Source organism: Xenorhabdus hominickii (genome assembly GCF_002632725.1).
In the GTDB taxonomy this organism is placed as follows: domain Bacteria; phylum Pseudomonadota; class Gammaproteobacteria; order Enterobacterales; family Enterobacteriaceae; genus Xenorhabdus; species Xenorhabdus hominickii.
In genome coordinates, this window is sequence record NZ_NJAI01000008.1 from 125,329 (window position 1) to 181,907 (window position 56,579).

The 56,579-nt window shown below is 46.2% G+C and carries 64 protein-coding genes and 1 pseudogene (1 of these 65 running past the window's edge); 16 read left to right on the plus strand and 49 right to left on the minus strand.

The annotated features are described in order from the left end of the window. Positions 1–464: 464 nt before the first annotated feature. Entirely contained in the window at positions 465–770 is a 306-nt protein-coding gene (locus Xhom_RS49795; RefSeq protein ID WP_069318309.1) for a type II toxin-antitoxin system RelE/ParE family toxin, read from the minus strand. Next, positions 770–1,024 carry an antitoxin gene (locus Xhom_RS49800; protein WP_069318308.1) on the minus strand — a complete coding sequence of 85 codons (255 nt, stop codon included), beginning with the start codon at positions 1,022–1,024 and terminating at the stop codon, positions 770–772. The genes Xhom_RS49795 and Xhom_RS49800 overlap by 1 nt, the downstream gene beginning before the upstream one ends. An 815-nt stretch (positions 1,025–1,839) precedes the next feature. Here Xhom_RS49800 and Xhom_RS49805 point away from each other — a divergent pair. From Xhom_RS49805 to comJ, 10 genes are all read left to right on the plus strand, one after another. Beyond that, complete coding sequence (locus tag Xhom_RS49805) at positions 1,840–4,008, plus strand: type VI secretion system Vgr family protein (RefSeq protein WP_069318307.1); 2,169 nt, start codon at positions 1,840–1,842, stop codon at positions 4,006–4,008. A gap of 15 nt (positions 4,009–4,023) precedes the next feature. Next, the gene (locus Xhom_RS49810) at positions 4,024–5,241 is read left to right on the plus strand and encodes a DUF2169 family type VI secretion system accessory protein (RefSeq protein ID WP_069318306.1); all 1,218 of its coding nucleotides are present in this window, start codon (positions 4,024–4,026) and stop codon (positions 5,239–5,241) included. Then, positions 5,234–5,590 carry a DUF4150 domain-containing protein gene (locus Xhom_RS49815; RefSeq protein WP_069318305.1) on the plus strand — a complete coding sequence of 119 codons (357 nt, stop codon included), beginning with the start codon at positions 5,234–5,236 and terminating at the stop codon, positions 5,588–5,590. The genes Xhom_RS49810 and Xhom_RS49815 overlap by 8 nt, the downstream gene beginning before the upstream one ends. A gap of 10 nt (positions 5,591–5,600) precedes the next feature. Then, complete coding sequence (locus Xhom_RS49820; protein ID WP_232326201.1) at positions 5,601–9,995, plus strand: toxin C-terminal domain-containing protein; 4,395 nt, start codon at positions 5,601–5,603, stop codon at positions 9,993–9,995. Further along, positions 9,995–10,447 carry a hypothetical protein gene (locus Xhom_RS49825; protein ID WP_069318304.1) on the plus strand — a complete coding sequence of 151 codons (453 nt, stop codon included), beginning with the start codon at positions 9,995–9,997 and terminating at the stop codon, positions 10,445–10,447. Before Xhom_RS49820 ends, Xhom_RS49825 begins: the two co-directional genes overlap by 1 nt. 72 nt (positions 10,448–10,519) lie before the next feature. Continuing rightward, positions 10,520–10,663: a hypothetical protein gene (locus Xhom_RS49830; RefSeq protein WP_157104635.1), complete on the plus strand. Its 144-nt coding sequence runs from the start codon at positions 10,520–10,522 to the stop codon at positions 10,661–10,663. A gap of 28 nt (positions 10,664–10,691) precedes the next feature. Beyond that, positions 10,692–11,072, plus strand: coding sequence for a type II toxin-antitoxin system RelE family toxin (locus Xhom_RS49835; protein WP_069318303.1), 381 nt, complete (start codon positions 10,692–10,694; stop codon positions 11,070–11,072). A gap of 217 nt (positions 11,073–11,289) precedes the next feature. Continuing rightward, positions 11,290–11,601: a hypothetical protein gene (locus Xhom_RS49840; protein ID WP_069318301.1), complete on the plus strand. Its 312-nt coding sequence runs from the start codon at positions 11,290–11,292 to the stop codon at positions 11,599–11,601. A gap of 230 nt (positions 11,602–11,831) precedes the next feature. Further along, the gene (locus Xhom_RS49845; protein WP_069318300.1) at positions 11,832–12,248 is read left to right on the plus strand and encodes a hypothetical protein; all 417 of its coding nucleotides are present in this window, start codon (positions 11,832–11,834) and stop codon (positions 12,246–12,248) included. Between the two features lie 121 nt (positions 12,249–12,369). Further along, positions 12,370–12,849, plus strand: coding sequence for a competence protein ComJ (gene comJ / locus Xhom_RS49850; protein ID WP_069318299.1), 480 nt, complete (start codon positions 12,370–12,372; stop codon positions 12,847–12,849). Positions 12,850–13,077: 228 nt separating this feature from the next. Here the strand turns inward: comJ and Xhom_RS49855 are convergent, their stop codons facing one another. From Xhom_RS49855 to Xhom_RS49870, 4 genes are all read right to left on the minus strand, one after another. Continuing rightward, entirely contained in the window at positions 13,078–13,362 is a 285-nt protein-coding gene (locus Xhom_RS49855; RefSeq protein WP_069318298.1) for an addiction module antidote protein, read from the minus strand. A 1-nt stretch (position 13,363) separates the two neighbouring features. Further along, positions 13,364–13,660 (minus strand): type II toxin-antitoxin system RelE/ParE family toxin, encoded by a 297-nt coding sequence (locus Xhom_RS49860; protein WP_069318297.1) that lies wholly within the window; start codon positions 13,658–13,660, stop codon positions 13,364–13,366. Between the two features lie 84 nt (positions 13,661–13,744). After that, positions 13,745–14,101 carry a SymE family type I addiction module toxin gene (locus tag Xhom_RS49865; protein WP_069318296.1) on the minus strand — a complete coding sequence of 119 codons (357 nt, stop codon included), beginning with the start codon at positions 14,099–14,101 and terminating at the stop codon, positions 13,745–13,747. Between the two features lie 139 nt (positions 14,102–14,240). Continuing rightward, positions 14,241–14,570: a SymE family type I addiction module toxin gene (locus Xhom_RS49870; protein WP_069318295.1), complete on the minus strand. Its 330-nt coding sequence runs from the start codon at positions 14,568–14,570 to the stop codon at positions 14,241–14,243. A gap of 334 nt (positions 14,571–14,904) precedes the next feature. Here Xhom_RS49870 and Xhom_RS49875 point away from each other — a divergent pair, with 334 nt between their 5' ends. After that, positions 14,905–15,159, plus strand: coding sequence for a type II toxin-antitoxin system Phd/YefM family antitoxin (locus Xhom_RS49875; protein ID WP_069318294.1), 255 nt, complete (start codon positions 14,905–14,907; stop codon positions 15,157–15,159). Next, the gene (locus Xhom_RS49880) at positions 15,159–15,584 is read left to right on the plus strand and encodes a type II toxin-antitoxin system VapC family toxin (protein ID WP_069318594.1); all 426 of its coding nucleotides are present in this window, start codon (positions 15,159–15,161) and stop codon (positions 15,582–15,584) included. The genes Xhom_RS49875 and Xhom_RS49880 overlap by 1 nt, the downstream gene beginning before the upstream one ends. 27 nt (positions 15,585–15,611) lie before the next feature. Here Xhom_RS49880 and Xhom_RS49885 read toward each other — a convergent pair whose 3' ends face one another. The 15 genes from Xhom_RS49885 to Xhom_RS49955 form a co-directional block, all read right to left on the minus strand. After that, positions 15,612–18,245, minus strand: coding sequence for a TipJ family phage tail tip protein (locus Xhom_RS49885; protein WP_099139839.1), 2,634 nt, complete (start codon positions 18,243–18,245; stop codon positions 15,612–15,614). Positions 18,246–18,262: 17 nt separating this feature from the next. After that, positions 18,263–18,838, minus strand: coding sequence for a tail assembly protein (locus tag Xhom_RS49890; protein WP_069318292.1), 576 nt, complete (start codon positions 18,836–18,838; stop codon positions 18,263–18,265). Continuing rightward, positions 18,835–19,581 carry a C40 family peptidase gene (locus tag Xhom_RS49895; RefSeq protein WP_099139840.1) on the minus strand — a complete coding sequence of 249 codons (747 nt, stop codon included), beginning with the start codon at positions 19,579–19,581 and terminating at the stop codon, positions 18,835–18,837. Before Xhom_RS49895 ends, Xhom_RS49890 begins: the two co-directional genes overlap by 4 nt. A gap of 2 nt (positions 19,582–19,583) precedes the next feature. Next, complete coding sequence (locus Xhom_RS49900; RefSeq protein WP_069318291.1) at positions 19,584–20,321, minus strand: phage minor tail protein L; 738 nt, start codon at positions 20,319–20,321, stop codon at positions 19,584–19,586. 11 nt (positions 20,322–20,332) lie between these two features. After that, positions 20,333–20,665 carry a phage tail protein gene (locus Xhom_RS49905; RefSeq protein ID WP_069318290.1) on the minus strand — a complete coding sequence of 111 codons (333 nt, stop codon included), beginning with the start codon at positions 20,663–20,665 and terminating at the stop codon, positions 20,333–20,335. Then, positions 20,665–24,000, minus strand: coding sequence for a phage tail tape measure protein (locus tag Xhom_RS49910; RefSeq protein WP_069318289.1), 3,336 nt, complete (start codon positions 23,998–24,000; stop codon positions 20,665–20,667). Before Xhom_RS49910 ends, Xhom_RS49905 begins: the two co-directional genes overlap by 1 nt. A gap of 203 nt (positions 24,001–24,203) precedes the next feature. Then, the gene (locus tag Xhom_RS49915; RefSeq protein WP_069318288.1) at positions 24,204–24,551 is read right to left on the minus strand and encodes a phage tail protein; all 348 of its coding nucleotides are present in this window, start codon (positions 24,549–24,551) and stop codon (positions 24,204–24,206) included. Next, on the minus strand, positions 24,548–25,009 hold the full coding sequence (locus tag Xhom_RS49920; protein WP_069318287.1) for a phage tail protein: 462 nt from the start codon (positions 25,007–25,009) through the stop codon (positions 24,548–24,550). Before Xhom_RS49920 ends, Xhom_RS49915 begins: the two co-directional genes overlap by 4 nt. Before the next feature lie 19 nt (positions 25,010–25,028). Beyond that, entirely contained in the window at positions 25,029–25,433 is a 405-nt protein-coding gene (locus Xhom_RS49925) for an HK97-gp10 family putative phage morphogenesis protein (RefSeq protein WP_069318286.1), read from the minus strand. After that, positions 25,426–25,818, minus strand: coding sequence for a hypothetical protein (locus Xhom_RS49930; RefSeq protein ID WP_069318285.1), 393 nt, complete (start codon positions 25,816–25,818; stop codon positions 25,426–25,428). Before Xhom_RS49930 ends, Xhom_RS49925 begins: the two co-directional genes overlap by 8 nt. Then, positions 25,811–26,218, minus strand: a complete 408-nt coding sequence (locus Xhom_RS49935) for a phage head closure protein (RefSeq protein ID WP_232326199.1) — start codon at positions 26,216–26,218, stop codon at positions 25,811–25,813. Before Xhom_RS49935 ends, Xhom_RS49930 begins: the two co-directional genes overlap by 8 nt. Then, entirely contained in the window at positions 26,142–26,444 is a 303-nt protein-coding gene (locus Xhom_RS49940; RefSeq protein WP_069318283.1) for a head-tail connector protein, read from the minus strand. The genes Xhom_RS49935 and Xhom_RS49940 overlap by 77 nt, the downstream gene beginning before the upstream one ends. A 15-nt stretch (positions 26,445–26,459) precedes the next feature. Beyond that, the gene (locus Xhom_RS49945; protein ID WP_069318282.1) at positions 26,460–27,671 is read right to left on the minus strand and encodes a phage major capsid protein; all 1,212 of its coding nucleotides are present in this window, start codon (positions 27,669–27,671) and stop codon (positions 26,460–26,462) included. Between the two features lie 12 nt (positions 27,672–27,683). Next, the gene (locus tag Xhom_RS49950) at positions 27,684–28,334 is read right to left on the minus strand and encodes an HK97 family phage prohead protease (RefSeq protein ID WP_069318592.1); all 651 of its coding nucleotides are present in this window, start codon (positions 28,332–28,334) and stop codon (positions 27,684–27,686) included. After that, complete coding sequence (locus Xhom_RS49955; protein ID WP_069318281.1) at positions 28,312–29,544, minus strand: phage portal protein; 1,233 nt, start codon at positions 29,542–29,544, stop codon at positions 28,312–28,314. The genes Xhom_RS49950 and Xhom_RS49955 overlap by 23 nt, the downstream gene beginning before the upstream one ends. Here Xhom_RS49955 and Xhom_RS49960 point away from each other — a divergent pair. Beyond that, the gene (locus Xhom_RS49960; protein WP_169928497.1) at positions 29,504–29,722 is read left to right on the plus strand and encodes a hypothetical protein; all 219 of its coding nucleotides are present in this window, start codon (positions 29,504–29,506) and stop codon (positions 29,720–29,722) included. The two genes, Xhom_RS49955 and Xhom_RS49960, sit on opposite strands and share 41 nt — an antisense overlap. Before the next feature lie 7 nt (positions 29,723–29,729). Here Xhom_RS49960 and Xhom_RS49965 read toward each other — a convergent pair whose 3' ends face one another. The 14 genes and pseudogenes from Xhom_RS49965 to Xhom_RS50030 form a co-directional block, all read right to left on the minus strand. Next, positions 29,730–31,460, minus strand: a complete 1,731-nt coding sequence (locus tag Xhom_RS49965; protein ID WP_069318280.1) for a terminase large subunit — start codon at positions 31,458–31,460, stop codon at positions 29,730–29,732. After that, a pseudogene (locus tag Xhom_RS49970) lies at positions 31,457–31,951 on the minus strand (phage terminase small subunit P27 family). The gene Xhom_RS49965 and the pseudogene Xhom_RS49970 overlap by 4 nt, the downstream one beginning before the upstream one ends. Positions 31,952–32,119: 168 nt before the next feature. Then, positions 32,120–32,476, minus strand: coding sequence for an HNH endonuclease (locus tag Xhom_RS49975; RefSeq protein ID WP_069318279.1), 357 nt, complete (start codon positions 32,474–32,476; stop codon positions 32,120–32,122). 581 nt (positions 32,477–33,057) lie between these two features. Beyond that, on the minus strand, positions 33,058–33,507 hold the full coding sequence (locus Xhom_RS49980; protein ID WP_069318277.1) for a lysis protein: 450 nt from the start codon (positions 33,505–33,507) through the stop codon (positions 33,058–33,060). Between the two features lie 11 nt (positions 33,508–33,518). Further along, positions 33,519–33,938, minus strand: coding sequence for a lysozyme (locus tag Xhom_RS49985; RefSeq protein WP_046335925.1), 420 nt, complete (start codon positions 33,936–33,938; stop codon positions 33,519–33,521). Then, on the minus strand, positions 33,922–34,254 hold the full coding sequence (locus tag Xhom_RS49990; protein WP_099139842.1) for a phage holin, lambda family: 333 nt from the start codon (positions 34,252–34,254) through the stop codon (positions 33,922–33,924). The genes Xhom_RS49985 and Xhom_RS49990 overlap by 17 nt, the downstream gene beginning before the upstream one ends. A gap of 225 nt (positions 34,255–34,479) precedes the next feature. Further along, positions 34,480–35,313 carry a DUF2829 domain-containing protein gene (locus Xhom_RS49995; RefSeq protein ID WP_069318276.1) on the minus strand — a complete coding sequence of 278 codons (834 nt, stop codon included), beginning with the start codon at positions 35,311–35,313 and terminating at the stop codon, positions 34,480–34,482. Between the two features lie 151 nt (positions 35,314–35,464). Then, the gene (locus Xhom_RS50000; protein ID WP_069318275.1) at positions 35,465–36,502 is read right to left on the minus strand and encodes a DNA-methyltransferase; all 1,038 of its coding nucleotides are present in this window, start codon (positions 36,500–36,502) and stop codon (positions 35,465–35,467) included. Positions 36,503–36,601: 99 nt separating this feature from the next. Continuing rightward, positions 36,602–36,802, minus strand: coding sequence for a hypothetical protein (locus Xhom_RS50005; RefSeq protein WP_069318274.1), 201 nt, complete (start codon positions 36,800–36,802; stop codon positions 36,602–36,604). Positions 36,803–37,022: 220 nt separating this feature from the next. Further along, positions 37,023–37,412 carry an antiterminator Q family protein gene (locus tag Xhom_RS50010; RefSeq protein ID WP_069318273.1) on the minus strand — a complete coding sequence of 130 codons (390 nt, stop codon included), beginning with the start codon at positions 37,410–37,412 and terminating at the stop codon, positions 37,023–37,025. Between the two features lie 18 nt (positions 37,413–37,430). Next, positions 37,431–38,792 (minus strand): replicative DNA helicase, encoded by a 1,362-nt coding sequence (locus tag Xhom_RS50015; RefSeq protein WP_069318272.1) that lies wholly within the window; start codon positions 38,790–38,792, stop codon positions 37,431–37,433. Then, positions 38,789–39,214, minus strand: coding sequence for an ATP-binding protein (locus Xhom_RS50020; RefSeq protein ID WP_244590803.1), 426 nt, complete (start codon positions 39,212–39,214; stop codon positions 38,789–38,791). Before Xhom_RS50020 ends, Xhom_RS50015 begins: the two co-directional genes overlap by 4 nt. A 174-nt stretch (positions 39,215–39,388) precedes the next feature. Then, positions 39,389–40,171, minus strand: a complete 783-nt coding sequence (locus Xhom_RS50025) for a helix-turn-helix domain-containing protein (protein ID WP_069318270.1) — start codon at positions 40,169–40,171, stop codon at positions 39,389–39,391. A gap of 78 nt (positions 40,172–40,249) precedes the next feature. Continuing rightward, on the minus strand, positions 40,250–40,486 hold the full coding sequence (locus Xhom_RS50030) for a transcriptional regulator (protein WP_069318269.1): 237 nt from the start codon (positions 40,484–40,486) through the stop codon (positions 40,250–40,252). A 153-nt stretch (positions 40,487–40,639) separates the two neighbouring features. On the opposite strand from Xhom_RS50030, the gene Xhom_RS50035 reads away from it, so the two are divergent. From Xhom_RS50035 to Xhom_RS50045, 3 genes are all read left to right on the plus strand, one after another. Beyond that, positions 40,640–41,251 (plus strand): helix-turn-helix domain-containing protein, encoded by a 612-nt coding sequence (locus Xhom_RS50035; protein WP_069318268.1) that lies wholly within the window; start codon positions 40,640–40,642, stop codon positions 41,249–41,251. Between the two features lie 276 nt (positions 41,252–41,527). Continuing rightward, positions 41,528–41,923 (plus strand): hypothetical protein, encoded by a 396-nt coding sequence (locus Xhom_RS50040; protein WP_069318267.1) that lies wholly within the window; start codon positions 41,528–41,530, stop codon positions 41,921–41,923. 394 nt (positions 41,924–42,317) lie between these two features. Next, on the plus strand, positions 42,318–43,475 hold the full coding sequence (locus Xhom_RS50045) for a tyrosine-type recombinase/integrase (RefSeq protein ID WP_069318266.1): 1,158 nt from the start codon (positions 42,318–42,320) through the stop codon (positions 43,473–43,475). 501 nt (positions 43,476–43,976) lie between these two features. Here Xhom_RS50045 and Xhom_RS50050 read toward each other — a convergent pair. From Xhom_RS50050 to Xhom_RS50115, 14 genes are all read right to left on the minus strand, one after another. Then, on the minus strand, positions 43,977–44,456 hold the full coding sequence (locus tag Xhom_RS50050) for a DUF2326 domain-containing protein (RefSeq protein WP_232326195.1): 480 nt from the start codon (positions 44,454–44,456) through the stop codon (positions 43,977–43,979). Then, the gene (locus tag Xhom_RS50055) at positions 44,389–44,856 is read right to left on the minus strand and encodes a hypothetical protein (protein WP_232326193.1); all 468 of its coding nucleotides are present in this window, start codon (positions 44,854–44,856) and stop codon (positions 44,389–44,391) included. Before Xhom_RS50055 ends, Xhom_RS50050 begins: the two co-directional genes overlap by 68 nt. A gap of 175 nt (positions 44,857–45,031) precedes the next feature. Then, positions 45,032–45,520 (minus strand): hypothetical protein, encoded by a 489-nt coding sequence (locus tag Xhom_RS50060; protein WP_232326191.1) that lies wholly within the window; start codon positions 45,518–45,520, stop codon positions 45,032–45,034. A 52-nt stretch (positions 45,521–45,572) separates the two neighbouring features. Beyond that, positions 45,573–45,794: an ABC-three component system middle component 7 gene (locus tag Xhom_RS50065; RefSeq protein WP_069318265.1), complete on the minus strand. Its 222-nt coding sequence runs from the start codon at positions 45,792–45,794 to the stop codon at positions 45,573–45,575. Then, positions 45,791–46,549: an ABC-three component system protein gene (locus Xhom_RS50070; protein WP_069318264.1), complete on the minus strand. Its 759-nt coding sequence runs from the start codon at positions 46,547–46,549 to the stop codon at positions 45,791–45,793. The genes Xhom_RS50065 and Xhom_RS50070 overlap by 4 nt, the downstream gene beginning before the upstream one ends. Before the next feature lie 498 nt (positions 46,550–47,047). Then, the gene (locus Xhom_RS50075; RefSeq protein WP_069318263.1) at positions 47,048–47,308 is read right to left on the minus strand and encodes a helix-turn-helix domain-containing protein; all 261 of its coding nucleotides are present in this window, start codon (positions 47,306–47,308) and stop codon (positions 47,048–47,050) included. Positions 47,309–47,329: 21 nt separating this feature from the next. Beyond that, positions 47,330–47,572: a hypothetical protein gene (locus Xhom_RS50080; protein ID WP_145957489.1), complete on the minus strand. Its 243-nt coding sequence runs from the start codon at positions 47,570–47,572 to the stop codon at positions 47,330–47,332. Then, positions 47,566–48,435, minus strand: a complete 870-nt coding sequence (locus tag Xhom_RS50085) for an integrase domain-containing protein (protein WP_069318262.1) — start codon at positions 48,433–48,435, stop codon at positions 47,566–47,568. Before Xhom_RS50085 ends, Xhom_RS50080 begins: the two co-directional genes overlap by 7 nt. Before the next feature lie 1,384 nt (positions 48,436–49,819). Next, positions 49,820–50,665, minus strand: coding sequence for a hypothetical protein (locus tag Xhom_RS50090; protein WP_069318261.1), 846 nt, complete (start codon positions 50,663–50,665; stop codon positions 49,820–49,822). A gap of 55 nt (positions 50,666–50,720) precedes the next feature. Further along, complete coding sequence (locus Xhom_RS50095; RefSeq protein ID WP_232326189.1) at positions 50,721–52,343, minus strand: hypothetical protein; 1,623 nt, start codon at positions 52,341–52,343, stop codon at positions 50,721–50,723. An 11-nt stretch (positions 52,344–52,354) separates the two neighbouring features. Continuing rightward, positions 52,355–52,624 carry a type VI secretion system PAAR protein gene (locus tag Xhom_RS50100; RefSeq protein ID WP_069318260.1) on the minus strand — a complete coding sequence of 90 codons (270 nt, stop codon included), beginning with the start codon at positions 52,622–52,624 and terminating at the stop codon, positions 52,355–52,357. A 20-nt stretch (positions 52,625–52,644) separates the two neighbouring features. Next, entirely contained in the window at positions 52,645–53,475 is an 831-nt protein-coding gene (locus tag Xhom_RS50105) for a DUF4123 domain-containing protein (RefSeq protein WP_069318259.1), read from the minus strand. Beyond that, entirely contained in the window at positions 53,472–55,484 is a 2,013-nt protein-coding gene (locus Xhom_RS50110) for a type VI secretion system Vgr family protein (protein WP_069318258.1), read from the minus strand. The genes Xhom_RS50105 and Xhom_RS50110 overlap by 4 nt, the downstream gene beginning before the upstream one ends. A gap of 644 nt (positions 55,485–56,128) precedes the next feature. Further along, positions 56,129–56,579, minus strand: partial view of a DUF5906 domain-containing protein gene (locus Xhom_RS50115; protein ID WP_084023376.1) — the end only. Its footprint extends 1,988 nt past the window's final position; 451 of the gene's 2,439 nt are visible here — the last part of the coding sequence; its start codon lies off the right edge, out of view; its stop codon occupies positions 56,129–56,131.

The window sequence follows — 56,579 nt, forward strand, 5'->3', positions numbered from 1 at the left end:
GATTTGTGACAATAACGGCAATAGACGTCAGCTTTGGCCATGCTTTACCCTTAAAAGGCGGGAAGCATATCACAACAACTAACTATTTAATACATGACCGCCTGAAGAGGTCTATGAGGCTTGGGTGAGAGAGAAGAAGTAGAGATAACTTGACCCGTTACCTGACCCGTTGTTATGGCGGGCTTTCAATTTTTTATTGTAAGATATTGATTTTGGCCATACAGGATTCGAACCTGTGACCTACGGCTTAGAAGAGAGTAAGCCCATCTTTTAAATCAACGAATTACCGCATTTATCAGTGCTCACACGTCCCACCTTACCGAAAGTTACCCGTAGTTACGTGCGGTTGCCTTTCGATACCTGTCCCAAATCCGTCCCACTTAATTTGATAACGGTGTCTAGCCCTGATATACGTTGACACTGATTAACGCCTGATAATGATCGTAGCTTAAAAAACAACAAAATTACAAAAGCCTATCAGCAAGGCGTGTCAATAAATCCATCTTTTCATGAAAAATTGCCACGATTAATGCCGGAGCACTTTCTCGTGGCAAACAAAACACATAATGATATTCACAACGTGCCATGCGCAATGCCGGGTAAAGTTCGCTCATGTCCTTGAAAGATCCTTTTCCGCAAGCGAGACGCTCAATACCTTGCTTAAGGGTAGTGATGTAGCGGTGCGTCTGTGCATTACCCCATTGTTTACGTGTGTAACGAATAATTGCGCGTAAATCAGCTTCTGCAGCTTCCGTCAGTATATAATCCATTAATCGCGTCCGTTCTCAGCAAGTTCTTCATTAAGGATTTCATCAATGCTTTTCCCAGATAACTTGCCTTCTGTCCCCTCATTGATCCGTGTCTTCAACAAGGCTTTTAACTCTTGCCATGCTTGATCTTCATTAGTCATGTCAGGGAACAAACGTTCAAGCGTATATTGCTTGATTGTCTTGCCTTGCAACGCTGCCAATGCTTTCAAACTCTTGTGTTGCTGATCGGTTATATCAATAGTTAAGCGACTCATAGGTCATTCCTCATTGGTTTCCCACAAACCCACATTAGCACATATGATGTCTTATGGCTATTTATTAGACACTTGATCAATACCGTCTTGTCCGACAGCTTAAGTTTTCAGGTGCCAATATAACGAGCAGGGGCGGGGAATTCCCACAAAGAGATGCCGCTATCCATGCTAAATTAACATCGTGTTAAATGTAGAAAATATTAATCAGTTTATTTTCGTTTAGATATTATTTCACTTTCTGTTTATTTGAATGACTGGTATTTATATATTTAATGTCAATCCTTTTTGATTGCTGCCTTTTAAAAAAACAGCAAATAAAAACTCATTTATCAAGGAGTTTTTTTGATCTATTTCACGAAATAGAAATGATCATGGCCTTGTCAAATATATTATTAATTTTTTTATTTTTATTTCATAATATTAAGAAAATCCTTTCTTTTACGGATAAATAACCAATAGCCTGATGCGCTAACTATATACGTTAATTGAGAATGTTATTCTAAAACGGCAATTATTTTAACTTTTTACACTGTCATTGCTGGATGCCGTTTTTTATTTCACTTGATTTGATTTGGACTTTACCCATTCGTTATTTATTATTGTTCCTATTTTATTTATCACGGTTCAACCGATATATTCGGACAACAACGTCTCTTCAAATTATCGTAAAACCGCATATTGCGTCCTTAATTAACCCATTTGCGGAGACAATCTGAGTTAAATTTAACTCTTGTGCCCGAATGTTATGGCCTGCGTTGTTATCAGGCGGGATAGCCTATTGCATAACATTCCATCATCTCAGGGAGACAGAATAGATGTCAGTGAAAAAACACGCCACAACATTGAAGAAAGGAAAATCGCTGTTAGGACAAGGACAGCAAACTGCACAGATGGCAAAGCAGGCCAAAAACCTGTTGACGGGTGCAGGCGGGAGTCCTGCTGTCGGTGCCGGTAGCCTCATCAGTGGTGGCGGCTTTGCCGGTGGTGCGGGACAAAAAGCCGGAATGACAGCTCAGGCTGCCGCGGGTAACTCATCGGCCGGCAAGCTGTTACAGCAAGCCGGTCAGGTATTGGGATTACTGGGTGGTGCTGACCCCAGCGGATTGCTATTCACCCTGACCGCAGGCGGATTGCCGGCACAGACCTTTGTCGTCACCGACTTTAGCCTGAACGAACATTTCTCGCATCCCTTTGCACTGGAAGTGGGGCTGGCAAGCGCCATTCCCGCCATTAGTTTCCCGCTGGTGCTTGACCGCACTGCAACACTGACTATTCTGCAAAACGGCATCGAACAGCGCAGCATCACCGGCATCGTCACCCGCTTTGAGCAGGGCAATACCGGCCTGCACCAGACCACCTACCGGATGAGCATCCGCCCTGACCTGTGGCGCACCACCTTACGGCAGAACTCGCGCATCTTCCAACAGCTCAACATTGCCAACATCATCACCACTATCCTCAAAGAGCACAGCATCCGCGATGTCGTGTTCAACCTGCGCCACCCGCACCCGGAGCGCGAATTCTGCGTGCAGTATCAGGAAAGTGACTTCGATTTCCTGCAACGGCTGACGGCGGAAGAAGGTATTTTCTACTTCTTCGAATGCAGTAACGGACGCAACACGCTGGTGTTTGCCGACGACTGCGGCTCTGTACCACCGGGCATCCGCCTGCCCTATCAGCCGGGTGAAGTCAGTACACTGGGTGAACCCGCGGTCAGCAGCCTGACCAGCAGCGCTCAGGTCCGCCCAGCTCAGGTACAGCTTAAGGATTACACCTTCAAGAACCCGGCATGGCCAGCGGAATTTCAGCAACAGATGCGGGATGAAAACCTGCAGCAACTGTATTACGAGCACTACGACTATCCGGGTCGCTTCAAAGATGAGGCCCATGGCAAGGATTTCACCCGCTACCGACTGGAAGCTCTGCGCAGCGACGCGGAGACCGGGCAAGGCAGCGGCAATGCCATTGCCCTGCAACCGGGCAAACTATTCATTCTTGATAACCATCCCCGGTTAGACCTGAATCAATCATGGCAGACCGTTTCCGCCAGCCACAACGGCAGCCAGCCGCAGGCACTGGAAAGCGCCAGCTCAGGCTCCGGCACAACACTGAACAGTCACTTCACCTTCATCCGCCAGAACCAGAACTGGCGTCCGGCACCGCGCCCCAAACCGGTGATTGATGGCCCACAAATCGCCAAAGTGGTCGGTCCGGCAGGAGAAGAAATTTTCTGTGACCAGTACGGGCGTGTGCGTCTGCAATTCCCGTGGGACCGTTACGGCAAGAGCGATGACCAAAGCTCTTGCTGGATACGGGTCAGCCAGCCGTGGGCGGGTCAGGGCTGGGGTATGCTGGCTATTCCACGTATCGGACAGGAAGTCGTGGTGGATTTCCTGCACGGCGACCCGGACCAGCCTATCGTCACCGGGCGTACTTACCATGCCAGCAATATCCCGCCGGGCAGCTTACCGGGCAGCAAAACTCAGATGGCATTCCGCTCCAAAACCCACAAAGGGCAAGGCTATAACGAGCTGCTGTTTGAAGATGCCAAGGGCAGTGAACGGCTGGATTTGCACGCACAAAAAGACATGAACACCAAAGTGCTCAATAACCGCGATACCCATGTGCTGGCCAACCACAGCGAAACCGTGGAGAAAAACCAGACCATCAAGGTGAATGAGCACAAAAACGAAATGGTGAAAATGACCAGCACGGAAACCATCGGCATGGTCTACGCATTGACTGTCGGCACCAGCATGAATACCACCGTCGGCGCCAGCCAGACTGAGCAGGTCGGCAGCCATAAATCCATTGCAGTTGGTAATACCCTGTCCATCAATGCCGGTGATGTGATTGAACTGAAATGCGGTGCCAGCGTCCTGCGGATGGACAGCTCAGGCAAAATCACCATACAGGGCAGTGAATTCAAATTTGAGGCCAGTGGCCCGGTACAAATCACCGGTAAAGACATCGACCTGAACTAACAAGGACAGACTGAGATGGAATTTCGTAACCTCACCCCTTTTGCGGTGATGAACTATTCAATGCTCGATGTCGACGATACCGAACATCATGTGGCGGTCATGAAAATTGGCTACCAGCTGATGCCTGCCGGACAGGGGGAATGCGTCGCTGAACTGCTACCCGCGCCGCCTTTGTGTTTACAGGATGAATATCGCGGGCAAATGAATGCCTCGCAGGTATTGCAGGAGAGTGATATTGCTCCCTTCAAGCCGCGCTGCGATGTGATTGTTAATGGCACCGCCTACGCACCGGATAACCGTCCCTGTACCGAATTTCCCGTACGGTTGCAGGTCAACACCCAACAGGGACAGCCCCTGCTCGACAAAACCCTGACCATCACCGGCGAGCGGGAATTTATCCGTGATGCCAGCGGCCACTGGCAACTGACGGAGCCAAAACCCTTTACCACTCTGCCGTTGGATTATCGCTACGCTTTCGGGGGCGAATGCAAAATTCAGGCTGACGATAAAGCAAGCAAACACCTCAAAGAGCGTGACCGCCTGACTCCGGAACAGCGCCAACAACATCCGGACGGGGAAAATGCCCCAGTGGCCCATGCGGTTTGTGAAACCAACCCGCTGGGAACGGGATTTATCACCCCGTGGTACGCCAACGCCAAACAACTCACTCGCTACCCTGCCCCGCGCATCATCCGGTCAGAGGCACCTTTTACTGCCGAGCATTTTACAGCGCAACTGGCGGGAGCGTTGCCACCCGATACGCCCGCCTGCCAGCCACAAGGCATGGGATTTATCGGTCGCCCGTGGTTGCCCCGCCGCCAATTGGCCGGTACTTACGATGCCGACTGGTTAGAGCATCGCCACCCTTACCTGCCGAAAGATTTTGACTTCGGTTACTGGAACGGCGCACCGGCTGACCAGCAGATTGACTGGCCAGACACGGATATCGCCATTACGCTAAGTGGCCTGACACCCCACAGTGACCTGCATGTCAAACTGCCCGGACATCGTCCGTTCATTTTGTTGCGCATGCAAAACGGCATTCTGTTACCTGTGCCGATGCGCCTCGATACGCTCATTGTCGACAGCGAGGCCAGAACACTGCATCTGACCTGCCGCCTGAATTTCAAAGCCGCCCTGCCCGTGCGGGTCGCCGAAGCCCGGTTTGAAATTAACCCAGATGCGCCGTTACTCAAACTAGCACCACTGGAAGAGGAGAAAACGCATGGCTGATAACTACATCGCCCGTACCGCCGGCACATGGATGATTATCGGTATGTTGCCGGACGTGTGCAAAACCCCGATAGGGCCTGCCACACCGCCCATCCCCTATCCGGTGGTCGCGAAACTGGCAGACAGTTCGGCACCGGAAAAAACCGTGCGGGCTAATGGTCAACCCGTGGTGGTGTTTGCCCGCAGTTTTGTACCCACGACACTGGGTGACCAACCGGGTGTGGCAAATGGTGTCAAAAGCGGGACTGTGGGGGGTAAATGCCATCCAAAAGCACATACCCAAACTGTCCGAGCAGGTAACAAGCTGGTACTGCGCCATGGAGATGAATTCTGGATGAATGGAGCATAAGGAAAACGCAATGACAGTCAGAATTGAAATTACAGGATATGGTGCCAAACAATTTTGTGAAAACTTTACCATCCACACGCAAGAAAGAGCCGAAATGGCTCTCAAATATGCGGAAGACCTGTTCCCTCACAGCGAAGTCGGAGGGGAAAATTCAGTATGGACCCCTGATGGATTCAAGCAGGTTGTGCAGGATGCTGTTGATAAATTCAAAAGTGGTGAATTTCCGTTGGAAGAATGGAAGTTACCTCCTCCTGAACCTAACGAATCTTTGCCAACCAAAGTCCGCGATGACAGCCCGAGCGGTACGGGTAACACGGTAGGTAAAATCGTCGGGCAGGCACCACAGGGGGCAAATCCGCCACATGAAGCGAATCCGGCCGTCACACCGGAAACTGAGCAAGAAAAAGGATTTTTTGACAAGGTGGGAGAATGGTGGGATGAGACCAAGGAAGACGTGCAAAAGTGGGGAGAGGAAGCCAAAGAAGAGTTGAATGCCGCCTGGGATAATCCGGGAGCAGCCGCTATCGGGGCAGGAAAAGCGCTCTGGAATACCGTTCCTGAAATTGGCGAATTGTTCGGGAAAGGTGCGATTATAGTCGCAACGACTCCCGCCGTTGCAGTCGAACAAGCATTAGGATATATGGGCGTCGCTCCCGTCGGAATTTCTGACCTTCAGCAAAAGGCCGTTGATATGGTCAATGCTGATGCGATTAAGATGGAAATGAAAAGTGATGCCGAGAAAGGTGGGGCCTTAATCTTCACTGGAGCTTCTTCTGCTACAGGCATTGGTGGACTCCTCAGAGGAGCGGCTAAAATAGGAGCCAAGGTGGGGCCAAAACTCAAAAAAGCACAACAAAAAGGTGCTAGTCCGAAAAAGGAAACTCAGCAACATAATGATGACGCGACCTCATCAACCAACAAAGAGGGAAGTTGTAACGGAACCTGCATAAAAAAAGGAGAACCCGTTGATGTTGCGACTGGTGATTTTCTACAAATCTGGCCGGTTATTGCTATTCCCGGATTATTGCCGATTACCCTGACTCGCACTTATCGCTCCACCGCTAATTTCAACGGCCTGTTTGGCCCTAAATGGGCGGATGACTGGTCACGTCAGTTGGAACTGGTCAATGGTAAGGTAAATTTCACCGATGCCGACGGCGTGATCTACGATTTCAGCACACCGGGTAACACGGTGCTCGCCCGTAACCAGCATATCCCCCATTACCTGCTGACCGGCGAATTGAACAATGAATTGAAGCTGATTGATCGTCAATCCCAGCTTACCTACCACTTCAATCATGCCGTTGGATCTATCCGTAAATTATCCGCGATCACCGATCGACGTCAGAACGCGATTCGGTTTATCTACGATAAACACTCACAATTGATCGAAGTCACTCGCACCGACGGTTTCCGGCTGATCCTGGGTTATCAGGATCAGCAACTCCAAACACTAGATTATCTTGAACAGAAAAAACAGCAGCGATTAGTCACTTGTCACTATGACTCACAAGACTATCTAAGCGAATGCGAAGCGTTCCAGCATAACCACCTGTGGCATGAATATGATGCACAGGGGCAGATGATCCGCTGGCACGATACCGATCAGACCGATGTTACCCTTACTTACGATGATCGTGGACGAGTACTCACAACCTCCACCACCAGTGGCTACTGGTTCGATAGTTTCCACTATGACGATAATGCTCGTATCACCACGTATATTGATGCGGAAGGCGGTGAAACCCAGTATCACTACGATAACAACTGTCTGGTGATCCGCGAAGTTGACCCGCTGGGGCGCATCACCCGCCGCCAGTGGCACCACAGCCAAATTGTCTGGGAAGCTGATGCAGAGGGTGGAATAACCTCATTCGATTACAATCCTGACGGTGCATTGACCGAAGTAAAACTACCGACTGGCGACACCTTTTATTACGGTTATGACGAACACGGGCAACTGATTGAAAGTGTCCTGCCAACGGGCGATCGCTGGCAATTTCACTATGATGAGCAGGGCAACCTGACCGCACTGACTAATCCGTTGGGGCACAAAGAAGAATACCAATACGGTCTCCACGGTGAATTACGCCAACGCCTGCTGCCAGATGGTCGCCAATGGCATTACGCCTACGACGAGCAGCAACGGCTGGCTGCAGTGATGACACCGGACGGTCAGACCACTGGGCTGCAACTGGATGAACTGGGTCGTTTGCGCCAACTCACCGATGCCCTCAAACAACGAACCTACTATCGCTATAGCGATGACCATGCCAGCCTTAACGGCAGCCTGACCGATGTTGAACTACCGGATGGCACTACGCAGCAACTGGCCTATGACAGTGAACGGCGTGTGGTGGCAGTAACTGACGGCGAAGGCCGTACCACACGCTACACTTACGGCGCATTTGACTTGCTAACCCAAGTCACACGACCCGACGGTACTATTTTGTGCTTTGGTTATGACCGTCTGACCCGATTGAATTCGGTTACCGCCTCCACGGGTGAAACCTATCGCTATGAGCGGGATGCCGCCGGGCAAATTATCCGAGAAACTGATTTTACCGGGCGTACCATTACTTATCAGTACGATAAGCTGGGCCGCCGTATTCAGTCACAATATCCGGATGGTCAACAATTACGTTGGCACTACTCTGCTGCCGGTTCACTGATAAAACAGGAAAACTGGCAACCGGAAGAGGGCAAGTTAGAGCTTAAAGCCACCACCTCTTACGAATACAATAAACGGTATCAATTGGTGAAAGCCACTAACGCCGATGCTACCGTCGAGTATGAGTATGATAAAACCACCGGTTTGCCAATCTGCGAGCGCACCAACGGAAGGGAAATTACCCGTGAGTGGGATAGCCTGACCGGGCATCCGGTCAGCGAAAGCGTAGATGGCAATACCCTGCACTTCGGCTATAACCTGTCGGGAAGTCTGAATCACTTTCAGCTTAACCAGCATGCACCACTGACCTTCCAACATGATGCACTGGGGCGGGAAACGGTGCGCGAAAGTGCCAACGGTTTTATCCTTGCCAGCCGCTACACAGCTACCGGTCTGCTGGCACATCAATCGGCGGGACAAGCCACGCAATTTTTCAGGGAAACACTGGCTCAAAACGACCCGCACTTCCCGCCACAAGCCACCGCCGTCAACCGGAACTGGCAATATGACCGTGCCCATAATGTGCGGGTAATTGACGACAGTCGCTGGGGGCAAACCCGCTACCGTTACAATACCAACGACCAGATACTGCATACGCTGTTCGAGGGCGCACGTCCGCATGAAGAGCAGTTCAGTTATGACACCAACGGCAACCTGAGCCAACATCTCCCGACCGATGCGCAGGGAGCGGTGGCACAAATCAACCAACGTCAGCAAGCCGGGCGCGTCGTGCAGCACGGAAATAATCGTTATCGCTATGATGACAATGGGCGTTTGATCGAAAAAACCGAACACCATGATGGCTTCCGCCCGCAAATCTGGCGCTATCGCTGGGATACCCAAAACCAGCTCACCCACTGTGAAACCCCGGATGGCTCGCGTTGGCAGTATAAATATGATCCTTTTGGCAGACGTCTCCAAAAACTCAAAATTCACGATGGAAAACTGGCCGCAACTAATTTACAGTTGTGGTTGGCTGGTAGACCAGATGTAGAGCCGAGAAGCGATGCAATTATGGGGCAGGATTACCTGTGGAGCGGCGATCAACTTATCGAGGAAACGCCAATTTACGCTGACGGCACGCCGGCGGAAGGTCAACGTATCCGTTGGTTATATGAACCCTACTCATTAACGCCGTCAGCCCGTTTTGAGAAATACAAGCTACACTATATCGTGAGCGACCATCAGGGCACACCGCGCGAGATGCTAGACGAACAAGGAGTACTAGTCTGGGCACAGCGGCTAAAAACGTGGGGACAGGCAGATAGTTTTCAGGTGGTTAGCTCCGGTCATGCCGATTATCATGTTAACTGCAATTTCCGATTCTTAGGGCAATTTGAGGACGACGAAAGCGGGCTTTACTACAATCGCTATCGGTATTACTTACCGGAAACCGCGCAGTACATATCGCCTGACCCCATTGGGTTATTGGGTGGGCTGAATCCGTATGGGTATGTCGATAATCCGGTTAATTTTGTTGATCCATTTGGATTAGCAAAATGTAACTTTGCCGAAATGGCTAAAAAGCTCGGATATACAAAAATTAACGAGCGTTCTCATGGACAACCTATTTATATGAATAAGAAAGCATCGAACAAAATGAAATATATTACTCCTGATGTTGATCAACATAATGGAGGTGTATGGAAGGCTGCTGATAGTGTGAAAAATTTAGGTAGCAAGAAAACAAGATCGGGAACATATGATGCTGATCTGAATAGGATAGGTGACTAATGAAATATTCATATAGAATAACAAAATATACTAATATCAATGAAAATGGCGATATTTATTCTGATCCTGATGAATGGACTAGCTTTTTTGATATTGGTCAAAAAGTAAAAAAAGATGAATACGAACGGATTGAAAATCAATATATAGATTATATTATTAATTTATGTAACTGTTTAGGTATCAAGTCTCTTAAAATCCAAGCACTAGAAGTAAGTGTTGATGAAATTTCATATATTGAAGGTGAGTCTATAGATATCAATCAATTAAAAAACGGAATTAAATCAATTTTGAGAGAAGATATGTGGTGTAAACTCATATCAGATACATGCGAATTTCATTTTGGATATGATTTTTATATGTATTTTGTATCAAAAATAGATCCAAAAGAATGTATAGATAAAATAAATACTTTACTTACAGTACAAAAATATAGATCACCATATTTAGATTAATAATATCTAACATAATGAATTAGCCGGAAAGATCACTGTGATCTTCCGGCTTTGTTCTTTTAAGAGTCTATCATGGTGACCAAAATCATTGAACTACATCAATTTGAGCTGGCTAAAAACCTCAAAATCCCGGAAGATCTTAGCCAGCTATTCCATGATTTGAACAGCCCAGTATGGGTACTCAATATAAATTTTCTGGTAAAATTGAACAATTAGTAACAGATGGCGCTCTTAAGAGGTTGTCATGAGCTTAAAAATGAAAAATTTGAAGAAAAAAGAGATGATTTATGATGGGTTCGAAGACGAATTTTATAAACTAAATCATACCATTAAGTCCTCATGCTGTGATGAAAAAATAACTATCAGCGTTTCAAGTCTAAAGAACTTAAATAAATTAGATGAACATTTGCGAGTAGCAATAAAAGATAGAATTAAAGGTATCAAAGAGTTTCCGTTATCAACAATCATGACTCACAACTATGATGATTTATCAGTCATGTATGACATATATGACTGCAAGATGAAAAACGTAAAATTATTAGCCATTCTTGCAGTTGGCGAACGGCAACCAGCAAGATATCAGGTAATTTTATTAGGCATTTTTAAATATTCTGAAATGAATTGAAATTAACACTATAAAACTGGGAAGATTCCATGATATTCCAAGTTGTTCAAATCCATGTACCAGACCACGTAGCAAATTCTGCCTATTCACGTGAAAACCTGTATAATGCAGGTAATGCTCGATATATTGAAGAGTCTGTTCTGAATAAAACCAAAATCAAACCCAAATGGAATAAATTTATATCTCTCTCATCATGTAAAAATTTGAAAATACTTTTATGGAAAGATTAATCATTAATGTCCAAATTAATTGGATTTCTGAAAACCAAGGTGGTAAAAATAATTTACCAATCAATACATTATATTATGTCATTACTGAGCCAATAAAAAGTAAGATTGGTGAAACAACATATTGGAGCTTAGTATTAGACATAAAAAGCAACTCTTATGATGAAGAAAGAAATGAGAGAATAGGTTTAGGAAAAGCTTATTTTCTAGCTGATAATGCTCCTGATTTTTTACTTACTCAAGGATTTAATTTAAATGTATATGAAGGCCCTAAATTTGTTGCCGTAGTTGAAGTTCTTTGAACTTGTTAATAAATAGTAACTGGCTAATTTTTATTTAAACTCAAACTGCACTGGTACTTTTTTTGATAATTGAAGAAAGAGTAACATCTCTAATAGAAGTGGATCTAATAATATTTAGATTGACTCTGGTATGCTTGGGGAGTAAATCTAAAAAGATTAAGTGCAATACCAGTTAGCGCCAGTGATAATATGGGTAACTATAATAGTTTAGATCTGAAAAGGTATGAAAAATGATATGCGTCAATGAAAGAAAAATAAAAATAATAATAAATGGTGAAATGGAAGAAGCTAAATTGCATTTGATTGATTCTCCTGATAGGCATTGTTGCTTAAGAATATTTCATAATAACAATCAGTTGGCAGAATCAAACGGCATTGATTATTTTTCATGCTTTATAGATTTAAGAAACCAATTAAAAGATATCGTTTTTCTTTGCAAAGGAGCAAAAATAAATGTATTCCCATCGGCAATGCAGAGGGATATGGGTTTAGGTATAACAGCTTATGAAACTAAATTAGGTCAGTATGGCTTACCTGAAAATCAGGTTCATATATTTGATTTTGAGGATAAAGATGTTGATGTCACCCCAGAAGAGCAAGCAAAATTTCATTATCAATGGTTTGAATCATTAGGGAAAAGTAACTGATTTATTAGCTTAGATTAAGCCAGAAAAATCCCGTAATTTTCCGGCTTTGTTCATTCTTACCTTGATGAATACTCAATGATTGATAACATGGTTTATATTATAATTAAAAATAGGTAACAGAATGAAAAGTAATGAACAAGTAGTAGATTTATTGATATCACATAGCCAAATTCAGGTTCGCTCAAGACCATTTGATGAAATACTATGTCAATGGGGAAATGAGAATATCAAACAAGGAGCTATTCTTCACAAAGATTATGTTGTATTCGATCCTTTACCAGATGACGCTTTTGGCGCGAATATACACTTAACTTTTGAAGTAAATTTTAATATGGACCCTCTAGTTCAGCGGTGTATGGTTGTTCCTTTTTATGTCACAGATAAAAATAAACTGGAGATAGCGTCAGCGACTGAAAAATTTAAGATTGATTTAGACCTTAAAGAAACGCTTTATAGCTTATACTATGAAATATGTGAAGGTGATGAAGTTTTTTATAAATTAACTTTTGTCCCATCTGAAATTAAGGTTGATGCTAAATATATGTTAGATGACCCGTGGGGAGGAGAAAAAAACAAACCTCTTCAAGAAGGAAAAGTCTAAGTAATATCACGTTAATTTTAAAATTGATAAGCTTATTTAGCATAGGTTACAAGTCGTGTTAAAAGTAGTTTCTGTTTTTTTACTTTATCACGACTTGGTTTATTATTAGACAATTGATTACTCTAAACAATCTTAAACATAACACTCCGTATTTATATATTTAATTTTAACAAATTATATAATGTTACATGGATAATTCACAGTTTTTAGTGTGAAAAAGAGAATTGATTAAGTCCCAGTGAAATGCAGTTTCAAACCCAATGCTTTTGATATTTTATATACGGTATTAAACGACGGGTTGCCTTCACCGGATAACGCCTTATATATCCCCTCTCGGCTTATTCCTGATTCTTTAGAAAGTTGGCTGATATTTTTTATTCTGGCAATGTTGCCTAACGCTTTAAATAAATATTTTGTGTCGTTCTCTTCGATAGCGGCATTTAAGTATGCCTGAATATCTTCTTCGGTTTCTAAAAACTCCACAACATCGAATTTTTTTGGTTCTGTTTTCATTTTAAAATCCCCATTCTTTCGCAAGTTGTTTGGCTTTCTTTATATCTGCCTGCTGGCTGCTTTTATCTCCACCACAGAGCAATAATATGATTTTATTATTTTTATTAGCAAAGTAGACACGATAGCCTTGCCCGTAATGTATTCTGAGTTCCGAAACTCCACCTCCCACAGGTTCAACATCACCAAAATTGCCCTCTTCCATTCTTTCAACTCTGATTAAGATCTTGGCTTTGGCTATCCTGTCTTTTAAGGATTTTAACCATTTTTCAAAATCTTGAGTCCTTTCAATGGTTATCATGCTCACCTCTAAAGCGAATATCATTATTGTATATAAACAATACGATGTGTCAACCATAGTTAACACATCAATACAATCAGCAAATTAAAATGTCTTACACGATTCAGGCAGGTCAGACTCTGTCATCAACATAATTTTGCCGTAACCGAAAGCAACTTGAACAGGTTTATCCAACAAACCGGTTTCCGTTAACCAATCGCCCGCCAGATACAGTTCGCCATTATCACGTACCCAATCGATGCCCTGCTTCGGATCATTTTCCACAGCGCGGAACAGGGCTGCTGGATCATCGTCAGGCTTCGCCAATGTCAACATCAGCCCGTTGTGATATTGTTGGATATGAAACAGGCTATTGGGCGTAAATCCCATCTGCTGCATATCATCACCACGTAATACACATTCCGGTTTTTCAGCGTTTTCAGTAGAAAATCTAAGCTCCATAGATTCCTTCTTTGTTGATTCATAAAATAAAATGCGAGCGGCTTCGCAAAAGAAAAATTTTGCCATTTAAGTGCAAAGCACAGCTTACGCAATCGCGTTCAATATTATGTTTTAATTGATAAAACATAGCATTATGCGTTTATTTCGGCAGCTTTTTATTTAATTTTCCGGGAAATTGCCGCAGCCACTGTGCCACGGCGATATCATCCCATTCACCTTCATTCAGGCTTTTTAAGCAGTGCCACAATTCATGAAAATTTTGGGCTGTGATGATCAGGCAACCGGGCATCACTCTGATTTTTAACGGATCATTGATGGAAAACCCGGCTTCCAGTAGCCATTTTCCACTTAAATTGATGGCAGGAGTCGTGCGGTTCACCCCATTGGGGCGATAAACCACTTTCTGATAACGTTCCGGTTGGGAAATTTTGTAAATGCGAGTGCCTGCAGTAGAATGCGTGTCAGCCATAATAACTAATCCTGTAGTTATTGTGGTTAGCGGTTTTAGCGTGTTTCCAGCACGTTAAAGCCGCGTTTAAATTTTCACCGCCACTCTATCCCCCGCCCAAATAACATGCCACTGACAAAAATGACCTTTGCAAAGCGGCTCGCAAAATAACGACAGCGAATGTATTCCATTTCTATTGACTATCGCTGCCTTATACCGGACACCAAAGAGTGGTAAAACTAACAGCCGTATTACCCGCCGCCATTTGGGAAAATGGCAAAGTGAACAAACTTTGCACTATTATTCATAATGTAGTAATGTACCTATATAGCTAATTTAAGCAGGAGGTACAACCATGACTATCACCACTCTCTCCAGCCGGGAGCTGAACCAGGATGTGACCCGCGCGAAGAAAGCAACCAAAAACGGCCCGGTATTCATCACTGATCGTGGCAAGCCTGCACATGTGCTGTTGAGCATTGAGGAGTACCGGCTGCTGACAAAGCAGCATCGCAACATTGCCGATTCGCTGGCGATGCCGGGCGTTGCAGACATTGAGTTTGAACCCCAGTCCGTGACTATCGACACTCGTCCGGCTGATTTCTCATGATGTATGTACTCGATACCAATGTCGTGTCCGAGCTACGAAAAATTCGCGCTGGGAAGGCTGATCCTAACGTGGCGGCATGGGCTGAAAATGTTGATGCCGCTGCTCTCTTTGTGTCCGCCATCACCATCATGGAATTAGAACTTGGCATTTTATTGATTGAGCGTAAGGACGCCACACAGGGGGCTATACTGCGGGCGTGGCTGGAGCAACATGTCTTACCGGAGTTCTCTGAACGAACATTGCCTGTTGATACAGCCGTAGCACAACGCTGCGCTCGGTTGCACGTACCAGACAGATGCAGCGAGCGTGATGCGCTGATTGCGGCGACAGCGCTCGTGCATGGTATGACGGTAGTCACGCGTAACGTAGCCGATTTTCAGTCCTCAGGGGTGACGATCCTCAACCCGTGGGAATCGAATCTATAATGATGGCCGGAAACTCTTGTTAGCGGATTATCGTGTGCGTTGCTGAAGATCTTTCAGCATGTCATGCAGTTTCTCAATGGCCTGCGCATTTTCCGCAGCGGATTGCTTGTAACGCGCATCGTCTCTGGCCTGTTCAGCAAGTTGTTCCTGCAAGCGCCGCCCGGTTTCGGCATCCAGAAAATGATCCCGACTGGCTTCCACTATCCAGCCGGTATCATTGGATGCGTGGCCACTGACCAGCGACGTCCACGCTGAAGCATGACCTGATTTGTCCACCAGCCGTGCCCGAAAGTAGAGTTTCTCCTTCGCGGCCAATCCCTGCAACGTGTGGGTGCGTTGTGGATAGGCAATATCAGCGAACTTCAGCGTGCCATCATCTTCTCCGCTTTTGTTGTAGCCAATTTCCGTTTTCAGCAGAATATTCGTCGGATTAGCAAAATCCCAGTCCAGTCGGATGCCAAAAAGTAGCGGCGTGGTTTGGAAGGACTGCGGTTCTGATGGCGGCCTTGTGTATCTTTCCAGCAGGGTATCCCGTGTGATCGTCCAAATACTGGAGATTGCCGCGGCATTCATCGCCCTGACTCGCGCCTGATAGCGTCCTTCATCGACGTTCGGTACCTCAAGACGCCGGGCGGTTGTCTGGGGTGCCGTTATCCAGTTGCCATTGTCTTTACGCCATTCAACGTCATAGGCCACGGCACTGCTGGCGGCATCCCATGTGATCTGCAACGTGGTGGTGATAATGCCCTGATTGATTGCCGTATCACTGTCGATACGGACATGCTTCGGTGCCGGCTGAACACTGGGTGGGAGGGTGGCCACGGGGCGTTCATCAATACGAATATCCGTGTCAATAAGGGCATATTTGTCAGGATTGTGTTCAACTGCCGTGATGTCAAACAAGATACCGTCTTCCCCTGCTTTGATACCCATCACCCGGAAAGGGTGTTCCACGCTATAGCTGGATTCAATGGACCAGACGGCCCCCGCCTCCGGGAGATCTGAATAAGCATAGCCACCGCTACTCACGGAAACGTCCTGTCCGTTGATCGCGGTAATGAGATCCTTTCCTGTTTTACCGGAAGGCAGGTTGACGACCAACCAGTCCCCCGATTTTGCTGATGGCACCCGATCCAACGTGAGCATATATCGCCTCGGCACAGCCTGAATACGCCCACTTCTGCCGGCTCCTGACAGCAGATTATCCGATATGCCGATAAGGTAACCCGGCAGAGGAATACGCCCCTCCAGTCCAACAGTGAAGGTGACGGTCCGGTCGTGTTCATTGGTATACAGTACCCATTTTCCACGCCGGATAGCTTCACTCTGGCGGGTACAACCAATAGCGGTAATATCGGCCTGCCGGATACCATAGCGACGTATCAGGCGATGCTCAAACACCGGTTCGATCGCATCCTGATAGCCGTTCTGCGGATCAGACCAACTCACCATCGCCGTAGAATAATGGGTTTTCTCACTGGCACTGGCATAGGTGAATTTACCGTCACGTACATTGGCCCCCGTAAAGAGATAATCCCTGTCACGGGGCATATCCGCCAGCACGTTCATGTTGTTATTGGCCCAGAACGTCATCCCCCGGAAAATCCCCGCAATATCACGCAACACCGCCCAGGCATCTTCCTGTGACTGAATATACACATTGCAGGTAAAACGGGGCTCTTCGCCCCCTTCACCATCCGACACCATCTGATCACAATATTGCGCGATGGTGTACAGATCCCATTTTGCCAGAGTCAGGTTTTCCGTTTTCACCCGGGTACCGATGCTGAACCGGTCATTGATCATCAGGTCATACAGCACCCAAGCCGGATTGTCGCTCCATGCCCATTTGAAGGTGCCTGACCACACCCCCGAATAGGTGCGACTGTCCGGATCATAATTATCGGGCACTCGGATAATGCGCATCTTCGGTTCACAGGTGATTTGCGGGATATTGCGGAACTGTTTGGCATCAAACTGAACAAATAACAGGGCTGTTTCCGGGTAGCTTAATTTGGCATCGATCACCTCAGTAATGGCTTCCACTACCATGGCATCCGCGATCCGGTTGCTGTTTTCTTTTGGCGTCAACCGCCGAAGGCGCACCTGCCAACCCGAATGGGCGGTGGGTAAATCCAGACGATGGGAGCGTTCATATTGGGTGGTGGTTTTGCCATCAACAGCGGTTTTCAGGATTTCCTTGAAAGCGCCGCCATCAGTGGCAAGGTCAATGGCATAGTCAATGCGATAACCCACCGTGTCTCCGTTCTCTTTTTGCTGCTGCAACTGGGGCCACGATAACCGCAGGCGAACCGCTGACAGTTGGGTATTGGTGACCGTCGTGACCCACGAGCTGACCAGTTCAGCACTCACCGTTCGGGCATTTTCAATCGCCGGCATACCGGGGATATACGCCTGATGGGGCGTACCGGGACGAAATTCCCATTTGACGCCTTCAAAATTAGGCGAGCCATCGGCACCGATAAGCGGCGTGTTATCCAGAAAGATACGCCGACCATCCAGCTCGCCGGCAAATTCACCTTCACCGAGGGCAAGGAGGATCTTGGTATAGGCAGTCGATTGCAGCGAGTCCGGCGCTTCCACCGGCGTGCGCGGCTGCTGTCTGCCGCCTTTATTACCCAAAATGGGTTGCTTTTCCATACTTCATCCTCAGCGCGTTATTGTTGGTCTTCCGCATAGATACCCGCTGAAATGATAGCGCCACCAATGCGGCGTCTGCCGTAACCAATGGGCACAGGATTGCCCTGCGCAACGGTGTTCACCGGTCCCCCGAACGCATAGGAGGGCTTGTTATCGGGATCTTCGCACCGGGCCAGACCGCCCGGCATCGGTGAGAGCATCTGTGCCACGCCACCCAACATCATGCCCACCCCGGACATGACCATCGGCGCACCAAACGGGGTTGCCCACAAGAACGCGCCGGCCACCACCATGACCGCGCCCAGAATAGTCTGAAAGACACCGGCATTTTTGCTGCCGATAATCATTGGCGCAATGCGGATATCGTCCTGCCCGGAAAACACCAGCTCTTCCCGGCTGATATTGCGTTTTCCGTTAAACACGGCAAAGGTCAGCCCCTGCTCTTTGGCAGTCAGCAGGAAGCGTTCAAACCCTTTCATCCGCACGGATAATGCCCGGATTGCTTCCTGCGGGGTAGAGACAGCCAGTGTATGCACTCGGCCGAACTGAGTCCCCAGTACACCGTAAAGCCGCACGGTGCGTAATGTGTTCATGATGTCATTCTCCTAAACAAAAAATCCGCCGAAGCGGATGCATGACGCAAGGTGATGGTGGTGCGTTCCTGCCAATAGCCATGATAGGGCTCTCGCTTACTGAGCTGCCCGTACAGGTGGTGCAACATCAGGCCATCACCCAGATAAACACCGGCGTGGTTGGGTTCATTCGCCTGTACCTGCATAATGATCACATCCCCTGCCTGCAATTCACCGCGACAGGCGACAAATCCAGCGGCGGCATACTGTTTCATATACAGATTTTCGCCCCGAGTCCACCAGCCATCAGTACGGTCAAAATCAGGGAGTTCAAGTGTGCGTTCCAGTTTGTACCAATCACGCACGATGGCATAACAATCCCAAATACCGTGCACGAACGGACGCCCTATCAATGGCTTAATGCCGGCCAGAGGCATCAGGGTACGGATATCCCCTTCCGGCCACGAAACAATCACCCATGGCGTTTGTGACAGATCACACTGGGCGATATCCAACGGGCTCGGCTGTGTCGTCGCATCGGGGTGACTGTGAACAATGGCAATAATCTCGCCCTGATCTTCGGCAGCCGCGTAATCCGCCGGGTGAATACAGAACTGTTCAGTGGGTGACGATGCGGTATTGCGACAAGGAAGATAATGCTGTCGGCGGTGCTGTTGAATAATTACCCCGCAGCACTCATCCGGGTAGGCCGTTTGGGCATGTGCCATCATGGCACGGGTGGTCGATTTTCTCAGTATCGTCATGCTTATCGCCTCAGCAATGCCGAGCCGGGAAATCCCCCAAAGGGCAATTGCGCTGTGTCACCAAAACGTTTTTTACAGTCGCGCATTAACCCTCCACAGGCATCCAAGGCCGGATCATTGGTCGGTTTGCCTCTTTCCGTAAAATAACGGGTGCCGGTATAGCCACACGGTGACTGGCGATACAGTCCACGGATGCACCATGTACACAGGCTGTGAATTTGCCGGGTCGGAATTTTAATCCCCTGCAAATCGGCGGGAGAAGAGAGCGAAAACTGGATGCTTTCGTTATCTTCCTGAGTTTTGCTGTCAATGTAGAAAACATCGATTTTTTCCTGCGTCGGATCGGCTTGCGGGTTGCCATCGGGAAAATTACGCGCATCCAGATAATGGGCAAAGGTCATGCGGATCGTGACACGCGCCTGCACCATGTTTTGATACGCCAGACACAACGCACTCAGTGTGCCGTCCAGATTGGTCACATTGAGAGTAGGCGTTACCGCCCTTCCATCACTGGTCACTTCCAGCCCTTCAATGCTGACGGGCCACGGTTTGTATTCTACACCCTGCCACCAGAGCGATTTCACCGGTAAGTTCCCGCTATTTTCCAGCTCAGCCTCGGTATACGGGATAGGATGATTGTGAAAGTACAAGACAGGCCCGCCAAATACCGAGCCATCGACAGCCAATAAGACAATTTTACTTCCCGGCTCAAGCCGCTGAAGTGTTGCATTCATGGTCATGATGAGATCTCTTACGGATGATAGATACGGGTGAAGGTCACGGAGAGCGTGAAATAAACGCCATGGGCCTGAACAGTGAATTTTCCTGCCTGATACAATCCCGGTTCAGAGAGCGGATTACGCCATTTAAATGCGCGCCAGCCCTGATGCTCACGTAGAAAAGCGATAATCGGCTGGATATCAGACAGCGTCCCGACAAAAGACACCGGCCAATTTTCGCGCTGCGCGTTGATCCCACTGCCGGAGGTCTGCTTATAACCATCACCGAACTGGACAGTACGTACCATCGGCTCAAACTCGCCACTCGCGCCTACCCTGACAGGAAAATCAAAGGTTTTTATCATTATCGGCCTCCTTTAATCGCCGCACTGAGTTCACCACCCTGACTCAGACTTTTATGCAGTAAAAATTTGAAGCGCTGATCGACAAATTTCGCGATGTCCTGCCCCGCAGACTCGGCACCCCGGGATGTTTTCGTGTCATGCGTCCCCTCGGCATGGATCACAATATGAACGGAATTAAAGGTCTGGTGGCCCGTACTGCCAGTGGCCTGAACCCCCAGCTTGCCGTCAGCACCGCGTTTTAAGGGTAAGATCGCTTCCGGGCCAGCTTCCCCCATCACCCCGCCCCCTTTGGCAAACGCAAAAAGCGTCGGTTGACTGACCATCTGCCCGCTGTACTGACTTAAATCCGTCGATTGATAAACGCCGCCTTTCGCATTCATGATGGGACTCTTCCAGACATCCGGCGTTATTGTGGTGCCAGAGCCCACCGAAGACAGGCTACCTCCCGCCGAAGACAATGCGCTGGCACCCATGCTACCCATCCCACCCCCAAAGAAACCGGAGAGGGCTTTGGTGATCAATGCCTGCACTGCAATACGGATCAAATCCTGAATAATGGATTGCGCCAGTGAGGCCGACAGCTCCCGCATGGATGCTGAAAAGGATTTTGTGCCCGTCAACATGCCGGTTAACGCACTCCCTGTACGTTGCTCGACCACATCCAGCAGATCCATCTGCATTTTCTGGAAATCACCCTGCGAGGCATATAAATCCTTAGCAGCAGCCAATTGCACGCCGTTGGAACGATGAGCCGCGGCGGTCATTAACTGTTCATGACGTTCCTTGCTGATAAGTCCGTTCCGGTAGTAAGTGTCGTAAAGCGCAGTTTGTTCTGTGAGCTGATTTTGCAATTGCACAACGGGATCGACCTCCCCCTCCCTATCCAGATGCGGGGCGGCAATTTGCTTTGCCTGTTCCGCTAATTTGTCTTTCACCGACGTTTGATACAGCGTTTTACTGGCGGACAGGTATTCCTGTTCGGTTAATAACCGTTCGTTATACAGCGCTTTCAGTTCTTCGCTGGCGTCTTTTTCCTGCCGGATCAATGCGGCTACCGGGGAATATTTTTCTGCCAGTTCGAGGCGTTGTTTTTGGTGATTTTCGGCATTGAGGAGGTTTAAGCGTTGCAGCTCACTGTCCGAAGCGATACCCGATTTGCCAACTTCATGGATTTTACCCCGCATTTCTTTCTCGCTGAATCGGATGCGATCCAGGCTGGTGGCATGGGTCTGCTCAATGTCCTTGCGTAACTGCTGATAAAGGTGAAGTGATTGTCTGCCTTGTTTCTCTGCTTTGATGAGATCCTGACCTGTCCACGGATTACCCGTGCCGTTCTCTTCGGGTTTTGGCGGCTCAGGCAATGGCTGGTCAAAAATCCCCGCGACCGAGGTTGTCTGTAGGTTTTTCTTTCTGGCGGTTTTCTTTTCTATCCCTTTGAGGATATCTTCTCGCCGACTGAGTAAGACCCGGCCTTGCTTTTCAACTGCTTTCGGATCTTCATAAAAAAAACTTAAGACCCCTTTTTGACGATTTTCTAAGTGCTTGATTCGGGTTTGAGAATACCGTTCCAGTTGGCTATCAATCTGCCTGAGTTCTGCTTTCAGATTGTTAAGATCATCGTCAGTCTTATCCAGCTCGACCGCCACCTTAATTTTGGAAAGCCGTTGCAGTTCAGCCACCGTTTCAACGGTTTCCTCCTTTAAGTGCCGCAACCCCTCTTTGGCTTGGACGCTAGAGTTATATAACCCGTACAGAGCAGAACCTGCCAACATTGCGGCACCAAATGGTCCCCCCATCAGGGAAAGTGCGCCACGGGCAGCGCCCCCCGCGACAGATAATGCCCGATAGGCATAAGACAGCCGGCGGTTAGCCGCTTCAAGTTGTCCGGTGGCCTGTGTTTGTAGTTTGAGGGCTTCCGTTTCCTGTCGGATCAGGGTGCTTTTTTCTTTCGCATAATTGACGGAGAGTCTATGCAAACGGTTGGTTCTTTCCAGATACTGAATGTGCCTGCCCTGCGCTTCCGTTGAACGTAGCGTGGCATTGGCCTGTTCAAGAGTACGTTTTGCCGTTTCTGCCTGCTGTTTGGCCATATCACGAGCCGCTTTTTCGGTGGCCCGCCATGCCGTCATATTTTCACGTAATCCCGCGGTCAGCTTTGTTGCTATCACGGGGATTAGCGTATGCAATGCCACGCTGGCCACCAGATTAACATTCTCGGACAGCGCATTAATCGCATGGGTTGCCCCCTGTACTCCGGTACGCAATGGGCCATCGGTACTCTGCCCGATTTTCAACGCCATGCCTTCAAAAGCACTCGTCAGCACCTCCAGATCAGCACTCAGGTTATTCGCACGCGCACTGGCCTGTTCATAGGCGACCTGTGTTCCGGTCAGGGCTTGGGTCAATACTTCCAGTTTTTCCCGCCCGGTGACCAAGTTCGACGCGGCACTGACATTGGCCCGTCCGAATAACTTTACCGCTTGCGCTGTAGAGAGGTTCTTGCCCGTTAAAGATTCCAGTGCCGACGACAAACCCACCACGGAAGGTTTCAGTTTCTTGTCGGTGGAACGCTCCAGCGCCAGTATCACGTTACGAATCGCCGTGCCTGCCTCGCCGCCTTTGATACCCCGCTCTGCCAGTATCTGAATAGCCGCCCCCAGTTCTTCAATACTGATCCCAGCCTGAGCGGCTAGGGTGCCACCCTGTTTAATGGCCTGCGCGGTTTCGTTGATTTCAGAAGAGCCATATTTCGCCCCGGCTGCCAGTACGTTAATAAAACGGTCAGCCTGGGCGGCACTGGCACCAAACTGATTCAGCGATAACGCCAGTGCTCGAGTCGCATCCGGGAGATCAATCCCGGACGCCTGTGCCAGTATCACCGCTTTCTCAGTGGCTAGCGTCAGCGCCCCGGTGCTTTTCAGCAGTTCTGGCTTGGCAGAAGCCATCAGTTTAAACGCCTCAGCAATGCGGGTAGCACCGAATTCCGTGGTACGCCCGATCCGTTGGGCGTTTTCATCCAGTTTCTTTAACTGTTCACCCGTTGTACCGGTAATGGCAGACAAGTCAGACAATGTCTGCCCGTATTGACGAGTATGGGAAATCATCGTGTTCAGTGAAAAGCCCGTACCCGCCAGTAACGCCAGTTGCCCGGACACCGATTTGATGTGCGATGCCAGTGAACGGTAGGTCTTTTTCAGTTTGTGAGCATCCGAACCCGCCTGATCCGTAAAGCGTTCAGACTCCCGCCCGGCATAACGATAGGCATCCCTCATCTGGGATTTGAACGAAGTCGCATTGACCAGCAAGCCCACCGTCAATGTCGATAAATTAGCCATAACTTAACCCAATAATTTCATGACAGCCTCACACTGTGCCCGGACCACAGCGGGCGAACTGTCTGCCGGTTGGCGGTGTTTCAGTCGGTAATAGGCTTGCCATTCGTTGAGCGTGGACGCCGGCAAGGACAGGATACGATAGGGATCGATTTCGCCGAGCTGTTCCGCTAACGTGAAGGCAAAATGCAGCCACGACGAGTCAGTTAGTTTTTTTCGGCCTCCTCCAGCGTGCCGATGGAATGGCGCTTCACGGTCTGGATGGCTTCAATTAGGATGGCGTTATCATGGACGATCATCAATTCCTCTGCGGTGGGCAGATCATCGGCGGGAATGGGTTTACCCTTATCATCCACCAGACAATCCAGTACCATCTGTATATTCAGGCGGGAAGCCCCGCGCCCGTCTCCCGCTTCACTCAGCTTTTCCGCTTTTTCTTCCAGCTCCAGCAGTTCCAGTGCCGTCATCCGACGCAGATTGATTTGCGTACCAAACAATTCCACCGCTTTAATCTGCGGACGCGGAGTCAGTAAAGCCGCTTTCAGTGCTTTCATGGGTTAACTCCTATTTTGCTGTCTGCGATACCCCAAACGAGGTTGTTTTGTTTGCCTTTGACGGTGATCTGGATCACTTCACTCGCCGGCGCGTTAATGTCATTCATTTCCCAGCCGGAAAGCGCCAGTACCATCGTGGCAGTCCGTTTATTCGGCAGGGCGATGTAAAACTGCACGGTTTCGCGCTTTTCAGCCGCGTTTAGGAAAGAGACAAAATCGTCGTTCGCCGGATCATCGATAAAGCCGAGGGATTTTTCCGGGCCTTCCGGTATATCGGAGATAAACTGCTTATTGGTATCCATCAGGGTGGTGCAGTCGACAAAGCTGCCGGTCAGCCCGGTTGCACCCAAGGCTTTACAGTTGATGAGGGGTTTCATCTGTGCCACGCTATCGCCGGGTTTGCCGAACTTAACGACCGTACCTACCGGCAGAACAGCGTATTCGGGGGACGTTGTCATGATGATGACTCCTGTCAGGTTATTTGCTATAAGACGATAAAGCGGCGCTGATTTCCCGCGCCAGCGCGGTTAAAACGGCCTGTTTGTTGTAATCCAGCGCCGGACGGATAAAGGGACTCGGCACCTGTTTGATCGTGCCCATTTCCTGTGCTAAGGCTTTCATCCGGTGAGCTTTGGTGGGGCCGACGGTAATCATCACCCCGCCCGGGTATTTCTTCGATTTCGTGGAGCGGGTTTTGATATTGTCCCGCAGATGTGGCTCTTTACTCTTGGAGTCATACCCCGCATGAGCCTGCATGTCTTCCTGCACGATTTCCATCGCCGTTTTACCGGCTTGACGCAGAACTTTAGTCTGAAGATCAACCTCCAGTTCCTGCAATTTGCGCCCTAATGCCTCGAGGCCGGACACGCTGGCACTAATCATCTGTGACCTCCGTATAGGCAATGATAAAATCACGGGTGATACGGTAACGCTTGCGATTTTCGGTCAGCTCTTCCGCCTCCTGCTGCAAAATCCCGCGTGAAATGGTTTGTACCGGATAACCACCGAGCAAGCCATGCTGGACGGATTCCCATGCTGAACGGATTTTCGCTTCCAGTCGCAGGGCCTGGGTGTAATCGTTCAGCACCATAATACTGATTTGGAAACGTGCTTCGATTAACGGTGAGGCCACCAACCCGAGAGTGAATCGGGGATCGCTGATGCGCTGATAGGTCACGCCTTCTAATACTGTCGAGGGCAACATCAGCGGATAAACCGGCAGGCCCGTTATCCGTTCTAAATCGGCTTTCAGTTCAGGTTCAATCATGGCGCACATCGGCCTCCGTGGTCATTATCGTGCGGTCGGCACGATTACGGTCAATGGTGCGTACCGTGAACCGCCGATCCTGATGTTCAATCAGCCAACCCGGCCCGATATCACGCCGGGATCTGACGGTAAATTGCTGTACCTCGATCACCTGTTGCTGCTCGGCAGTACGGAGCTTTCGGTTGGACACGGCCTCGGCTTTTGCCCAGACAGTGGCGACAGTGCTGTGGCTGAACGTTTCTGCACCCAGTTCGTCCCGATGAATAACCGGACGAAGTAACCGGATACGATGATGCAGTTCTCCTGCTTTCATCGTGATTCTCCTATAATGGAATAAAACGATAGGGTTCCAGTAAGGCCTGAAAGCCCAGCGGCAATGACTGGCCGTCCCGACTGTCATACCAGAATCCCACGGTCAACATAATCGCCAGTGCCACATCATCGGTCACGAGCAAGCCATCGGGATCATCCTCCGGTACCACGCTCTCATACAGGCGACGGTTCAGGTAGCTTTCCGCCCGTTTGATGGCAGCGCGGGAATAGGTGTTTAATAAATCATCTTCGGCGGGATTATCACTGTCGAGTCGGCACTGCTGCCTGAGCAGATCCAAAGAGGGGAATGGCATGTGAACTCCTGATAATTACGCCTTACCTTCTGCCGCTTTCAGCAATTTCACGGCGTTGCTGTCCACCAGCAGCGCACCCACCCGTTTGGTGGTATAGAAGTGAATAAACGGCTTGTGCGTGTAGGGATCGCGCAGCATACGTACCCCAAGACGATCCAAAATGGTATAGCAGCGTTTGAAGCTCCCGAACGCCATCGGCACCGTACCTGCCCCCAAATCGGCGAACTGCTCATTCTCGGCAATACCGTAACCGAGCAAGGCGGAAGGTTGCCCCACTTGCAGGCCCGGCTGCCACAGGTAGTTGCCCTGACTGTCTTTCAGGGTGCGCACCTGAAACAGCATGTTGTTGTTCATCATGAACTTTGCGCCGGTGCGATACGGTTTACGCAGTGTGTAGATCAGCTGCAGTATGTCGTCGGCGGTGATCTCGGTCGGCTTTTTCAGCAACCGATGCTGCAACGTGCCCCATTTGCGATCTTTGTCTTCCTGCGCATCACTGCCGTAGGCCAGCAAACCTTTCGGTTTGTTTTTGCCGTCACCGTGGGTAAACGCACTCTCCTCCTGCTCAGCAAACTCTTGTGTGAGTTCAGACGAAATAAAGGCGTCCACATCGAAAAAGGCATCATCCAGCATGGTCTGGGTCGCGGCTGGATTACCGTAAATCTCGCCCCATGTCGGTTCGATGGGCATCAGCTTCGGTGTTTGCGTTTCCGGTCGTTCATCGGTTTCTCCCACCCAGCCACTGTTAGCACCGCCCTGATTCACCAACCGCTTAAAGTTCGGGCTGCCTACGGACACCACGTGACACTCAGCACGCATCACCACTTCGTCTTTCAGGGCATTGATGATATTGCGATCCAGCTCTTCCGGCACGGCATAGCCACCTTCAGGATCGACCGTGGTTTGCATCGCTTTTTGTTCCAGCGCTGCCAGCCCCTCTTCCTTGCCCTTGCGGAGAAACTGAGCAAACGCCGCTTTGTGTTCACTCACTGCGGGCGTATTGCTGCCGCCTGCCGGACGTTTCAGCCCCGCCAGCTCCTCTTCCAGCGCGGTTTTCAGGGTATCCAGCTCAGACAGTTTGCCATTCAGCGTATCCACCTGCTCGGACAACTTCCCTTTCTGGGCTTCGATGGCCTCAATACGCTGATCGTTCTTCTGCCTGAATTCATCGAAACGCTGCTGAATTTCTTGCGCAACCTGTTGTACATCTTTGACTTCAATCGCCATCAAACACTCCGGTTAGTTAAAATGTAATGATTTCAGGGCCGTTAATGCCGAGGTAGTCTCAGCATCAGGCAAAGACAACGCGCCGTATCCCTCCGCCATAAAGGCCTTAGCCTGAGCGCGGGAGAGTCCAACATCGCGCAGAACCCGTTCAATACAACTGGGATTGGGGATATCACCCCGGGCCAAGGCGGATTTCACATTGCTCACCCGCGCATCCTCGTTAGCGGGAAAAGTCACCAGACTGACTTCCCATAAATCGAGATCTTTCAATAAAAAAGCCTGCTTTGTTCGGTCATACTCTCCGTCTTTCAGGGTGTAACCGATCGACAAACCAGAAAGTGATCCAGCTTTCATATGGGCATGAGCCCGTTTTGCCAGCGGATCAGCTTCGATCAACAATCGCCCTTTGAGATACAGTCCGGTCTCGTCTTCTTTCATGTCGGTATAAATCCCGATGGGTTCATCCATCCGGTGCTGCCAGAGCAACGCAGGCAGACTGCCTTTTTCACCCCATTGTTTCAGCGTATTGGCAAACGCACCGGGTAAGACAATATCATCAACGCTGTCTTTGAGGCCGAACACAGAGCCGTATCCCTCAAATTCGCCGGCATCGTTGACCGATTTGATTTTCAGCGGCATATCAAGTCGTTGTTGGGTGATCATCGGCATGATTTTCTTCCTCTTTTTTCGGCGCTGGTTCAGGTTGCGTGGTCATGTTCATCGGTGTGAGATAAATATCGCCGCCCTCACGGGGATTGAGTTCTTCCAGCTCCCGGCATTCATTCGGCGCGTAAATACCCCAGTTAATACCGGTGGCGTAGGCTTCAAAGCGGGATTTCATATCGCCACGCAGTAAAGCTCCCGTGTTAAACTTGGCATAGAACCGCCCCTGTTTAGCAGTTTTGACCAGCCCAGCATTAATACGTTGTTCAATGCGGGTGAGGTACGGCACCAGCGAGTAATTAATAAACCCGATCCCCAGATTTTCAATGTTGTTAAAGGTCGCGCGATCAGTGTTCTGCACCATATGCAACGGCACCCGGAAAATGCGGCAGATTTCCTCCAACTGAAACTTACGGGTTTCCAGAAACTGTGCATCTTCTGCCGATAAACTGATTTGATGCCATTTCAGCCCCATCTCCAGGATCATCGGCTTATGGGCGTTGACCAGCCCCTGATGACGGGCTTCAAAATCCATTTTCAGACGCTGATAGGCTTCCTCTTTCAAGGCTTGATCCGTTTGCAGGACACCGCTGGTCACGGCCCCGTTGCCAAACAATCGAGAACCGTGTTCTTCGGTGGCCAGCCCCAGCCCTATCGCTTGCCGGGCGTAAGTAATCGGGCTTAACCCGGTCAGACCATCCAGTGTAAAAATGCGCACATGCCAGAGTTCATCCTGTGTCAGCGTCCGGTTTTCACCGCTCGGGAAGGTCACCTGATAGTCCGGCTGCCAATCTTTGTTGAGTTTTGCCGTGACGCTGCCCGGATCGAGGGGCAGTAACTCCACCACTTCCCCGAGCGCCTTCACTTTGTAAGCATAGAAATTACCACGCAGGCACAGGCAGGCAATGAGCAACTCCCAGAACTCCTGCGGTGTCATATAGTGATTGGGTTTGACCGACAACAGTTGATGCAGCCGCTCTTTAATGGCACGTCGGTTGCCGCGTTCTAATTGCTCATACAGCGAACAGGGCAACATACCGACCGATTCCGCCAACACCCGCACACAACTGAACACGGCGGTGAGCTGCATGGCTAACTGCGGGCTGACCCGCCGCCCGCTGTAGGTATCATAGGACAGGCCAATCAGTTCACTTAAGTCACGGACGGTCATGGCGTCGGCGGATTTGCGAAATAAGCCGGGGAAAAACATCAGGTCTCCTTATCGGGTTTCTGACTCAATATACGTGAGACCCCATACGACCAGCCGAGGCACAGGCAGCCTGCCACCATCAATCCCGCAGCCGGCAACAGCCGCCATGCGCCGTAAGACAGCAGAGCGCAGCCTGCCAGCCCAACCAGCGGGGCAGCCATCATTAATAATTTCATAAAAAAATCTCAGAGTGAGCGAACACCGTGGGAGATCAGATGATCGGAAAGACTGGGGGCTGCGTGCAAAATCGCCCGCCCCATCGCCATCATCAGCGCCACTGCGCCATCAATTTTGCTGTCTTTCTGCTCTTTAATCGGGCGCACAATATCATCGTTGCCGCCCATCGTTTTCCCGACCACATTACCGATACACCATGACATAATCGGGTGACCGTCATGATGGAAACGCCCGGATTGAATCGCCGCTTCCAGCGCTTTCATCGGATCACTCATATGCGTGAAATTCTGAGTAATGATGATAGGGTTAATGCCCTCGTCTGCCAGTGCGTGAGATAAGCCGGTGGCCCCGAAGGGATCAATCGGTGCCTCATTAACCGGATTCAGGTGACAAGCGAGCTTGGCTTCTTCAAGAATGTAGCGGTAATCCACTTCGGCGCCTTCTGTGACAGTCAGCAGATCCATTTCCACCCATTTCTGAAAACGCTCAGCACTGCGCCGATTTTCGTTCTGTTCCACACAGTAAACCGTGTCATACGGCACCCAGAACCGTGGCGCAATACTGTAGAAATGCTGTTTGCCGTCAATCTCACGCGAAAAAAGCCGCGCCATGCTGTTCATGTCCAGCTTGCGGGCGAGGTCAAAGGCCAGAAAGCAGGGCTGACCCTCGAATTGCGCCAGTGTCAGTGAGGTGTCTTCGCACTGTTTCCAGCTCACACTATTAAAATAAGCCTCACGGGCCGATACCCAGATATTCAGGTGTTTGGTCTTGAATACGCTGGCTAAACGCGGGTTATTCAGGGCGCGTTGTTGCTGGCTCAGCAGGAAATCAGCATAGACTGAGACCCCCATATTCGGGTTGGCCTTGCGTAATACGTCCGGTGAGGTCCAGTCATCCCCCTCGTCCACGGTATAGATCACCCCGAACAGCTCTTCATTGGGCACATTGCCGGACAGCATCTCGATCACCTCGCGCCGCTTGTCATAACACGGGCCTTCAATGTTGTAACCTGCCGTGGTGATCGCCCACATCAGTGGCTGACGCCGTGCCCCCATGCCCGTCAGCATAGTGGTGTAGAGATCATCGGTATCATGCTCGTGGTACTCATCCACAATCGCACAACTGGGTGACTGCCCATCCCCGGGATTGCCGATCAGCGGCTCAAACCGGGCTCCGTCTGCCGGACGATTCATATTGGAAGCATTTACTTCAATACCAAATGCCTCAATCAGTAATGGCGTGCGATTGCACATCAAGCGGGCTGGCCGGAACACTTCCCACGCCTGTTTCTCCGTGGTCGCACCGGAATAGACTTCCGCGTCAAATTCGTCATCAAAGGTAAAGCAATAGAGTGCCACACCCGCTGAAATGGCGGATTTGCCATTTTTACGCGGAATTTCGGTATACACTTCCCGAAAACGGCGTAACCGGCTGCCTTTATGCACCCAGCCAAAGGCCGAGCAGACAATAAGCAGTTGCCACGGCTCCAGTGTGATCGGCATCCGTTTAAACGCCCATTCCCCTTTGGTGTGCGGCAGGAGCTGGATAAATTTCGCGGCACGTTCGGCCAGCGCTTTATCGAACCGATATTTGAATAGCGTGCTCTTTTCCTGATTCAGATTATCCAGATGCCGCTGACAGGCCTCTCTGACGTAGCGACTAACGTCAATTTTGCCGCGCACCACATCACGGGCATATTGGTTCGCCGCATTGATATTCAGGTAAGATTTACGGCTCACGATGCAATCATCCTCATAAACGGATTATCCGTTTTAGCCTGACCTGCCGCCCCAATCAAACGCTGACGGCTGCTCGGATCGAGTCCCAACATCGAGCCGGTCGTATCCATTTCAGCCTGTTGCTCTTTTTTAGCGGTCAGTTCCGGGTTTTTAATCGGACCGCCGGTTGCACCGGTCACGGTATTACCCTGCCGGGCGATATTCATCACGGCATTGCGCCAGAACTGGTAAGCCACACACCAGCGTTCGAGCACAGCGAGATCGGTGACACACAGTAATCCTTGTGCACATAATTCCTTACTGGTCAGCGCCCACATCACCTCGGCCAGCGACATTTCACTTTCAGCAAACTAATCCGGCGGTGAAACGCTCGTCAACGGGGTAAAAGTCGGTTCATCCCGATTCAGCCTGCGTTTGCCCGGATTGCCTGCCAGTGCCTTACGTGCCGTCGGCTTGGGGCGACGACCTGACTTGCCCGCCGTTCCGGTCATACACAGCATCTCCCGTGCTTAAAAACAGTGAAAAACGCGTGATTTAAATTTCATTTTTCGCGGGGATAAAAAAAGCCCCACGGTGGCGGTCCTTCGGAGCGAGAGGGGCAGCGATTTGAGCCGCCCTCCCCCTATAACGATGACATGAGCAATAGTTACAATCAGAAATTAATCTCTTCGTAATCGCTCGGTCGCGGTTTTCTGCCGATGGCAGGCTTCACATAATAATTGCAGGTTGCTTAACGCCTCAGTGCCACCGTGGGCTTTGGGTTGGATATGGTCAACCGTGGAGCCGGTGACCACTCGCCCCTGCCGCAAGCAGTGCTGGCACAGAGAATTATCTCGTTGTTTGACCCGCGTCTTTAGCTTATCCCATTGACTGCCATAGCCACGTTGGTGTCGGCTCTTGCTTTGCTGATGAGACTGCCAGCCCATGTGCAGGTGGTCAGTGCAGTAGCCGCTGCGGTCGGTGGTGGTCTTGGGGCAACCTGACTTGCGACAGGATCGGGGAATACGAGGTGGCATGTTCTGGTCTCCATATGGCAAAAAACCACCCGAAGGTGGTTATCATAAGGCGGTTGGTTATATAATACGAAGTCGTACCTCAATCATTACATTTGAACGCGTGACCTATAAGTAGGCTTCCCCATTAATTCGATAAATGCTGGAAATTGAGACCAAAGAAAACAAGCCAAACAGAATAATAAGACAACTACCACGCCTAATATCGCAAAACCTTTCCAGTCATTAAGTGAGTAGTTTTTTATTTTGTAATCGCTAATACCTGTTATCAATACATACAACAGCACTATCGTCATAAGAGTAACGATGGGTAAGAAAGACATGCAAAGCATCACGAATATCCCTTTGAGCATAACCCAAACTCCCTTTATTGATTAATATCATTGGATTTTCAGTCTACTTTACGTGCATATTGTTGTCAGCTGCTTTACCTCATTATGTACCGCTACCCTAACTTTAGATGCAGACTACATTAGTCACAACTGTATCCTGGTAGAGGAGGGCTTGAAATAATGCTCTCCTCATGCGTGAAATCACTGGATGTGATTGATCGCTAATACCCACGATGCCTGATTATTCACATCTCACAAACACAGTGTTCTCACATATTCCTGCAAATAGCTTAATTTTGCCCGATCGTTGATAATGCCCTCTCGGATATCAAGAACAGTTGATCCAGCTTCTCCAGTGAGTTCGACGGTGATTGCATCGACCACGCTGCTGGAGGAAGTGATTTCAGACACGGGGCAGGTGGCTTGGATGCGCAGCTTGAGACGACCAGCGGCAACATCAGCCCGAAGAGTGTCGATTTCAGTCTTGGCATTGGCGAGTTCCTGCGTGTGTTTGCTATCCAGTTCATGCAGCATGTCAATATGCATGCTCTGATAGTCGATAGTGTCAGTCAGTTGCTGGATTTCAGTTACCTGGTCGCTATTAATGCCGAGCTGTTTCTTATAGCCAGCGCGGTATAAGAAGGCAGCGGCTGAAGCAATAATCAATGCAATAACAACGCCAGAGGTGAAATTGAGCTTCATGATAAAAACATCTAGCGCTCAGATGTCCTGCGATTATCCAGCCCACGCATAACCTTGCCTGCTGCTTTATTCCATCGGGAAAACTCTGCCGCTGCGCCGGTGTAATCACTTTGATTGAGTTTCTTCAATAAAGTGGAACCCGAAAAGTTCCCGCTGCCACAATTGAAGATAAACGAGCACAAGGCATCGAACTGGCTTTGACTCAAAGGAACTTTAACCAATCTTCTTAAGGTGGTGTATATAGGTTGGAGATCATCATGTAGGAATGCTTCGGCTTGCTGCTCTGTAATCACATCCCCTTTTTTAACTCCTTTTGTATGACCATAACCAATGGTCCACGGCATACCGCCGGTTGCGGGATCAGGGTAGGCTTTTCGTTTCAGACCTTCGTACCGTTTGATACACTCAAGACCTTTATTGCTGATTTCCATCAGAAGAAGCTCCTGCTCTTTTCTTTGCCGCCTTACGCAACAATTGGCCGATAAAATCTGTTCCCAGATAACCAATCACCACACTGCCGACGTAAGCTAAGTCAGGATTCAGACCAAACAGATTTAATACATCACGAATGAACCAAGCAAACATGGCACATATAAAGGCATCGATAGACACTTTTAACCAACCTACACCGTTATAGCGACCTCGGAAAAATGCCATTATTCCTGCGAGTACAGCTCCGATGCCTTGTTCTTTTACTGATATAATCCACTCACCGAGGTATACCCAGATATCAGAGTTTTCTTTCATTTTTATACACCCCCTATTCGAGCAATGAGCATCCGTGGGGTGAAATATATTCGCCCCTGTGAGTTGTAGTAAGTAAGGCACCAGCAACAAAAAGTAGTAACGTAATTGCAGTGGCAAAAACAAAAAAACTGCGTCAAGTGAAGTGACTTCATTAAGCTGGACACTTCATAAAACACAGTCTTAACATAATCTAATCCAGTACTATGAATATATTTTTTATATCAATTATTCCTCAAAAAAATTAAATTCAAGTTCTAGTTTTTTTCCAATTGATGAGATAAATAATTCTTCTAATGCTGCTGAACCTTCTGTTCGAGGATATAATAGAGTCGCAGAATAGTATGTCTTAGCGATTCCTAAATCATATTCTTTATCTAAATATTTAATAATTAATTTTTTTGAACCAAGTTGGTCTTTGATTTTACTAGAGTTATTCATCTCATCAAGAACAAAGTCACGATTAGGTTCTGAATTCGAATGAATTACCCTGAATTGACTAATTTTATTTGGAAGCAATGTATCATTACTAATGACTTCCCATGCTCCTGTACTGTAGTCAGTAGTGGTACCATGTAGATCTCCATAACCAACATAGTGAGTTTTGTTAGAGGAAATATATTCACCAACAGTTAACCGTACTTTCAATTGATGCGCAGGCTTAACAAATGGTTTAGGTTTAATGAGCTCTTCTTTCTGTTCTACAAAATGCCAATCACACGCCATCATATCTTCCTGCGTTGGCTGCCACGGCACAAAATTACCGTGCTCATTGCGCAGATCAATATGAGTCAAATAATCGTATTTAGTCTCAACAGCAACGCCATCAACGGCATAAGCGCTATCTTTCTCTACGGCTAAATTATTTACACGTGGAGTGATAGCCAGATACATCTCATTATTCCCTTGGCAATTCACCCAAACAGAACGGGTAACGCGCTTGCGTAGTTTTAATTGAATCAAAGCCCAAGAAAAAGAGCCCGCTGGTGCAATAAAACAATCACACTGATATTGTTTTGGTTCAAAGGGGCATTCATGTTCAGGCTTAATAAATTCAGACATACTATTTCCTTATATTTATAAATAATGGGAAGTTAAATTTAATATTTAATTTCCGCCTGCTGTTAAACAGGATGAATATATTAATAAATTCTTATGTTTTAATATATCGATTCGCCTTGTGTGGTCATTTTTACAATCCACTGGACCCAATTCATTTATTTGTAAATAATTTGATTTCCTGCTCCGTTTGCTTAAACCGTTCCTCTTCCAGCTCCACACCTAATACACGACGATTGAGTTTCAACGCCGCTTTCAGTGTCGCCCCGGAACCCATAAAGAAATCGGCTACCAAATCCCCTTCCCGGCTGCTGGACTGGATAATATGCGCCATTAAATCAGCCGGTTTTTCACACAGATGTTTGCCCGGATAATACTGCACTGGCGCAAAATGCCAGACATCGGTATAAGGCACGTCTGCCGTCACCGTGAATGAACGGCGCATTAAACCGTATTCCTGCCGCAATTCGTCATACTGACGCGACAGGGTGAAATGAGAGTCCACCAGCTCAGAATACGGGGTGTTCAGTTCACCACGCGGGTGCTTTTCTTTAGCAATACGGTCAAACAGTCCCTGCAACTTTTGATAGCCCGTTTCACTGGGTAACTGCCACTGGCTGTCGCTGAACCAGTGACTGGCCATCTGCTTTCCGGTAGCTTTGTGTATGGCTTTTGCTGTGATGCCTAACGCTTTGCGAGCATCACGAAAATAATCGACCAGCGGTTTAAACACCGACTGTTTCAGTTCCCGGCATTGTTTGAAATAGCCATCGCCTTTCGGGTGATAAGGACCTTGGTAATGTTCGGCAAAAATGATACGTTCAGTGGCCGGAAAATACATGCGCAGGCTTTCTTTATTCTGCCTGCGCCACGGGCCAGACGGTTTCGCCCAGATAATATGGTTCAGCACGTTAAACCGTTCCCGCACCAGCAGTTCCGTATCCGAGGCCAGACGCGAACCACAGAACATATACAGGCTACCGTTCGGTTTCAGTACCCGCCAGAATTCAGCCAACAGTTCATCCAGCCACGCAAGGTAAGCCGTGACGTCCTCCCACTGATTATCCCAGCTACAATCTTTCACGCGAAAGTACGGCGGGTCTGTGGCAATTAAGTCAATGCAGTTATCTGGCAGGGTTTTGATAAATTTTAGGGAGTCATCGTTGACTAAGGTGACAGGGCGTAAATCCATCCGCTTTTTTCCTCTCGACGCTGACTGTTCTCAGGAAAACGACAACACGAAAAACCGGCATTCACCGGCTACACTTTCACGTTCTGGGAAATAACCCCATCAGGGAGAACGTTTGAAAAACGTGTCATCGTCCCGGCTTTCCATTAAACCCGCCAGACGAAATTGTGTTAACAATAGTTGGCAACGGGGTTCAGGCAACCCCATTAATTTAGACACTTCAGAAACAGAAAACCACGTATGCAAAGGCACGGCATCTAAAACACAGGCGGCTGTTATTGTCATATCTTCATGTTTTAGCATGATAAATTTAACCTCATGGTCAGTTTTTATGCTTGAACACACATGTAACTCTGACCCATCACAACAGCAAGTCTTATGTTTTATTTCAGGCGTAAAAAAACCTTGCGCGGGGCAAGGTTTAAGCTGCCGGGTATTAATAAGCCGGGGGACTTTGCTATCACGTTTATCACAATAGCGCCGTTTTTACGATCGTAAAGATTTATTTTTATAGGCAGTCACATCAGGGATATTGTACTAACGGGATATCTTTATCCATGTCCAGTACGATATCCAGCATCATTAACATCCCTTCAATCACGCCTTCAGCCTTTTGTAATCGCTTCCCGATGTGCGTATCCGAACAATGATGATCATGGGCGAGTTGCATAAACGTTTTACCAAAGACGTAATAATCAAAGAGCAGATCGTGCGCATCGTTACACTGCTGATTCAGTTTTGCCATGCAACTGGCGATAATCATGGCATCGTCATCACAACACTGTACGCGGGATTTCACCCGGTTCGGGATTAACCCGTTGAAACCCGCCGCAATGGAAGACCAGTAAACCCCGTCACAATTATCCGCCACCCATGCGCCCCAACGTTCCATGACTAGCTGAATATCACGCATTCACGCACTCCCCTGTGATTAAAGCGCCCTGTTGGCATAATGGCGTTGTTTTTGTTGGGCTTGTTGCGACCTGCGGCAAATTTCGGCTGCCGATATCTGATCGGTCGGCAGGTAATGACCGTGCCTGAATGCCTGATAAACTGTGCCGGTTTGCCCGTGACGATTCTTCTCCAGAATAATTTCCGCGTACTGACTGGCGGAACTGAGTGGGTTATACACCCCATCTCGATACGTAAAAATGATGCGATCCGCATCCTGCTCCAGTGAGCCGGAATCACGCAAGTCAGCCGCTATCGGGCGACGTTGATTCAAAGGGCGCTTATCCACTTCCCTTGAGAGCTGGCTCAAAGCCGTGACCGGGGTATGCAGCCGTTTCGCCAAGCCTTTCAGTGCCTTCGATATTTCTGCCACAGCTAAATCATGGCGGTCAGCCCGGGGTTTTCGAATCAACCCAAGGTAGTCGACGAAAATCCCCTTTAAGTTCGGGTGGCGACGCTGATGAGTTTCACTGATAGCGCAAATTTGTTCGATACTCAGGTCGCTGGCATCCAGCACATGAATATCCCGGTCGATAAGTGAACCCAGTACATTACCAATCCGCCCCCAGTCCTCATCATACAGTTCACAGTTTCGGAGTTTAGACACCGGCATCGCCGCCGAACTCGCCACCATGCGCTCGGCAATTTGTTGCGCTGCCATTTCCATGGAAAACAACAACGCCCCGCCACCATTGCGGGTCATGCCGTCAATCATACACAGGGCCAGTTCCGTTTTTCCCATGCCCGGGCGTCCGCCCAGTAAAATCAGGTCAGTCGGGTTAAATCCGCCGGTCAGTTCGTCCAGCGGCTCAATACCCGTTAGGATCATGCCGGTCTTGCCCTGATTGCGCGCCTCCAGTGTTTCAACGTACCTGTCCAGTAAGGTACCGATGACCACAGGCTGTAAGCTACTCTCGCTCTGGGATATCCCATTAAACCGGGAGGCAAATGCCTCAATCAGTGCTTCCGCTTGGGTGTGATTGCCACAGGCCTGGATCTCTTGCTGGTAGCGGTTAATCAGCTCAGTGACCTGACGTACCCGCCAGTAACGCATGACTTTTTCCGCATAGCCTTTTAAATTGGCCCGCCAGACCGGCGTTTTGGCTAATTCCAGCAAGTTAGCCAGAATACCGCGTTCTTCGCCCATCGCATCCGCAATGAAAAAGGGATCGATAATCGCACTGCTCAGGGCCTGCTTTTTGATTTCGCCGTACACCCGGCGCAGATGAACGGAGCTGAACGCCTCATCCGGTAACACCGCTAATACGTTGTAGGCATCCGGTGTCGCCCCGCCGGATAACAAGCCACTGATGACGGCCATTTCCAAATCATAGACATTCATGCGATTTCCCTCCGGTAGCTTTCCCAGTCAAAGGCCAGTACCGTGCCGCCCTGAAGCACTCGGTCCAGCGTCCGGTCACCCAAAAACTGCGCCAGCTCAGTCACGGGCAAATTACTGATCAGAATGGTGGGCAGCAGATCTTCATAGCGATTATTCAGCACCTCAAACAGAATATGGCGTTCAGACTCCGTGCCGTACTGCACGCCGATTTCGTCAATCACCAGCAAATCCAGCTCGCTGTAAAATTTCAGGGTATCAAATTCACTCATCTCCCCTTCGCTGTTCCATGAGCGACGAAACGCCCGGATGATGCGTGACGCAGTGGTGATAAAAACCGCTTCATCCCCGCCTGCGACAATTTCACGGCAGAGGGCGACGGCAAGGTGAGTTTTGCCTGTGCCCTGACGCCCGCACAGGATCATGCCTTCCCCAGCCCGCTTGCGTTCCGCCCACGTCTGGACGTAGCCCTGACAGGTTTTCAGATTGGTTTCTGCCCTGCGATTCTGTGGCTGGTAGGTGGCAAAGCTGGCCTGCGCAAAGCGGGGGACGATGTTCAATATTCCCGGTTCCGTTGTTTCCATCACGTCTGCTGCTCCTTAAAGATTTTTTGTCCAGCTCGCGCCGTGTGATTCATAACGCTTGTGCTCAAATCCGCTATGGGTGTTGACTTGGGGCTGCCAACCGGATTTCTGCTTGTCAGGAAATAACCCTTGCCAGCTGTTGGCAATGGAGGTGCAAATTACCTCGTCAGGATTGGGACAAGTTGCCAATTGCTTGGCCTGCTGGCGGCAACTGGTTTCGGTCAGGGGTTTCCTGATTTCCTGCCGGAACGTCACCCAATCTGCCCATATTTCGGCACTGACATTCTCGGGTTTGGCCGTCAGGGGATCGAATACTGATTTTTTTGCCTGTTTTTCCTGCCCAGTCCCTTGGGGTTTTATAGGTTCTTTGACTGATTCCTTGACTGATTCAAAAGAGTGACTGATTCTGGTGCCATCTGACGGCATAGGGGGTCTGCCATTGGGCGGCACAGGGGTGTCAGCAGATGGCATAGGGCCGCCAGCCGGTGGCACAGGGGGTATGCTTTTAGGTAACACAGGGCCAGCAGATAAATTCAGGGTGTAGACATTCGAGGCATTCCCTTTCCCGTTGTGATTACCCAGCCGGTTTTCCTTGGTCAGCAAGCCCATCTTAATCAGGGCATCAATGTGACTTCGCACGGCGCTTTTGCTGCATTCACAGTGATCTGCAATATGCTGATACGAGGGCCAGCACTCCCCTTTGTCATTTGCATTATCGGCCAGCTTAATCAGCACCAGTTTTCTCAGGGGATTCCCCACCCGGATAGCCATTGCCTTCGCCATCAGACTCATACTCATGCCATTTCTCCCTGTTACCGTATGTTAAATCTCATTCCTATGTTCAAAACACCCCGCATATTCAGTCCCGGCTAGAATTTATTGAGAAGTTTTAGTTTCAGGCGGCGGTAAAACGGTAGGCAGATCAGGACGCAATTCATGCGCCTGAACCGCTCCGTTTGAAAAAACCACAATATCGGGGACCCGTGATACCGAAACCCGTTTTTTTCCGTACAACCATGCACTGATAAGCGATTGCGCACACCCCAGCACCTGAGCCAATTTGGCCTGACTGCCTGCGATATCTATCACTTTTTTTATCACACTGTTTTTCATTTTTCCCTTCTCCAACACGACCGCAATAACAATATCACTAACAGTCAATATATATCACTATAGGAGTGTTTGTAAAGATATCACTCTAGAGATAGAATAAGCAACCGATAATTCAGGATAGCAATACAAAAATAACCCCCTCATGAGGCACTTATGACTCTTGCTGATAGATTAAAAGAAGCCATGGCAGATAAAGGTCTAACCCAATCCTCTCTAGCCAAAAAAGCCGGCATGGCGCAATCCATGATATGGAAATTACTCTCCGGGAACGCGACCAAAACAGGCCGGCTCGTTGATTTGGCCAAGGCGCTTGACGTTCGCCCGGAGTGGCTGAGTGATGGCAGTGGTCATAAATCGCAGTCCGGTGATACTGATTTTGCTGTCAGGAATGACAACCGTTATGCACCGGTAAAAATTTATGAAGCAGAACAAGAAACCCCGGAGTACTTCATGATGCCGGCCTTTTCTGAACAGCAAACCGCGTTTGAATCCTGTCGGGCTTATCGCATCACCCAAAATACCGGCTGTGCTGAAGCGCCAGAAGGGACGGTGATCGTGGTGGATACACAGGAAGAGATCGCCAATGATGATTTAGTCTATGCCCGCATCGGAGAACATTATTCCGTTTATCGTTATAAACAAGGGGGAACTGTCGGATTTTTATCTGTGGATGACTCACGTATTCCCTTGATAACCCTCACTCCTGACATAGAAATCGTCGGGGTGATTGTGTATTTATTTCGGAATATGAAGCGAAAACGATAACATTCTTCCCTCCCACTCGAACACCACCAAACCCTGCCTGAATTTACGATAAGATACTGTTTTTAATGCAGTATCTTTAACTCCATTGAAATCATCATCCCCTTAAAAACTCCATACCATTCAAATGATATCAAATTAAAATTATTTGATATCAATAAGATAATTAAAAAATTTGATTTATATCACTTTTGGTATGGATCTGATGAAATTTAAGTGATAATGTTAGCGGCATCAAAGTGATAGGAATAATCACTACCCTAATAAACGAGAGGATTTATGCGTACCTTCATTTCTGCCATCATCAAAAAACCGGCAACACAACAAAAAAAAGCTATCAACATTAAAGGGATTGTTGCCAATATCACACAAAAAAACAGCCTGCATGCAGGAACAACACATATCACCTTTTTGGCAGATCAATATCATCAGGACAAAACCCAGCATCACGGCATGGATATAAAGAATAACGATGAATTTAAACATCATATCTTAGCGACGTATCGGGTCAGCCCAAAACATACCGAGCCAGTGCCTTGCTATCATTTAGAACTGATTGTCGATTACGGTTATGCACTCTATCAGCGGCGAGGACGGTATATGAATTTAGTGGATATATTGCCTTTTACTCAATTTTCAGCCCCGGAAATAAAAACTACCATCATTGATAATTAACACATTCATGAATGCAAGGAAAATAACAGCAATGGATTGCCTGAAATAAAAATAAACGACTTAATCATGAAATTAAGCGCTTAATTTGTGCAGGTTTATTGTATGCAAAATGTGTAAATTATTCGGAGAGAAATAAAATGAGGCTCGTTGCTAATCATAAGAATAAGAAAAAAGCCAGTCTTACCAGAAAGCAGGCGGCTGACTTTATCGGCATTAATGTCGATACATTATCCCATTGGTGCGCTATAGGTAAAATAGCCTACAACAAGAAAGATCCCGCCAGACCCCGATCCCCTTATTTATTTACATACGCGGCATGTATTGCAGCCCTTAACAATTCGATCCAAACTGTGCCTGTGAGCACGGTAGATGTGGCAGAAAAAGGAGATAAAAAATGTCAATCTTCCGTAGAGGAAATACATGGTACGGGAACTACACGACACCAAGCGGCAAAAGAATTAAGGAATCGCTTGGAACAACGGACAAGAGGCAAGCTCAGGAATTGCACGATCGAAGAAAGGCCGAATTATGGCGCATAGAACGGCTGGGTGATTTTCCTGATGTGACGTTTGATGAAGCCTGTTTACGTTGGATTGAGGAAAAGGCCGATAAAAAATCACTGGATGATGATAAAGGGCGTATGGCGTTCTGGCTGGAATACTTCAGCGGAGTGAGATTAAAAGATATTACCGAAGCCAGCATTTACACGGCGGTTAGCAAGATGAAAAACCACAAGGCAAAGGAGCGCTGGGAAAGTCAGGTTCAGGCAGCCAAGAAAAAAGGACACGAGATCCCTGCCTATAAAGAAGTCTCAGTATCGGTAGCGACCAAGGCAAAGCACTTAGCTTTGATTAAGGCTCTATTAAGAGCAGCCGAAAGAGATTGGAAATGGTTAGAGAAAGCCCCTGTGATTAAAGTCCCAACCGTCAGGGAAAAACGAGTCAGATGGTTGGAGCCTCATGAAGCGCAGAGATTAGTTGATGAATGTCCCGAACCACTTCAGTCAGTCGTTAAGTTTGCGCTGGCTACAGGGTTGAGACGCTCAAATATTATTAATCTGGAGTGGTCACAAATTGATATGCAAAGACAGGTTGCATGGATACACCCAGATCAAAGCAAATCATCCAGGGCTATAGGGGTAGCCCTAAATGAAACAGCTTGCAGGGTGTTACGGGATCAGATAGGAAGCCATAACAAATGGGTTTTCGTTCATACGAAATCATCAATCAGTCCAAACGGAATGGCTCTGCCTAATGTGAGAAAGATGCGTGTTGATGATAATACAGCATGGAATGCAGCGTTAAGACGAGCAGGAATCGAAGATTTTCGTTTTCATGATTTGAGACACACTTGGGCTAGCTGGTTAGTGCAATCAGGTGTTCCATTATCAATTTTGCAGGAAATGGGCGGCTGGGAGTCAATCGAAATGGTTAGAAGATATGCACACTTAGCACCGAATCATCTGACCGAACATGCGCGACAAATTGACCTGCTTTTTGGCGGAGGTGTCCCAAATTCGTCCCAAGCAGGAAAAATAGCGGTTAAAAAATAGAGGTAACTCATTGATTTTAAATTCCTACAGGGATTCGATAAAATTATTTATAGCATTGTTTTTAAATGATTTTATTTAGTTCAATTTTCTACCATACCCCCTATGATACCCCCATATTATTTTGCTGCTGTTTGCCTAATTTTTGTTTGGCTGGCACTATTGAGAACAAGCCATTTATTGCAAAAATATCATCAATGGAATTAATGATGCAAAAAATGCAATAACAACTCCAAGATAGTCAATATAAAACATAATATTTCATGTATCTATATCAATTATAATTTTCAAGATAGTTTATATATATAAAATATAATAATATCAACTAACAATAGATATAACTATGTTATACCCAAGCCTGTTTTATATTTTTCTTTACTGAGGTTAATATCAGTAGGAAAATGCTTCTGAATTAGGATAGATTTCAATTATTGATGGGAATTTATTCATAATTGAATAATATGGCTATCAAATTTTCAATTGACAGCCATTTTAAAAATATGATTATATTCTATTGGATTCAATATTCCATGAAATCTTAAAGGCTGGATATTTCCGGCTTATCCGAATAAAACCGGCCTTTCGCAATGTTGATCTTGTCTTTTCACTATAAACATTTAACTGATCCAAAGATATAAATACTTGTTTGTCAATGTCTTTTAATGTGCTAATTATTTTTTCAATTGCTGCAACTTCAATGTTTTTGAAAACGATTGAATCTTCAATTACTATAGGCAGTTTGGTTATGTATAAGAAACTTACATCCAATGCCAGCATGTTTGCATAAGATTTACCAGTGCCTGAGTCAGAATGATGTTCAAAGAAATAATTTGTGTCATTAAGAATTAACTGGGGAGGTATTCTATCTGGGCCATAGAATTTTGTGTTAAATAATTTGAGATTATCATTCAAACCCTTAGCAATCTTTGACAGAATCTCTTCTGTTTTTTCTTTCAGTTCTTCTTTTATAGCTTTTGAGATCATCTTGGAGTTCTCTGTAGTTAACAGTATCTTCAACTTCTTTTTTCTTTATAGATAAAGACAAAACTTCATCAATAATCTCATCAGGTTTATCTACTGATGCTGCTATCTCCTTAATTTTAATATCGATTAAACTAATTTCCTTATCAACTTCATTTAACTGGAACATAAGACGTTCCTTTTCCTGTTTTAATTCATCACTCAATATTTTAGATATCGAAGAATGAAAACCTTCTACCTCATTTAGTTTTTCAATATTAACATTTGGAAAGAAATCAACAACTTTTCTAAAATACTTTTTTGGTATTGGTTTAGTATTCGATATATTTTCTTCGATTCTAAATAATTTACTTTCAATAGAATTTTTTTCTTTGAGATATTTGTCTTTATCAAAAGCTAACATTAAACTTTTTTCATCAAGAATAGCTTTTATATTCGTTGCGTAAAGGTCTAAATTTTTTTTATAACATCAATCTTGTTATCAATGTTATTCATATCTTGTTTTGCTTGCTTATATTCTTTTAAATTTACTTTTTTAACGAAGCCTTGCTTGAAAGCCGTATCTATATTTTTTCTTTTCAATTCATTTTCGGATTTTTTTGTTCAATTTCTTCAATTAAACTATAATATCCGAATGATCTTATGAGAAACTCTTTTACAGAAGCATACCCCTCGCTTGGGAAAAGGTGAAGGGGCTTATTTGGATTATAGTTGTCTTTTCCCCAAACTCTTGAAAATCTGGAAATTAAATTTCTTAATGATGGATCGTTTGATGAAAAACCATATTTTTCAGCTAAAAAATTTCTAAATTCTTCAATTTTCCACTCGGAAGTTTCTCCTTTGTTTTTAAATGTTACACTATTATGATTTTCGGTATGTCTTATGAAATTATATGAAATGCCGTTAAATTCGAAAGAGAAGTCAACTTTGAGATGACCAACTTGAGAAATAACATCCTTACATAAAGAGATAAAATCATCACCACCAAAAACAAAATCAATCAACATCAATACCGATGATTTACCTATGGAGTTAGCTCCATTCTTAGGACCTAAGACAGCGTTCAAACCTTCTCTAAAGGAAAGTTCTTTTCTGATTAGTTTTTCACAATATATAGTTTTAGCATTTTATTATTGTCCCATTATCTGGGTTTAATGTGATCTTCTCTAAAATAAACAATAAATCAAGAGAATAAATAAACTCGTCCAGTGAGGAAAATTTGTTTAATATTTTTTTGTGTAAGTCTGTAATCTTTATTTCATCAAATTCAGCTTCCAGAATCGTTGTCATCTTAAATAATATTGAATCCTGAATTGAAATAGATTTACTTGGTGTAATCATGAGTAAACCTCGCAATTTTGAATAAAAAAACACACTAATACTTCAGCAGCTTCACTGTTAGTTTCTTTAGTGTTAGTTTTTATCCAATTAACTAAGTGATCAAATATTTCAGATTGTGATAGATTATCTCTTTTCAAGGTTAGATAATACGTTTTAACTTCATTAAATATAATTTCAGATGTGTTCGGAACTCGTTGATCCAACTGTTGGAATAACTTTTTAATTTCAGTATAAAAATAAGCAACCTGCGACTTTATTTTAATTTTTAAAACTGGACCTGATTCGGGTCGAATTTTCTCATCTACTCTCATCGCATTGTAGGACAATTGTGAATCCTCACTCATTTCAAGAGTTGAAAGTTTTTCAATTATCTCTTTTATGTCTTCCTCAATCTTGAAATTATATTGCCTATTTTTGATTTGAGCTGCCTGTCTCAATTGCTTCTTAATAGAATACATTTCCTGATAGCCTTCAACTGTTCTTGGGTTATCGAACAATTTATGACAATCTCTACACAAGGCAATTAAATTATCTTCACTATCAACATCATCGCTGATAATCTTTTCATTTTTTAAAAGTTCCTTTTCCTCTGGTCGAGGCGAAAAAGGATATATGTGTGCTATTTCATATATCTTGGTTTTTCTTTTGCCATTCTGTGCCATCAAAGGCTTAGAACATTTTGGGCAAAGGCCACTAACCTCATCAAATAAGACAATATGTGTATTATTGTTTATATTCCTACGTTCTTCACCCACTGATGACTCCTTGCGAAGGGGGAGAAAGAAAACTCCATAAAGATTTTATTATTATAACATCAATAGATTTAACTTTAATTGCCTGCAATGTGATGATTATCTCATTTTGATGGTGGTCTCGCATCTTATACCAATGTTGCTATAGAGAACCTGCTTGTGGTTGTATTCATTTCTCTAAAAAATACCCAAGGGTGTGAGCAAGTGCTCATAAGTGGGTCATGGCAACCAATTTAGCCTTCTCTTCGGTTGAATAACGACAACGGCGATGTTCGCCAGTGACAATTTCAATATTTTCCATCGGACATTCCTTAAGACAGGTTTAACCTATCGCTTAATTTAATTATAGAGTGTCCGTTTTAATTAGGGAATATTGCACAACATGATAACTGTTTTGGCACAGTTTATAGAAATAGTAGTTACAAATATTCTCGCTGGAAGAGAAGATATCCATTGCAGTTATCTTCTCATTATCTCAATCAAAATAAACTCTAGCCATTTTTATGATATCTTACGAACCTTACGCTCCATCAATTGACCACGTTGATCAAAATAACGGCTCGGCCAAATTTCAGAAGGATGTATGCCAAGATAATCTGCGATGATCCATTCGCCTTTCGGCCACGGTCTACTAAATGCATTTGCCAGTGTCGATGAACTGAGTCCCGCTTCACGGGAAACCGCCGCTAAGGTTGTACCACGCTTACGTAATGCAGCAATGATATCGGCTTGATGCCAGTCATTTCTAATGTTGTTATTCATTCCTGTTACCCCTTCCATTAATTAATATTGATGGTGGCGATTCAGACAGGGTTCGCGGACCGGGTAACTATGACCGGCAAGGCCGAAGCCTTCCCTGCCTGAACCACCATTGAAAAGGTGATAACAGGCGCACTGGTAGAAACTTCCTACCAGTGTATAGTTACACAAGGCCGCGACGCCTTGACCATTGGATTGTGCCAATGGCAGGAATACTTTAACTGATTGTTTTATCGGACTCAATAACTGAACGACTAAGTTTAACAACTATAAACACGTTCTACATAACGCCCGCGACCATCACCGTGTCCCAAATCCATTGAAACCAGTGCTCTTGCTTCCTGACGGCTAAAACCACTCTGTTGATAAAAACTCAGCGCATCCTGCGCCCACGCATAACGCAAACTATGAGGAGAATGGCGGCCTGTTAAACCAATCCTTGTAGTATGTGTCCGCCAGTAATTCATGGCCTGCCTGAGATCGTGTTTATCAATCAACCTGCCACCTTGTTGTTCTGCAATAGCAATGGCCTGCTCGACAGCCTCTTTTACCGCTGTAACATCCAATACACGGGTTTGTCTTGGTCGGCCGCCTTTTGTACCGAAGACAATATGCAGTTTCGGCTCTGATTGATCCAACTGTTTACTCCAGCTTTTCAATGAAGCACTGCATTGCACTGCTTCCTGAGAGCGTAATCCCAGTAAGCGGGCGAGTTTCAGTGTGGCGGCAAATCCGGCATCGCGTTTAAGTGCTTTCTGATAAACCATCTGAAACGTGGCATCAGGGATCGCTTGTTTTGTTCCAGCACGGCTGGTTCCGCTTAATCCCAATGCTTGATTACTTAAACGGGGCGAAGTTTCCAATTTTTCCCGGCCAGCCATGCGGAAGATATTACGCAATGCGGACATTTCATTTTGCATCGTTCGTTTGGCAATCCTCTGAGATAAGCGCGCATCAACATACTGTTCTACATGTTTGGCTTTCAAATTCTTAAGACTTTTCACCTGAATATTCAAGCTCAATAACAGCGCACCCAAACGCCCGGTGATCCGAATACGGTCGTGGCAGGTCTTATGACTGCCTCCACCTTTCCGGGCAAAAAATTTTAATTCCTTAATCAATCGGCTCATTAGCTTCCCCTTACTAATATCTGACAACCTACGATCTCTGGCGCGCGACAATGCGGCAAAACAAAAAGTATCTGCCTTGCCCTTGACGGATATCTGTGCGCCAGAGTGAACGCAGGTTGAGGTATTGCGGGGTATCGGTTGAGTACGCAGTACTGCCGCCTGTATAAACAGGTCATCCCCACCGGCAAAAAAGCCAGCCTCGATATCGTCAAGTTCTCCTTTTTCAATCTAAAAATGCAGTGTCAGATTCACTGCGGGGTGAAGCAGGCCTATGCCTGTAAGAGTTGTGTGGTTCTTTGGCTGCGGCGTCACTTTCAGCGATAAACCAGCCAAAAGTGACGCCTTAAATTCGGCAAACAGCCAGTAAAAATCGTGCGAGCGTTGAAAAACTCCGCAAGGCTCGATGTCAAACGGTAGCGATGGGTTAATTGTTTGTGTGTAGAAAATTTGTCCGCTGAATCATTCAAGCAGAGACAGTAAAAATATGAACCAAATGCGTGAAATCCACGCGGTGTTTATGACATGAAATAGGATCAAAACATCGCTCATAAGGCCAAAGCCAAACGGAGGCAGAGTCTGATGTTGGTATGAAAAATAAGTGCATGACCCAATGTTCAATACACTTGGGTGACAAGATAAAAACACCTTTCTGAGGTCTTTTTTAGTTTAAGAGACTTTCATCGTCAAACAAGGGGTTTATGTTTGACAATATCTGCTTCCAAAAGTGCGCAGATGTACCGCAATTTTGCTCTCCCTTTCAGGCTACAGGAGTTTTTATAGTCGCTAAAAAGCGCCTTTAACCGATCTAGACTAACTGATTTTTTTAGTTATAGCAATGAAGATTGATTATTTTATCAACTATTATTACTATAGATTTCAGTCACCGAAAGGAAAAATAAAGAAAGGATCACATTTTTTCGAGTTACAACCTAGATAAATAATATCCTTCTTCTTTTCAAGAATGGTTATACCCCACCATTTATATGGAAATTCCATATTTTTCCATTTATGCCAACTCTTCCTTACATATCACATAGTGCATAATCAAATTCACGGTATAGGTTATGCTCATACTTATTACTCATTTTAAACATTTCATTTTTTTACATGCTTCTATAATTTTCATGTCATTGCTTTGGTATAATTTAAACCACAAGTAATTAATTTATTATATTTTTTCGCTTATGGAGTGAAAATGATTAAATATCATAAAGATAAATTTTGTTATATGTATTTTTATTTTTCAATGTATCTTATTATGTTGTTTTTAATATAATGAGCTTGGTGAGAATGTTATTTTAAATATCTCCGTTAAGAAATACATTTACTTAATTATCATTTGGTTAACCAAGTCAAAAAACAACTGGTTAACCCTAAAAATTAATTATCTAGCTATAACAATTTTACCATTTATAATTGACAGGTAAGGACTGTAAGTCGCAGTATTACCGGTAATTTTATTATCAAACAATATAGGTGACCGGCCATGGGCACCAACCTCCAAGCGAAATAGACGACCATTATTATAACTAACTAATTTGAATTTTTTCCATTCAGGCATTGTTCTAACTGTATATTTATCACTATCGATTTTATCTTCAAATCTCATCGAATGGAAAAAAAATTTACCATTATTGTTATCAGCAATAGCCCATTCTTCCCACGCTGGTTTACTTATATTCCAGATTCTATCGAGTTCTTTTTGAGCAAATAAGTTAATTATGTCCTGATAAAAAGATTTTATCATTGGCAAATCTTTTTCTGTGACTGGCCGGGCTTTTGTCCACATCCACTCTGGTAATCCACTAATTGAATAATTTTTTTTAGCAGAAAATAAACCCTCTTCTGCTGGTATTTTAGACATTCCAGTAAAATCAAAGCCAGCTTCTTTATTAGGGATATTTTTGAGTGATTCTTCAGTTACGGGGTTACCATCTTTATCAACCATTAATTTGATACGACTAATAACTTCATCGTTTTTATCATAAGCCGACACTTTTTTTAATGTTACTTCACATCGAGATTCAGGTTTTAGGTCTTCTTCAAACGATCGACTTCCAAATAGTAACTCTATCGAATTGGAGCCATTCTCTAAAAAAGCAGTTGAGTTTATTCCACTGGATTGAGTCCCATTTGGAGAGTCTAAATTATCCATAGCTGTCATGCCGTTAATGCGTACTACACAGAGGCTCTGATGTGTATTTAATGACAGCAAATATTTATATTCCATATTTGATTTTCCTGATGCAGAGTTACTAAGTAACATATAAGAACAAAATAAGAGACTACCCCAAAGAAATCCGATAGGACGATTTATCTTTAGAAAGGGGTTTTTGAAATACCCATTCACGCGCTGTTCCTCCTTTTTTCTCTATATTTGCAGTTGTTTTAATTTTATCATCTTCAATCGACTCTTCTTTTGCTATACCAAAAGCAAAACTCAAATCTACCATTGCTTTAATTCCATCATGATAAAACACCAAATCAAGACTTTTGGGTTTTGACTCCAGTGCAGCTAGTAGTTTTGCCTCTGCTTTAGCGGTCGCATCTACATATCCATAGATAGCATAATAGCTTACACCACCACGAATATTAGTGTCAGCTTTAATAGCAAATCCAGTTTCTAATATATTATCTTTTTTGAATGACCAGTCTCCCTTATCATCAGATTCCCAGCCAAATTTAACATTCAACTCTCCTGTTAAAACGAGATCCAACTGCGCACCGACAAATGCCCCATTTTCACCTTTTTTAACTTTTTCTTCGTAAACTTGTCCTGCTTCACGAAGTGCAGAAAGTGCTCTTTCTGCTTTAAAATAAGCAGCTACTATTTGAAGAACATCAGCGCGTAACTCCAAGCCAATTAAAGGTGCTGCTGCTATATCTGCACCAAATTTGGAATAGAATTGAAAGTCATTATTGTGAGAAAGTTCATATTCACCATGAAGCTTAATTGAAGGATATATAAGATCCACTTTTAAGATCTTGAACTTGTCACTATCATGCCCTACTGATAAAACATTCGTTATTTTACCAATGCCTTGCACACATGCTTCTATTGGTCCTATCTCGTTTTTATTCTTCTTAAATTCTTTTTGCAAGGTATGCGTCCATGTACGACTAGCTGCACCCTTTTGAATTTTTATTGTCCCCTCTACAGATAATGTATTTTTTACTTGATAACGAGTTGTATCTTGAGTCCAGCCACGGTGTCTTCTGTGCTCTAATCCCCGTTCTCTATTAGTTTGAATTTGTTGCCTTCTTCTTTGTTGATCAGTGAATTCTTCAACGTCTTTTTTAGCTTTAAAAACCAGATCGAACTCCTGTTTTTCTTTAGTCACTAAATAAATATTCGAACTGAGGACAGTTTTTTCGCCTAATATCATGAATAGTATTTTTTCTATTCCAGAATATTCTTTTTTTATTAATGGCTTGCCTGAACATTCATCGACTCTGATGGCATAATGCTGTTTTTCGATATTGGTATGAAAATCCTTTTTTAGAAAACGTCCCAAAACAGAAAATGGCTCTTTTTCAATTTCTAAAAAATCTTTACTAGATTTGTGGTAAACCAGTTTTCCTTTATAAGGTTTTTTAGGCGAAAATTGAGCGAAGGGCAGATTTTTTTCATCAAATACGTTACCAATTGGACAATCTTTGTTATGTGAGATACAACCTTTACTGATCGAACTTAACTCAACAGCTACATTTGGTTTTTCTTCCTTAGGTAACTCATTAGCATGCTTGAAGGTTGTCAATGGTGAATCAAGTACATAGAAAAAATGCCTTTGAACCCAAGACTGTTTATAACTAATAGTTTTATCACCCAATTTTATATCAATTTTATGTGTGCAATCGTCGGGGTTATCACAACCACATATTGCTGAACCTGCCTTTGTTGACGTCATTTTTTATCTCCTTAACCAATATTCACACTGCCACCACCAATCACGACACCGCCACAATCCACCGCATCTCCCGTTCTGGCAGCAGGTTTTCCCTCAATAAATACGGAGCAGGAACCTCCGGCTATTGCCCGTGAATGTGACGAATGAGAAGCCAGTGCATCACCTTGCCGTGCGAGATAGACACCATCAACTTTAACGGTACTGGCACCTGCAATAACCGGGGTTGCAGGACAATTACCGTGCTTTGTACCAATATCACCCACTTTAACTGCATTACCCATCTTGTTGTTCCCTGTTTTGGTTAAAGAGGCACCTGACCCATTTCTTGAATTAATACACTTTCCGCTCGCATATGCCCCGGCTGGCTGTATTCGGTTAATTGGGCATATAGAGCTGCGGGCAAATCATCGATGGTGAGATAATGTCGGATGATGAAAAGCTGGAGCAGCCCACGAACATTACGGTCGTCCGTAATACCGTTTTGACCGAACCAGTCAAAAAACTGCCGGGCGCATTCCACCGTGTCGATATGAGGGATAAAATCAAAATCAGCTTTTTCCAGCCATTCAGGAATGAATCCGGCTAATTTTTCAATGTAGCGTTCTATGAAAATGGCTTGTATCTTCTCTAGCTGAATTTCTGTGATAGCGAGCATTTTGCGCTTGCTGGTTGCACCAACAGGAAAAGGCTCTCTGATTTTCACAAAGTTATCCGTGCGCTCTTCTTCGAGGTACAGTGTTGTTATCCATGTGATCGGCCCTAAAAAACAATGCAGCTCCCAGTCACTCAATACACCGAGAAAATCCCAGATATTACGCGGATCATAAAAACGGAAAAAGACCGGTTTTTCCTGTTGTGGAAGCAGAACTTGCAGGTATTTTCGTAAATGCTGGCGCACGGTCTTCATGTCTGCTGCACTGTGGACGAAAATTCCCCACGGGGTTCTGCGACACTCCAGCCAGATTTTAACCTCTTCCGTGACCTGTACCAGATAAGGTGCGATTTCCACCAGTTCTGGCTGGAGAGGCTCACCATAAAGACAGGCGGAAGGCGGGTCATAACGTTCCAGCATCAAAAACAGATCAGATTCCGCCGCACCATCAATAATGGCGTAGAGTTTTTCCTGACTCATTCGGGCTTCTCCTTCTCTTTCATTGGGCAGTGGGCGACAAACATGGAGCCTTCGCTTGCTGCGGCCAGCAGAATGGCGGGGTTAGCTGGTGCCAGTAAATCGCCGGGGCTGCCACCGGAGTTCAGGTTAATCGCCGCGCCTTTAATATCAATCCCGCCCGCGTGAAGCACAACAAAATTTCCACCGACATTTAATGTGATTTTGCTGCCACTTTGCAGGGTAAGATCGCCCTGTGCATCCACACTGACTACCCCCTGGATTTTTTCAGCCAGATCGCCTTTGAGCTGTAATGAGCGGTCACCGTCAATCTGCTCAATATAATTGCCCGTGGTTTTATGATCCTGTTGACCTTCTACGGTCACCTTGCGGTTATTGGCTATCACCAGTTCATCGTCATGACCAATGCTGGTTGTGCGGTCATAGTTAATGCGTTCCCCGCGTGAATTACGTACCTGAATGGCGAGGTTTTTTTGAGCATGAATAAAGACTTCTTCGCGATCTTTTTCATCTTCAAAGCGTAATTCGTTAAATCCTTCACCTTTATGGGTTTTTGAGCGGATCGACATCTGGGTTTTTGCCATTGGCAGGCGGTTTGGCGGGATGTTGTTGGCATGGTAGGCTCGTCCGACAATAATCGGTTGATCGGGGTCGCCGTGGACAAAATCCACCAAAACTTCGTGCCCAATACGTGGAATGGCAATCATACCCATTAATTGCCCTGCCCACGCCTGACTGACCCGTACCCAGCAAGAACTGCGGTCATTAAATTCACCGTACCGATCCCAGTCAAACTGGATACGGACCCGCCCGTGTTCGTCACAGAAAATTTCTTCGCCTTCCGGCCCAACAACCGTGGCAATATGCGGCCCTTCCATTTGGGGTTTCGGATAGGGGGAAGGTCGGTAAGAGTTTTTTCGTGTGGTGAAAGTAAATTGGTTAGACAGCCATGTACCGCTACCGCCTGACTGGGTTTCATCGGCTTGTGGCTGTTGACCCGAATGGGTTATCTGAATTAACTGCCATTGGTCATTAAAAACCTCTCTAGGGTGATCCATCAGGTTAAATAACTGCCCCGGCCACATGGCAAAACAGTCCCCCTGACCGTTACCAAGCTGAGTGTCCCGGCGCAGGTATTCCAGACGATACTGGCTTGCCCGTTGTCCTAACTCATCATCTTTATAGCGGCTGGGAAAATCATAATAATGATAGCTGTTCAGTATTCGCTGATTGTCAAGATTACGCCCTTCATACCAGAATTCCCGGTTCCAGCGTGGGTTTTTAAAAGTCCTGTCTTTGGTCGTGATATTAGCCACACCAACGCGTTCTGACCAGCTAAATTGGCGGACACAGGTTGTTTCTCCCGTCACATCGGTTTCCGGGCGGTAGGGGACGGTAATCACCTGATTAAGAGACAGGCAGGAGTCGTGAAACACAATGCGTTGCTCGTGCTGATCCTGATCGAAAGTGAAATAGTAAAAAATGCCCTCATCAGCCAGTAAGCGCTGGATAAATGCCAGATCGCTTTCATCGTACTGAACACAGAATTCCCGTGGTGGATGTTTGTAACCAAGCGCAAAGAAAAAGTTTCGTACCCCATTTTCTCTGAGCAGGCTTTCCACAATATCCACAACGGACTGATTTTGGAAAATCCGGCTATTGACCCGTAATGATGCACGCCATAAAGGAGGTTGAAGGGTGATATGGTAGTGGCTTTGATGGCGCCCGGTTGATTGCAGTGAAAAATGTGTCACCATGCCCGTGACTTGCCGTTCAATTCGCCCGTTACGGTGTACAGCAAAAGCGGCGCTGCTATCCAAAACATCGGCGAAGTTAATGTCAGCAGTCTGACAAGTCAGTGTCACTTCCAGCCGAAAAGGGGTTGATAGCGCTTCATTCAGTGAAAAATCGACAACAGCGAAAGTTTGTTCTGGTAAATTTTCCGTAATCAGTGTGAATATTAAACCTGAGCGATCAAGTAGTTGATTGATTTTATCTATTACCCTGCTCATTTTGGCTCTCCGTAATCTTTTGGTGTATCAATCCTTATTTACTGCCTGAATGGTAAAAATAATTTCACAATAAAACTATTGTTGCATGCTTTTAGTACAATATGGGCAGAATATAATAGAATTGTTTTTACATACAACCATGAATAAAAGTTCAGCAGGGAAATTGTGATTAACTTCTCCTCTTAAATAAAATCAGTTAATTACATCATTCAAATTTCACGTAACACAATAGATTAAAATTACACTGACGCGCTGCGCTTGTCTTCTCTGGTTTGTCCGGCTAATACATTAACCAGACAAATCAGAGATTTTGAAAAACACTATTCCAGCCAGAAAAAACATTTTCCAAAGCCCCTCCCTGTTAAAGAATTAGAGATAAAACTGTTCACCCTATTCACCGTTGAATATTTTCATTTAAATTCATATTGTTAAATGGTGCTAACTTGAAATCAGACTCATCACCACTCTTCACCCACCGTTCACCTTCAAATCAGGAAAAGGTGAATAGTGGTGAAGACTTGTGAATAGTTTAAAAATAACTATTCACCCTATAATATATTGATATAACTGGTTTAAATTACAAGGTGAACCGTAGTGAACACTTTTTTATATTTCTTAGAAAAATATCTGTAATAAAGAAAAAATTATTCTTCTGGCAGGTCATTCCTTGTCAGTTTTGGCATCCACTCAATGGCAGTGTCAATATTCAGGCTCAGATTACTGCGAATGCCATATTTGCTTTTCTTACGCAGGTAATGCTGCCCATACTCTGCCAGTGCGCCCGGCATATCCATACCAAAACGGGTCACGGAAACGGGTTTATTCAGATTGTTGCCTTTCATATAAGCAAGATAGGCGTGATAAAGGTACTTACGGGGATTGAACGGCACAATCTCCGCATTACCGATTAACAGGCCGTCAGCTTCATTAGACGCAATCAGGTAGCCACAAAAATCGACCAGCGGATCTGTGCCACGTTTGATATCCAGTGCTTCTGCGGACTTTTGTTGCTCTGCCAGTAAACGCCTCGCAGCCTGTGGATCAGCAAACCGATACAACAGATGCCGAATAATTACAGGCAATTCTGCTGCAATC

Excerpts from the sequence above, each read along its gene's own strand:
- Xhom_RS50100 (WP_069318260.1), bottom strand. The coding sequence starts at position 52,624 with ATGGGTAATGCAGTTAAAGTGGGTGATATTGGTACAAAGCACGGTAAT.
- Xhom_RS50025 (WP_069318270.1), bottom strand. The coding sequence starts at position 40,171 with ATGAGTATGAGTCTGATGGCGAAGGCAATGGCTATCCGGGTGGGGAAT.
- Xhom_RS49955 (WP_069318281.1), bottom strand. The coding sequence starts at position 29,544 with ATGTTTTTCCCCGGCTTATTTCGCAAATCCGCCGACGCCATGACCGTC.
- Xhom_RS49915 (WP_069318288.1), bottom strand. The coding sequence starts at position 24,551 with ATGAAAGCACTGAAAGCGGCTTTACTGACTCCGCGTCCGCAGATTAAA.
- Xhom_RS50045 (WP_069318266.1), top strand. The coding sequence starts at position 42,318 with ATGTCAATCTTCCGTAGAGGAAATACATGGTACGGGAACTACACGACA.
- Xhom_RS49870 (WP_069318295.1), bottom strand. The coding sequence starts at position 14,570 with ATGGCTGACACGCATTCTACTGCAGGCACTCGCATTTACAAAATTTCC.
- Xhom_RS49885 (WP_099139839.1), bottom strand. The coding sequence starts at position 18,245 with ATGGAAAAGCAACCCATTTTGGGTAATAAAGGCGGCAGACAGCAGCCG.
- Xhom_RS49995 (WP_069318276.1), bottom strand. The coding sequence starts at position 35,313 with ATGTCTGAATTTATTAAGCCTGAACATGAATGCCCCTTTGAACCAAAA.
- Xhom_RS49950 (WP_069318592.1), bottom strand. The coding sequence starts at position 28,334 with ATGATCACCCAACAACGACTTGATATGCCGCTGAAAATCAAATCGGTC.
- Xhom_RS50040 (WP_069318267.1), top strand. The coding sequence starts at position 41,528 with ATGCGTACCTTCATTTCTGCCATCATCAAAAAACCGGCAACACAACAA.
- Xhom_RS49980 (WP_069318277.1), bottom strand. The coding sequence starts at position 33,507 with ATGAAGCTCAATTTCACCTCTGGCGTTGTTATTGCATTGATTATTGCT.
- Xhom_RS49945 (WP_069318282.1), bottom strand. The coding sequence starts at position 27,671 with ATGGCGATTGAAGTCAAAGATGTACAACAGGTTGCGCAAGAAATTCAG.
- Xhom_RS50010 (WP_069318273.1), bottom strand. The coding sequence starts at position 37,412 with ATGCGTGATATTCAGCTAGTCATGGAACGTTGGGGCGCATGGGTGGCG.
- Xhom_RS49890 (WP_069318292.1), bottom strand. The coding sequence starts at position 18,838 with ATGAACACATTACGCACCGTGCGGCTTTACGGTGTACTGGGGACTCAG.
- Xhom_RS49875 (WP_069318294.1), top strand. The coding sequence starts at position 14,905 with ATGACTATCACCACTCTCTCCAGCCGGGAGCTGAACCAGGATGTGACC.
- Xhom_RS49805 (WP_069318307.1), top strand. The coding sequence starts at position 1,840 with ATGTCAGTGAAAAAACACGCCACAACATTGAAGAAAGGAAAATCGCTG.
- Xhom_RS49855 (WP_069318298.1), bottom strand. The coding sequence starts at position 13,362 with ATGAAAACAGAACCAAAAAAATTCGATGTTGTGGAGTTTTTAGAAACC.
- Xhom_RS50020 (WP_244590803.1), bottom strand. The coding sequence starts at position 39,214 with ATGATCCTGTGCGGGCGTCAGGGCACAGGCAAAACTCACCTTGCCGTC.
- Xhom_RS49840 (WP_069318301.1), top strand. The coding sequence starts at position 11,290 with ATGGAAAGATTAATCATTAATGTCCAAATTAATTGGATTTCTGAAAAC.
- Xhom_RS50065 (WP_069318265.1), bottom strand. The coding sequence starts at position 45,794 with ATGATTACACCAAGTAAATCTATTTCAATTCAGGATTCAATATTATTT.
- Xhom_RS50000 (WP_069318275.1), bottom strand. The coding sequence starts at position 36,502 with ATGGATTTACGCCCTGTCACCTTAGTCAACGATGACTCCCTAAAATTT.
- Xhom_RS49810 (WP_069318306.1), top strand. The coding sequence starts at position 4,024 with ATGGAATTTCGTAACCTCACCCCTTTTGCGGTGATGAACTATTCAATG.
- Xhom_RS50005 (WP_069318274.1), bottom strand. The coding sequence starts at position 36,802 with ATGCTAAAACATGAAGATATGACAATAACAGCCGCCTGTGTTTTAGAT.
- Xhom_RS49910 (WP_069318289.1), bottom strand. The coding sequence starts at position 24,000 with ATGGCTAATTTATCGACATTGACGGTGGGCTTGCTGGTCAATGCGACT.
- Xhom_RS49860 (WP_069318297.1), bottom strand. The coding sequence starts at position 13,660 with ATGATAACCATTGAAAGGACTCAAGATTTTGAAAAATGGTTAAAATCC.
- Xhom_RS49935 (WP_232326199.1), bottom strand. The coding sequence starts at position 26,218 with ATGACAGTCGGGACGGCCAGTCATTGCCGCTGGGCTTTCAGGCCTTAC.
- Xhom_RS50095 (WP_232326189.1), bottom strand. The coding sequence starts at position 52,343 with ATGACGTCAACAAAGGCAGGTTCAGCAATATGTGGTTGTGATAACCCC.
- Xhom_RS50055 (WP_232326193.1), bottom strand. The coding sequence starts at position 44,856 with ATGTTAGCTTTTGATAAAGACAAATATCTCAAAGAAAAAAATTCTATT.
- Xhom_RS49975 (WP_069318279.1), bottom strand. The coding sequence starts at position 32,476 with ATGCCACCTCGTATTCCCCGATCCTGTCGCAAGTCAGGTTGCCCCAAG.
- Xhom_RS49930 (WP_069318285.1), bottom strand. The coding sequence starts at position 25,818 with ATGATTGAACCTGAACTGAAAGCCGATTTAGAACGGATAACGGGCCTG.
- Xhom_RS49925 (WP_069318286.1), bottom strand. The coding sequence starts at position 25,433 with ATGATTAGTGCCAGCGTGTCCGGCCTCGAGGCATTAGGGCGCAAATTG.
- Xhom_RS49960 (WP_169928497.1), top strand. The coding sequence starts at position 29,504 with ATGGCGTCGGCGGATTTGCGAAATAAGCCGGGGAAAAACATCAGGTCT.
- Xhom_RS49905 (WP_069318290.1), bottom strand. The coding sequence starts at position 20,665 with ATGATAAAAACCTTTGATTTTCCTGTCAGGGTAGGCGCGAGTGGCGAG.
- Xhom_RS49920 (WP_069318287.1), bottom strand. The coding sequence starts at position 25,009 with ATGACAACGTCCCCCGAATACGCTGTTCTGCCGGTAGGTACGGTCGTT.
- Xhom_RS49940 (WP_069318283.1), bottom strand. The coding sequence starts at position 26,444 with ATGCCATTCCCCTCTTTGGATCTGCTCAGGCAGCAGTGCCGACTCGAC.
- Xhom_RS49815 (WP_069318305.1), top strand. The coding sequence starts at position 5,234 with ATGGCTGATAACTACATCGCCCGTACCGCCGGCACATGGATGATTATC.
- Xhom_RS49990 (WP_099139842.1), bottom strand. The coding sequence starts at position 34,254 with ATGAAAGAAAACTCTGATATCTGGGTATACCTCGGTGAGTGGATTATA.
- Xhom_RS49845 (WP_069318300.1), top strand. The coding sequence starts at position 11,832 with ATGATATGCGTCAATGAAAGAAAAATAAAAATAATAATAAATGGTGAA.
- Xhom_RS49835 (WP_069318303.1), top strand. The coding sequence starts at position 10,692 with ATGAGCTTAAAAATGAAAAATTTGAAGAAAAAAGAGATGATTTATGAT.
- Xhom_RS50075 (WP_069318263.1), bottom strand. The coding sequence starts at position 47,308 with ATGAATAACAACATTAGAAATGACTGGCATCAAGCCGATATCATTGCT.
- Xhom_RS50090 (WP_069318261.1), bottom strand. The coding sequence starts at position 50,665 with ATGGAATATAAATATTTGCTGTCATTAAATACACATCAGAGCCTCTGT.
- Xhom_RS49825 (WP_069318304.1), top strand. The coding sequence starts at position 9,995 with ATGAAATATTCATATAGAATAACAAAATATACTAATATCAATGAAAAT.
- comJ (WP_069318299.1), top strand. The coding sequence starts at position 12,370 with ATGAAAAGTAATGAACAAGTAGTAGATTTATTGATATCACATAGCCAA.
- Xhom_RS50015 (WP_069318272.1), bottom strand. The coding sequence starts at position 38,792 with ATGAATGTCTATGATTTGGAAATGGCCGTCATCAGTGGCTTGTTATCC.
- Xhom_RS50030 (WP_069318269.1), bottom strand. The coding sequence starts at position 40,486 with ATGAAAAACAGTGTGATAAAAAAAGTGATAGATATCGCAGGCAGTCAG.
- Xhom_RS50105 (WP_069318259.1), bottom strand. The coding sequence starts at position 53,475 with ATGAGTCAGGAAAAACTCTACGCCATTATTGATGGTGCGGCGGAATCT.
- Xhom_RS49820 (WP_232326201.1), top strand. The coding sequence starts at position 5,601 with ATGACAGTCAGAATTGAAATTACAGGATATGGTGCCAAACAATTTTGT.
- Xhom_RS49800 (WP_069318308.1), bottom strand. The coding sequence starts at position 1,024 with ATGAGTCGCTTAACTATTGATATAACCGATCAGCAACACAAGAGTTTG.
- Xhom_RS50050 (WP_232326195.1), bottom strand. The coding sequence starts at position 44,456 with ATGATCTCAAAAGCTATAAAAGAAGAACTGAAAGAAAAAACAGAAGAG.
- Xhom_RS50085 (WP_069318262.1), bottom strand. The coding sequence starts at position 48,435 with ATGAGCCGATTGATTAAGGAATTAAAATTTTTTGCCCGGAAAGGTGGA.
- Xhom_RS49795 (WP_069318309.1), bottom strand. The coding sequence starts at position 770 with ATGGATTATATACTGACGGAAGCTGCAGAAGCTGATTTACGCGCAATT.
- Xhom_RS49880 (WP_069318594.1), top strand. The coding sequence starts at position 15,159 with ATGTATGTACTCGATACCAATGTCGTGTCCGAGCTACGAAAAATTCGC.
- Xhom_RS49895 (WP_099139840.1), bottom strand. The coding sequence starts at position 19,581 with ATGACGATACTGAGAAAATCGACCACCCGTGCCATGATGGCACATGCC.
- Xhom_RS50110 (WP_069318258.1), bottom strand. The coding sequence starts at position 55,484 with ATGAGCAGGGTAATAGATAAAATCAATCAACTACTTGATCGCTCAGGT.
- Xhom_RS49900 (WP_069318291.1), bottom strand. The coding sequence starts at position 20,321 with ATGACCATGAATGCAACACTTCAGCGGCTTGAGCCGGGAAGTAAAATT.
- Xhom_RS50035 (WP_069318268.1), top strand. The coding sequence starts at position 40,640 with ATGACTCTTGCTGATAGATTAAAAGAAGCCATGGCAGATAAAGGTCTA.
- Xhom_RS49830 (WP_157104635.1), top strand. The coding sequence starts at position 10,520 with ATGGTGACCAAAATCATTGAACTACATCAATTTGAGCTGGCTAAAAAC.
- Xhom_RS49865 (WP_069318296.1), bottom strand. The coding sequence starts at position 14,101 with ATGGAGCTTAGATTTTCTACTGAAAACGCTGAAAAACCGGAATGTGTA.
- Xhom_RS49985 (WP_046335925.1), bottom strand. The coding sequence starts at position 33,938 with ATGGAAATCAGCAATAAAGGTCTTGAGTGTATCAAACGGTACGAAGGT.